The 56,893-nt window shown below is 71.6% G+C and carries 53 protein-coding genes and 2 pseudogenes; 29 read left to right on the top strand and 26 right to left on the bottom strand.

Features of this window, described 5'->3' with window-relative positions; genetic code table 11:
• Window positions 1-84 precede the first annotated feature (84 nt).
• Entirely contained in the window at window positions 85-591 is a 507-nt protein-coding gene (locus tag G567_RS0117600) for a DUF309 domain-containing protein (protein ID WP_028931018.1), read from the bottom strand.
• 166 nt (window positions 592-757) lie between these two features.
• Between G567_RS0117600 and G567_RS29585 the strand changes: the two genes are divergently transcribed.
• The 3 genes from G567_RS29585 (at window position 758) to G567_RS0117585 (ending at window position 3,369) form a co-directional block, all read left to right on the top strand.
• Window positions 758-1,171, top strand: coding sequence for a hemerythrin domain-containing protein (locus tag G567_RS29585; protein ID WP_037057577.1), 414 nt, complete (start codon window positions 758-760; stop codon window positions 1,169-1,171).
• 118 nt (window positions 1,172-1,289) lie between these two features.
• Window positions 1,290-1,631: a DUF3817 domain-containing protein gene (locus tag G567_RS0117590; protein WP_051233233.1), complete on the top strand. Its 342-nt coding sequence runs from the start codon at window positions 1,290-1,292 to the stop codon at window positions 1,629-1,631.
• 112 nt (window positions 1,632-1,743) lie between these two features.
• On the top strand, window positions 1,744-3,369 hold the full coding sequence (locus tag G567_RS0117585) for a hypothetical protein (protein WP_051233232.1): 1,626 nt from the start codon (window positions 1,744-1,746) through the stop codon (window positions 3,367-3,369).
• 7 nt (window positions 3,370-3,376) lie between these two features.
• On the opposite strand, the gene G567_RS0117580 is transcribed toward G567_RS0117585, so the two are convergent.
• The 3 genes from G567_RS0117580 to G567_RS0117570 all read right to left on the bottom strand — a co-directional run bounded on the left by G567_RS0117580 (window position 3,377) and on the right by G567_RS0117570 (window position 8,170).
• The gene (locus G567_RS0117580; protein ID WP_028931016.1) at window positions 3,377-4,198 is read right to left on the bottom strand and encodes an SWIM zinc finger family protein; all 822 of its coding nucleotides are present in this window, start codon (window positions 4,196-4,198) and stop codon (window positions 3,377-3,379) included.
• Complete coding sequence (locus tag G567_RS0117575; protein ID WP_028931015.1) at window positions 4,191-7,298, bottom strand: DEAD/DEAH box helicase; 3,108 nt, start codon at window positions 7,296-7,298, stop codon at window positions 4,191-4,193. Before G567_RS0117575 ends, G567_RS0117580 begins: the two co-directional genes overlap by 8 nt.
• A 143-nt stretch (window positions 7,299-7,441) precedes the next feature.
• Complete coding sequence (locus tag G567_RS0117570; protein WP_028931014.1) at window positions 7,442-8,170, bottom strand: MBL fold metallo-hydrolase; 729 nt, start codon at window positions 8,168-8,170, stop codon at window positions 7,442-7,444.
• 87 nt (window positions 8,171-8,257) lie between these two features.
• Here G567_RS0117570 and G567_RS0117565 point away from each other — a divergent pair, with 87 nt between their 5' ends.
• Entirely contained in the window at window positions 8,258-8,680 is a 423-nt protein-coding gene (locus G567_RS0117565) for a TIGR03668 family PPOX class F420-dependent oxidoreductase (RefSeq protein WP_051233231.1), read from the top strand.
• A gap of 59 nt (window positions 8,681-8,739) precedes the next feature.
• Complete coding sequence (locus G567_RS0117560; RefSeq protein ID WP_028931012.1) at window positions 8,740-9,267, top strand: Lrp/AsnC family transcriptional regulator; 528 nt, start codon at window positions 8,740-8,742, stop codon at window positions 9,265-9,267.
• Window positions 9,268-9,286: 19 nt separating this feature from the next.
• Here the strand turns inward: G567_RS0117560 and G567_RS0117555 are convergent, their stop codons facing one another.
• The 6 genes from G567_RS0117555 to G567_RS0117530 form a co-directional block, all read right to left on the bottom strand.
• Window positions 9,287-10,054, bottom strand: coding sequence for an alpha/beta fold hydrolase (locus tag G567_RS0117555; protein ID WP_037057576.1), 768 nt, complete (start codon window positions 10,052-10,054; stop codon window positions 9,287-9,289).
• Between the two features lie 19 nt (window positions 10,055-10,073).
• Entirely contained in the window at window positions 10,074-10,427 is a 354-nt protein-coding gene (locus G567_RS0117550) for an MmcQ/YjbR family DNA-binding protein (RefSeq protein ID WP_028931010.1), read from the bottom strand.
• Window positions 10,424-10,624: a hypothetical protein gene (locus G567_RS34365; RefSeq protein ID WP_147201041.1), complete on the bottom strand. Its 201-nt coding sequence runs from the start codon at window positions 10,622-10,624 to the stop codon at window positions 10,424-10,426. The genes G567_RS0117550 and G567_RS34365 overlap by 4 nt, the downstream gene beginning before the upstream one ends.
• 26 nt (window positions 10,625-10,650) lie before the next feature.
• The gene (locus G567_RS0117540; RefSeq protein ID WP_028931009.1) at window positions 10,651-11,028 is read right to left on the bottom strand and encodes a VOC family protein; all 378 of its coding nucleotides are present in this window, start codon (window positions 11,026-11,028) and stop codon (window positions 10,651-10,653) included.
• A 54-nt stretch (window positions 11,029-11,082) separates the two neighbouring features.
• Entirely contained in the window at window positions 11,083-11,880 is a 798-nt protein-coding gene (locus G567_RS0117535; RefSeq protein WP_028931008.1) for a helix-turn-helix transcriptional regulator, read from the bottom strand.
• A gap of 150 nt (window positions 11,881-12,030) precedes the next feature.
• Window positions 12,031-13,239, bottom strand: coding sequence for a DUF3500 domain-containing protein (locus G567_RS0117530; RefSeq protein WP_245585689.1), 1,209 nt, complete (start codon window positions 13,237-13,239; stop codon window positions 12,031-12,033).
• 78 nt (window positions 13,240-13,317) lie between these two features.
• Between G567_RS0117530 and G567_RS0117525 the strand changes: the two genes are divergently transcribed.
• From G567_RS0117525 to G567_RS0117490, 8 genes and pseudogenes are all read left to right on the top strand, one after another.
• On the top strand, window positions 13,318-14,031 hold the full coding sequence (locus tag G567_RS0117525) for a nucleoside/nucleotide kinase family protein (protein WP_084796213.1): 714 nt from the start codon (window positions 13,318-13,320) through the stop codon (window positions 14,029-14,031).
• Window positions 14,021-15,127 (top strand): tellurite resistance/C4-dicarboxylate transporter family protein, encoded by a 1,107-nt coding sequence (locus G567_RS29580; RefSeq protein WP_211223959.1) that lies wholly within the window; start codon window positions 14,021-14,023, stop codon window positions 15,125-15,127. The genes G567_RS0117525 and G567_RS29580 overlap by 11 nt, the downstream gene beginning before the upstream one ends.
• An 84-nt stretch (window positions 15,128-15,211) precedes the next feature.
• Window positions 15,212-17,077, top strand: coding sequence for a helix-turn-helix domain-containing protein (locus tag G567_RS0117515; protein WP_161631719.1), 1,866 nt, complete (start codon window positions 15,212-15,214; stop codon window positions 17,075-17,077).
• Window positions 17,078-17,256: 179 nt separating this feature from the next.
• Window positions 17,257-18,126 carry an FAD binding domain-containing protein gene (locus G567_RS0117510; protein ID WP_028931004.1) on the top strand — a complete coding sequence of 290 codons (870 nt, stop codon included), beginning with the start codon at window positions 17,257-17,259 and terminating at the stop codon, window positions 18,124-18,126.
• Window positions 18,127-18,131: 5 nt separating this feature from the next.
• Window positions 18,132-18,602: pseudogene (locus tag G567_RS0117505) on the top strand ((2Fe-2S)-binding protein); the annotation flags it as partial.
• Between the two features lie 38 nt (window positions 18,603-18,640).
• On the top strand, window positions 18,641-21,079 hold the full coding sequence (locus G567_RS29575; RefSeq protein WP_037057575.1) for a xanthine dehydrogenase family protein molybdopterin-binding subunit: 2,439 nt from the start codon (window positions 18,641-18,643) through the stop codon (window positions 21,077-21,079).
• A gap of 67 nt (window positions 21,080-21,146) precedes the next feature.
• On the top strand, window positions 21,147-21,929 hold the full coding sequence (locus G567_RS0117495) for an SDR family NAD(P)-dependent oxidoreductase (protein ID WP_028931002.1): 783 nt from the start codon (window positions 21,147-21,149) through the stop codon (window positions 21,927-21,929).
• A 51-nt stretch (window positions 21,930-21,980) separates the two neighbouring features.
• The gene (locus G567_RS0117490; protein ID WP_028931001.1) at window positions 21,981-22,667 is read left to right on the top strand and encodes a cyclase family protein; all 687 of its coding nucleotides are present in this window, start codon (window positions 21,981-21,983) and stop codon (window positions 22,665-22,667) included.
• Between the two features lie 5 nt (window positions 22,668-22,672).
• Here the strand turns inward: G567_RS0117490 and G567_RS0117485 are convergent, their stop codons facing one another.
• Window positions 22,673-22,930, bottom strand: coding sequence for a hypothetical protein (locus tag G567_RS0117485; RefSeq protein WP_147201042.1), 258 nt, complete (start codon window positions 22,928-22,930; stop codon window positions 22,673-22,675).
• 49 nt (window positions 22,931-22,979) lie between these two features.
• Window positions 22,980-25,430: a transglycosylase domain-containing protein gene (locus G567_RS29570; protein WP_245585688.1), complete on the bottom strand. Its 2,451-nt coding sequence runs from the start codon at window positions 25,428-25,430 to the stop codon at window positions 22,980-22,982.
• 314 nt (window positions 25,431-25,744) lie between these two features.
• On the opposite strand from G567_RS29570, the gene G567_RS29565 reads away from it, so the two are divergent.
• The gene (locus G567_RS29565) at window positions 25,745-26,140 is read left to right on the top strand and encodes a N,N-dimethylformamidase alpha subunit family protein (RefSeq protein WP_051233229.1); all 396 of its coding nucleotides are present in this window, start codon (window positions 25,745-25,747) and stop codon (window positions 26,138-26,140) included.
• Window positions 26,137-28,431 carry a N,N-dimethylformamidase beta subunit family domain-containing protein gene (locus tag G567_RS0117470; RefSeq protein ID WP_028930999.1) on the top strand — a complete coding sequence of 765 codons (2,295 nt, stop codon included), beginning with the start codon at window positions 26,137-26,139 and terminating at the stop codon, window positions 28,429-28,431. Before G567_RS29565 ends, G567_RS0117470 begins: the two co-directional genes overlap by 4 nt.
• Before the next feature lie 11 nt (window positions 28,432-28,442).
• Here the strand turns inward: G567_RS0117470 and G567_RS0117465 are convergent, their stop codons facing one another.
• Window positions 28,443-29,651, bottom strand: coding sequence for a PucR family transcriptional regulator (locus G567_RS0117465; protein ID WP_147201043.1), 1,209 nt, complete (start codon window positions 29,649-29,651; stop codon window positions 28,443-28,445).
• Window positions 29,652-29,932: 281 nt separating this feature from the next.
• On the opposite strand from G567_RS0117465, the gene G567_RS0117460 reads away from it, so the two are divergent.
• The 4 genes from G567_RS0117460 to G567_RS29555 are packed head-to-tail and all read left to right on the top strand — an operon-like array spanning window position 29,933 to window position 34,566.
• Window positions 29,933-30,382 (top strand): N,N-dimethylformamidase alpha subunit family protein, encoded by a 450-nt coding sequence (locus tag G567_RS0117460; protein WP_028930997.1) that lies wholly within the window; start codon window positions 29,933-29,935, stop codon window positions 30,380-30,382.
• 48 nt (window positions 30,383-30,430) lie between these two features.
• Complete coding sequence (locus G567_RS0117455; protein ID WP_211223958.1) at window positions 30,431-32,860, top strand: N,N-dimethylformamidase beta subunit family domain-containing protein; 2,430 nt, start codon at window positions 30,431-30,433, stop codon at window positions 32,858-32,860.
• Between the two features lie 22 nt (window positions 32,861-32,882).
• Complete coding sequence (locus tag G567_RS29560) at window positions 32,883-33,848, top strand: aromatic ring-hydroxylating oxygenase subunit alpha (RefSeq protein WP_051233228.1); 966 nt, start codon at window positions 32,883-32,885, stop codon at window positions 33,846-33,848.
• A gap of 7 nt (window positions 33,849-33,855) precedes the next feature.
• Complete coding sequence (locus tag G567_RS29555) at window positions 33,856-34,566, top strand: hypothetical protein (protein WP_037057573.1); 711 nt, start codon at window positions 33,856-33,858, stop codon at window positions 34,564-34,566.
• Here the strand turns inward: G567_RS29555 and glnT are convergent.
• The 11 genes and pseudogenes from glnT to G567_RS36280 form a co-directional block, all read right to left on the bottom strand.
• On the bottom strand, window positions 34,559-35,911 hold the full coding sequence (glnT, locus tag G567_RS0117440; protein WP_028930995.1) for a type III glutamate--ammonia ligase: 1,353 nt from the start codon (window positions 35,909-35,911) through the stop codon (window positions 34,559-34,561). The genes G567_RS29555 and glnT overlap by 8 nt on opposite strands.
• Window positions 35,912-35,939: 28 nt before the next feature.
• Window positions 35,940-37,292: an FMN-binding glutamate synthase family protein gene (locus tag G567_RS0117435; RefSeq protein ID WP_028930994.1), complete on the bottom strand. Its 1,353-nt coding sequence runs from the start codon at window positions 37,290-37,292 to the stop codon at window positions 35,940-35,942.
• 2 nt (window positions 37,293-37,294) lie between these two features.
• Complete coding sequence (locus tag G567_RS0117430; RefSeq protein WP_051233227.1) at window positions 37,295-37,978, bottom strand: GltB/FmdC/FwdC-like GXGXG domain-containing protein; 684 nt, start codon at window positions 37,976-37,978, stop codon at window positions 37,295-37,297.
• Window positions 37,966-38,646 (bottom strand): class II glutamine amidotransferase domain-containing protein, encoded by a 681-nt coding sequence (locus G567_RS0117425; RefSeq protein WP_028930992.1) that lies wholly within the window; start codon window positions 38,644-38,646, stop codon window positions 37,966-37,968. The genes G567_RS0117430 and G567_RS0117425 overlap by 13 nt, the downstream gene beginning before the upstream one ends.
• Window positions 38,647-38,911: 265 nt before the next feature.
• Window positions 38,912-39,592: an urease accessory protein UreF gene (locus tag G567_RS0117420; protein ID WP_028930991.1), complete on the bottom strand. Its 681-nt coding sequence runs from the start codon at window positions 39,590-39,592 to the stop codon at window positions 38,912-38,914.
• The gene (gene ureE, locus G567_RS0117415) at window positions 39,582-40,028 is read right to left on the bottom strand and encodes an urease accessory protein UreE (protein WP_211223957.1); all 447 of its coding nucleotides are present in this window, start codon (window positions 40,026-40,028) and stop codon (window positions 39,582-39,584) included. The genes G567_RS0117420 and ureE overlap by 11 nt, the downstream gene beginning before the upstream one ends.
• Window positions 40,029-40,105: 77 nt before the next feature.
• Complete coding sequence (locus G567_RS29550; protein WP_161631718.1) at window positions 40,106-40,804, bottom strand: urease accessory protein UreD; 699 nt, start codon at window positions 40,802-40,804, stop codon at window positions 40,106-40,108.
• A gap of 214 nt (window positions 40,805-41,018) precedes the next feature.
• On the bottom strand, window positions 41,019-41,651 hold the full coding sequence (gene ureG, locus G567_RS29545; protein WP_037057572.1) for an urease accessory protein UreG: 633 nt from the start codon (window positions 41,649-41,651) through the stop codon (window positions 41,019-41,021).
• A gap of 23 nt (window positions 41,652-41,674) precedes the next feature.
• Entirely contained in the window at window positions 41,675-43,387 is a 1,713-nt protein-coding gene (gene ureC, locus G567_RS0117400; RefSeq protein WP_028930989.1) for an urease subunit alpha, read from the bottom strand.
• A gap of 3 nt (window positions 43,388-43,390) precedes the next feature.
• On the bottom strand, window positions 43,391-44,101 hold the full coding sequence (locus G567_RS36285) for an urease subunit beta (RefSeq protein ID WP_425414263.1): 711 nt from the start codon (window positions 44,099-44,101) through the stop codon (window positions 43,391-43,393).
• Window positions 44,102-44,287: 186 nt separating this feature from the next.
• A pseudogene (locus G567_RS36280) lies at window positions 44,288-44,560 on the bottom strand (hypothetical protein); the annotation flags it as partial.
• 295 nt (window positions 44,561-44,855) lie between these two features.
• Between G567_RS36280 and G567_RS29540 the strand changes: the two are divergent.
• The 3 genes from G567_RS29540 (at window position 44,856) to G567_RS0117380 (ending at window position 48,165) form a co-directional block, all read left to right on the top strand.
• Window positions 44,856-45,596 carry a FadR/GntR family transcriptional regulator gene (locus G567_RS29540; RefSeq protein WP_084796210.1) on the top strand — a complete coding sequence of 247 codons (741 nt, stop codon included), beginning with the start codon at window positions 44,856-44,858 and terminating at the stop codon, window positions 45,594-45,596.
• A gap of 118 nt (window positions 45,597-45,714) precedes the next feature.
• Entirely contained in the window at window positions 45,715-46,908 is a 1,194-nt protein-coding gene (locus tag G567_RS29535; RefSeq protein WP_051233224.1) for an alpha/beta hydrolase, read from the top strand.
• A gap of 87 nt (window positions 46,909-46,995) precedes the next feature.
• Window positions 46,996-48,165: a serine hydrolase domain-containing protein gene (locus tag G567_RS0117380; protein ID WP_028930987.1), complete on the top strand. Its 1,170-nt coding sequence runs from the start codon at window positions 46,996-46,998 to the stop codon at window positions 48,163-48,165.
• 271 nt (window positions 48,166-48,436) lie between these two features.
• Here the strand turns inward: G567_RS0117380 and G567_RS0117375 are convergent, their stop codons facing one another.
• Window positions 48,437-48,664, bottom strand: coding sequence for a hypothetical protein (locus G567_RS0117375; protein WP_028930986.1), 228 nt, complete (start codon window positions 48,662-48,664; stop codon window positions 48,437-48,439).
• 167 nt (window positions 48,665-48,831) lie between these two features.
• The gene (locus tag G567_RS0117365; protein WP_245585687.1) at window positions 48,832-49,827 is read right to left on the bottom strand and encodes an LLM class flavin-dependent oxidoreductase; all 996 of its coding nucleotides are present in this window, start codon (window positions 49,825-49,827) and stop codon (window positions 48,832-48,834) included.
• 134 nt (window positions 49,828-49,961) lie between these two features.
• On the opposite strand from G567_RS0117365, the gene thrS reads away from it, so the two are divergent.
• The 7 genes from thrS to pdxS all read left to right on the top strand — a co-directional run.
• Window positions 49,962-52,019 (top strand): threonine--tRNA ligase, encoded by a 2,058-nt coding sequence (thrS, locus tag G567_RS0117360; RefSeq protein ID WP_028930984.1) that lies wholly within the window; start codon window positions 49,962-49,964, stop codon window positions 52,017-52,019.
• 35 nt (window positions 52,020-52,054) lie between these two features.
• The gene (locus G567_RS0117355; protein WP_028930983.1) at window positions 52,055-52,612 is read left to right on the top strand and encodes an HIT family protein; all 558 of its coding nucleotides are present in this window, start codon (window positions 52,055-52,057) and stop codon (window positions 52,610-52,612) included.
• Between the two features lie 69 nt (window positions 52,613-52,681).
• Window positions 52,682-53,299 carry a phosphatidylinositol phosphate synthase gene (gene pgsA / locus G567_RS0117350; RefSeq protein WP_028930982.1) on the top strand — a complete coding sequence of 206 codons (618 nt, stop codon included), beginning with the start codon at window positions 52,682-52,684 and terminating at the stop codon, window positions 53,297-53,299.
• Window positions 53,296-54,216 (top strand): phosphatidylinositol mannoside acyltransferase, encoded by a 921-nt coding sequence (locus G567_RS0117345; RefSeq protein ID WP_245585686.1) that lies wholly within the window; start codon window positions 53,296-53,298, stop codon window positions 54,214-54,216. The genes pgsA and G567_RS0117345 overlap by 4 nt, the downstream gene beginning before the upstream one ends.
• A gap of 5 nt (window positions 54,217-54,221) precedes the next feature.
• Entirely contained in the window at window positions 54,222-55,388 is a 1,167-nt protein-coding gene (locus G567_RS0117340) for a glycosyltransferase family 4 protein (RefSeq protein ID WP_028930980.1), read from the top strand.
• The gene (locus G567_RS0117335; RefSeq protein WP_028930979.1) at window positions 55,388-55,915 is read left to right on the top strand and encodes a LemA family protein; all 528 of its coding nucleotides are present in this window, start codon (window positions 55,388-55,390) and stop codon (window positions 55,913-55,915) included. Before G567_RS0117340 ends, G567_RS0117335 begins: the two co-directional genes overlap by 1 nt.
• Window positions 55,916-56,046: 131 nt before the next feature.
• A partial coding sequence (gene pdxS / locus G567_RS0117330; RefSeq protein WP_084796313.1) for a pyridoxal 5'-phosphate synthase lyase subunit PdxS occupies window positions 56,047-56,893 on the top strand: 847 nt, incomplete at its 3' end.

Raw genomic sequence — 56,893 nt, 5'->3', positions numbered from 1 at the left:
CCGCGATGTGCGCGGCCGCGGCCGCCGAAGCGACGATCATGGTGACGGACGTGGCGGCGCGGTTGACTCGAACCCCGGACCGGTTCAGGAGCGACGCAGCCGGGGCCGCAGGTCCGCCTCGACCACGACGTCCGCGCCGGACGTCTCGATCCGCTCCGCCAGCGCGGTGGCGTGCCGGATCAAACCGTCGAGGTCCAGCCCGGCCGGTGGGTCGCCGATCCACCGGGCCACGCCGTCCGCGCTGCGGTCCAGGAGCGCGACCGCACCGCGCGTATTGCCGCGCTGGGCGTGCGTGAGCCCGACCGCGAGCTGCGCGAGGGCCCGCCAGAGATCCCGGGTGGCCGGATCGGCGGACTTCCACGCCGCCTCCAGCACCTCGTGCGCCTGGAACGGGAGGCCCTCGTCGAGCAGCCGCTGGGCCTGGCTGACCGTCTCGTCCGGGGTCAGCACCAGGTCCTCGGGCAGCCGCGGCACACCCGGCTGGCCGTAGGGCAGCGGCCGGCCGCTGGCGTCGCGCGGGCGGGCGTTGCGGGCCCGTCCCGCGGGGTCCCGATCACGGCGACGCCGGTCTCCGCGGTGGTCGACGGACATGACCCCGACCCTACTAACGGCGCCCGCCGTTCACCGCCATCCGGATCGGGCCGTGTCGGGCCGGCGGTCCCGGACCCGCGGGTCCTGTGGCCGGGGACCGCCCCGGCGGTCCAGGGTACAGAGGAGGTGGTAACCCGGTGCCACCCGGAAGGACATCCGAGGCCAGATGTGCGAATACTGCGGCTGCCGCGCGATCACGATCATCGGGCGGTTCTCAGCGGAACACGACGAGATCGTCAACACCGCGGGCGAGCTGGCCAGGGCCGCGCAGCGCGGCGACCATGCGGCCGCCCGGGAGTGCGCGCACGACCTGGGCCACCTGCTGCATCCGCATACCGAGGGCGAGGAGCGGGGCCTGTTCGCCGAGCTGCGGCGCGATCCCATGTTCACCGAGCACATCAGCACGCTGTGCGACGAGCACGACGACCTCGACGCCCGTCTCGACCGGATCGCGAAGGGCGAGCTCTCCGGCGCCGGCGCGTTCATCGATCTGCTCCGCCGGCATATCGACCGCGAGGAGAACGGCCTCTTCCCGGCCGCCGCGGTCGCCGTCGACTGGTCCGGGTGCCAACCCCGCTGACGACCGGTGGGCACCGGCCCGGCCGCGGAGAGATATTCGACACCCGGTAGAAGGTGGTGCGGGCGCGTGCGGCACAGTGGAGGGGACGAACCGCCCGAGACCCCAGGAGTTGCCGCCGATGGCCGAGCAGTCCGCCGACCCCTCCCGCTCCGGCGCCGCCAGGGCCTTCCGGGCGATCGCGATCGCCGAGGCCTGCTCGTGGGCCGGTCTGCTCGTCGGCATGTTCTTCAAGTACATCGCCGTCGGAAGCGACATCGGGGTGAAGATCTTCGGGCCGATCCACGGAGCGTTGTTCGTGGCCTACCTGGTGATCGCCGTCGTCGCCGCCCGGCGACTGAGCTGGGAGCCGCGCACCCTCCTGCTCGCGCTGGTCGCCAGCATCCCACCGCTGTTCACACTGTGGTTCGAGCGCTGGGCCCTGCGCACCGGCCGGCTCCGGGCGCCCGCCGTGGCGTTCTGACCTCACCGGCCCCGGGCGTGTCCGACTGACCGATGCGCCTCGCCCCTCCTAGTCTGCAGGCCAGGCGCGGGCTGGTCGGGGGGCTGAAATGGGACGAATCGGCGGTAGACGTGTGGCGCTGCTCGTCCCGTTGATCCTCGTGTTGCTCGCCGCCGGATGCTCCCGGCAACCGTCCACCCCACAGGCTCCCCAGCTGCGCGACCTCGGGGAGCGGCCGGTCGTCGTCTCCGGCGCGGACGCGGCGGCGCTGGCGGTGGCGACGAGCGCGGCGCTCTACCGCTCGGCGCCGGTCGTGGTGCTGGCCGCTGACGACGACCTCGCCGGCCAGGCCCGGTCGGCCTCGCTCGCGGTGGCGCTAGGGGTGCCTGCGCTGGTTGCTCCGGCCGCCGGCCAGGACGGGCCGGTCCGCGACGAGCTGGGCAGGCTGGGGGCAGCCGTCGTGCTCGCCGTCGGGACGGCCGCGGCGTGGGCCAGGGCGCAGGACGGCGGACCCGCCGTCGTCGAGGCCCCGGCGGATCCGGCGGCGCTCGAACGGCTCACCGGACGGCGGTTCGGCGCGCCGGAGCCGATCGACTCCGCCCGGCTCGTCGCCGACGTCGCCGCCCTCGGGCGGAACCCGACCGCGCTGCTCGCCGCTGACCCGCCCGTACCCGACCGGACCGACCGGGGGTCCGACCAGGTGCTGCCGACCGTGACCCCGGCCGTGCGTGAGGCGTCGGTGCTGGTGCTCGCCCAGGCCACCCCCGACCAGGCCCTGGCGGTCGCGACCGCCAGGGCCTCCGGCGCGCAGGTGCGGGTACTGGCCGTGCCCGATCCGCGGGCCGCTGCGGGTCTGGCCACCGTTCTGAACGAGCACCCGGCAGGCCGCGTCGTCGCACTGGGCGCAGCCTTCGGGACGCCCGAGGTGCTGCGCGGCAGGCTCGAGGCCGCGGCCACCGGCGCGGAGCTTCCCGGCGGGGGGCAGGTGCTCTTCCCCGGGCGACACATGGTCGCCCTCTACGGGCACCCCGGAGCCCCGGCCCTCGGCGTGCTCGGCGAGCAGCCCGTCGACGCGGCGGTCCGGCGCGCGCAACGACTGGCCCGGTCCTACCAATCGCTGGTGGCGGATCCGGTCGTGCCCGCCTTCGAGATCATCGCCACGGTCGCGGACTCGGCTCCGGGCCCCGACGGGGACTACTCCGCCGAGTCCTCGGTGACCGACCTGCGTCCCTGGGTGGACGCCGCCCGCGCCGCCGGCATGTACGTCGTGCTCGATCTGCAACCCGGCCGGGCCGACTTCCTCAGCCAGGCCCGCCGCTACACCGAGCTGCTCACCGAACCCCACGTGGGGCTCGCGCTCGATCCCGAGTGGCGGCTGGGTCCCGGTCAGCTCCACCGGGTGCAGATCGGCTCGGTGACCGCGGCGGAGATCAACACCGTCGTCGAGTGGCTCGCCGACCTCACCCGGGACCACCACCTGCCGCAGAAGCTGCTCATGCTGCACCAGTTCCAGCTCGGCATGATCAGCGACCGCGGCCAGGTCGACACCGGTCGCGACGAGCTGGCCGTACTGATCCACGCGGACGGCTTCGGGACACCCGAGCTGAAGTTCGGAACCTGGAACGCCCTGCACGCGGACCCACCGCCGAACCTCTGGTGGGGCTGGAAGAACTTCTACGACGAGGACACGCCCACCTTCACCCCCGCCCAGACGGTCGCGGTCGGGCCCATCTCGCCGGTGTTCATCTCCTACCAGTGACCGGTCCTCAGCCGTCGCCGAGCGCCCGGTAAGCGGGTCTCAACAGGTCGACGACGCGGTGCCCGCGGACCTCGATCGGAAACGCCGGGACCTGGTCGAGCAGGGCGTCGGGTGGGGTGGGGGCGGGCGGGAGCTGCGAGGCCTCGGACGGACCCGCGACGAAGAACGTGTCGAGCAGGTCGGCCAGCGGGGTGGCCTGCGGTGCGTCCGGTGCCTGGGCGGTGCCGCCGCGGCGGGCCCGCAGATTCGCCAGCAGGGTCTCCCGGTCGCGTCCGCGCAGCGCGAGGATCTCGAACGGGTCGGCGTCGAAGCGCTCGGCGAGGACATAGAACACCGCGGCCAGATGCTTGCACGGCACGGCGTAGTCCGGGCACGAGCAGTCCATGCTCAGGTCGTGGCCGCTCGCCGGGAACAGCGCCAGGCCCAGCGAGGCGAACAGCTGCTCGATCTCCGGCGGCATCCGCCCGGCCAGCAGGGCGGCGGCATACCAGGCGTCGTCGGCGAGCGCCTGCTCCACCGCGGTCCACTCGGCCTTGCCGTAGGTGCGCAGCCCGATCCGGACCCGGTAGGGCTGCGGGCGGGTCCCCTGCACCCGGGCGACGACCGCGCCCGGCTCGACCCGCAGATCCAGGGTCTGTCCGGCACGGGCGTAGGTGCGGCCCCGGGCCAGCCTGCCCCCGACCCCGAGGGACTCCAGGACCTCGATGAACCGGGCCGACCACCACGTCTGGGCGACCGATCCGCGGGCGGTGTGGATCTGGATGCCACCGCTGACCCGCCGCGGCCGGCTCGGCGGGGCGTCGCGCCACCACGGCGTGCGCTCACTCATCCGTGCCATCCACGGCCTCCGCCCCCAGCGTCAGCACCTCGCGCAGCTCGACGGTGGACAGCTCGGTCAGCCAGCGTTCCCCGTCGCTGATCACCATGCCCGACAACGTCTTCTTGGAGGTGATCATCTCGTCGATCCGTTCCTCGACGGTGCCGGGACAGACGAACTTGCGCACCTGCACGGTGCGGCGCTGGCCGATCCGGAACGCCCGGTCGGTCGCCTGGTCCTCGACGGCCGGGTTCCACCACCGGTCGAGATGCACAACGTGGTTGGCGGCGGTGAGGGTGAGCCCGGTGCCGCCCGCCTTGAGCGACAGCAGGAAGATCGACGGCCCGCCGGGTGACCGGAACCGCTCGATCATCTCGTCGCGCTGTCTCTTGTTCGTGCCGCCGTGCAGGTAGAGCACCTCCTGGTCGAACCGGGCGCACAGATGCGGCACCAGCATCTGTGCGAACTCGGTGAACTGGGTGAAGCACAGCACCTTGTCGCCCTCGGCGAGGATCTCGGTGAGGATCTCCTCCAGCCGCGCGACCTTCCCCGACCGCCGCCCGATCTCCGAGCCGTCGTGCAGCAGCTGGGCCGGGTGGTTGCAGACCTGTTTGAGCTTGGCCATCGCCGCGAGAACGTTGCCGCGCCGCGCGATCCCGTCCGAGCCCTCGATCTTCTCCATCATGTCGTCGACGACCGTCTGGTACAGCGACGCCTGTTCGCGGGTGAGCCGGTAGTGCTGGGTGATCTCGATCTTCTCCGGCAGGTCGTCGATCACGTTCGGATCGGTCTTCATCCGGCGCAGCAGATAGGGCCGGGTGATGCGGCGCAGCAACCCGGCCGCCTCGGTGTCGCCGTAGCGCTCGACCGGGACCGCGAACCGCTGCCGGAACCGCTCGGTGCTGCCGAGCACCCCGGGGTTGAGGAAGTCCATCACCGACCACAGCTCGGCCAGCCGGTTCTCCATCGGGGTGCCGGTGAGCGCGATCCGGTGCTCGGCCCGGAGCCTGCGCACGGCTTTGGACGTAGCGGCGAGGCTGTTCTTGATGGCCTGGGCCTCGTCGAGCACGATGCGGCGCCACGCGACCGCGGCGAGCATGTCGATATCGCGGGTGGCGGTGCCATAGGTGGTGACGACGAGGTCGGCGGCGGCCACCGCGTCGGCGAACCCGTCCCCGCGGATCCGGTCGCCACCGTGGTGGACCAACACCCGCAGCCCGGGCACGAACCGGGCGGCCTCCCGCTGCCACGTCCCGACCAGCGACATCGGGCACAGCAGCAGGGTCGCACCGCGGGACGCGGGGAGCCCGGCCCGTTCGTGTGCCTCCAGGGCCAGCAGCTGCACGGTCTTGCCCAGCCCCATGTCGTCGGCCAGGCAGGCGCCCAGCCCCAGCGAGGACAGGAATGCCAGCCAGGACAGCCCGCGCCGCTGGTAAGGCCGCAGCCACGCGGTGAAACCCGGCGGCGGCTCCAGCGGCTCCAGGCTGCGTTCGGCGGTCCCGTCGAGCAGATCGCCGAGCCAACCCTGCGCGTCGACCCCGGTGACCGGCAGCGGCAGCTCGTCGGCGAGCTCGGCGGGGTGTCGCTGGGCGAGCGCGAGCACGTCGGCGGCCGAGGGTGGGTGCCGGCCGGCGCGGCTGCGCTCGGCCCGGCGCAGGAACTCCAGGCCGGCACGCAGCTGCTCGGGGTCGATCGTGACCCAGTTGCCGCGCAGCCGCACCAGCGGTGCCTTGGCCGCGACCAGCGCGTCGAGCTCGGCCGCGTCGAGCACGTCGTCGCCGACCGCGAGGCCCCAGCGGAAATCGGCGACCTGCTCGCGGCCGAGGCCGCTGCGGGTGACGACACCCGCGGTCGGGGTGGAGCGCACCGACAGCCGCAGACCCAGCCGCCGCCCGCCGTCCCAGCCCGCCGGAAGTTGCACCCCGAACCCGGCGCCGAGCAGCAACGCGGCGTCCTCGGTGAGGAACCGCGCGGCGCCCTCGAGGTCGAGGTCGAGCGACTCGGGCCGGGCCTGGCGCAGCGAGGGCGTGAGCGCCGGGTAGACCAGCGAGGCCCGGCCGAGCTCGGCCAGCAGCAGTTCCTGCGGCTCGCCGATCAGCCTGGCCAGCTTGCCGGCGCCGCCGCCCCAGATCCGGTCCGCGGGCACCAGCAGGCTCGGGTCCGCGGCGGACTGGAGGTGGAACTGCAGCTGCCAGCGGGTGCCGTCGCCGGTCTGGTCGGTGCTCGGCCCGTCGGGGGCAGCCGGGTCGTCGAGGACGCCAACCTCGGTGAGCCGGAACGACGCCCGCGCCGGCCCGGCGGATTCGGTGCCGACACCGTCCCACGGCTCCAACGCGCGGGCGAGCTCGTCCAGCTCGCGCTCATCGGCCTCGACCCGTCCGTCGGAGGTGAGCAGGGCGGCGAGCCATCCCTCGGTGACCGGGATGCGGCGCGGGACGCGACCGCGCCGCGGCGGTACGAGCGGGACGAGGGCGTCGGCGCGAGCCAGCCGGTCGCGGACCGCGGTGTCGGTGAGCACCGCGACCGCGTCGCCGACCAGCTCCCCCGGGTCCGGCCCGGTGGTCGCGCCCGGCGCCTGCCGTTCGGCCCGGCCGACCGGGGGGAGCGCCGACACCAGCGCATCGAACACGACCGCATCGCGGCCCTGGACGATCAGACGCCAGCGGGCCTCCGGGCCCGGCTCGCGGACCAGCGTCGGCAGCACCCGGCCGCGCGCGGCGAGCCCGTCGGCGAACCGCAGCATCTCACGCAGATGCGCGACGGAGGCGCCATAGCGCACCTGTTCGGCCGGGTCGTCGAGCTCGGTAGGGTCGACGATCACGGCCGGCACCGACCATGGCAGCAGGCTCGGTGATGACCGGCCGGCGCGGATCGGCGCGGAACGGACCAGTTCGGGGGAGGCCACCGGGCCCGATCGGCGCGAGGGCAGCAGCAGCGTCACGATGACCGGCTTCCCCGGATGCAGCTCGGCCAGTTCGGCCGACGGCACCGCGAACGGGTGCGGCCGGGCCGAGCGCAGCGAGCGGCTGCTCGTCGTCGCGGGACGCTCGCCGTCCTCGGCCCACAACAGCAGCCCGCGGCCGGGAGACCACAACCCGTGGACGGCGAACACGGACGCAGACTACCCAGCGTCGGCGGGCCGCCACGGAATGACCCACGGCGTCTCCGGCCAACCCTCCACCGCGGCCATCAGCGGGAATGCGGCGGCACCGTCGACGGACTCGCGGGACGATGCCGGCACCGACAGCCCGGGAGCTATTCCGGGGTCCGGGCGGTGACCGTTCTGGCGAGGAACGCCCGCAGCACCTCGCGTCCGCCCTCGGTGATCTCCGGGCCGTGCGTGAACGCCACGGCGTCGTAGTCGAGCTCACCGAGCCGGTGCGCCGTGCGCCGGGTCATCCGGAAGTCCGAGCACAGCGGCCGCGGCGAGATGGCCAGCCGCAGCACGTTGAAGATGGCATCGCCGGTGACGAGCAGCCGGGTCGGCTCGTGCAGCAGCGAAACGTGTCCGGGGGAATGCCCCGGCGTGGCGACGACCCGCAGCCCACCGCCGACGTCGAGGACTTGCTCGTCGGTCAGGTCCTCACCCACCGGGACCGGCGGGAAGCCGCCGCCGGGCAGGCGCGCGAGGAACCGCCCGGCCCGCAGGGACTGGTCCGGGCGCGGGGCGCGGCCCTGCACCGCGTAGGGCACGTCGTCGACGTGGACGGCCACCGGCGCGCCGGACTGCCGGGCCAGCTCCGCGGCGCCGCCGGCGTGATCGGGATGGGCGTGGGTGAGCACGATCCGGGCGACGTCCGATGGGTGTTTTCCCATCGCCGCCAGGCCGGCGACGATCCGCGGCGGCGCTGATCTCAGCCCGCAGTCGACCAGCGTGACCGACCCGTCGCCGTCGACGAAGGCGTAGGAGTTCACCTGGGCGCGGCCGACCGTCGGGATCCGCCAGATCCCGGGAACCAGCTCGGTCGCGGGTGGATGCGCCATAGCGGCCGAGCGTAGGCGAGACGGCGCTCGTGCGGGACCGACATCCGGGCCAGACTGGGCCCGAACCGGCTGCTCGAGGAGGCGTCATTGCCCGCGCTGGGGGAGGCCGAACAGCGCCGCCGGGTCGCCGCGGCGCGCGTGGGCAGGCTCGCGACGCTGCGCCCCGACGGCACCCCGCGGCTGGTGCCGATCACGTTCGTGCTAGTGGAGGGGCTGCTCTTCTCGGCGGTCGACGAGGTGAAACCCAAGCGCCACGGCCGGTTGGCCCGGCTGGCCGATATCGAACGCGACCCGCGGGCGGTGCTGCTCGTCGACCACTACGCCGAGGACTGGACCCGGTTGTGGTGGGTTCGCATCGACGGGCTGGCCGTCGTGCACACGGGCGGCGCGCTGCGGACGCGGGCACTCGACGCGCTGGTGGCGAAGTATCCGCCCTACCGCGACGCGCGGCCGGCCGGGCCGGTACTGGCGCTGACCCCGACCGTCTGGGTGGGGTGGTCGGCGAGCTGAGCAGAATGTCATGCTGAGCAAGGTCAGCCAGCCGGATCGCGCAGAAGGTGACGGTGTCGATGAGCCCGCCGATCAGCAAGATCGACGCCCTGGACGTCGAGCTGATCGCTCTGGCGCGCGCGCACCCCCGTGCCGGCGCGCTGGAGCTGTCGCGGCTGGCGCGGGTCGCGCGCGCCACCGTCACCGCCCGGCTCGAGCGGCTGGAGCAGGCCGGGGTGATCACCGGGTACGGCCCCGAGATCGACCTGGGCGCCGCCGGTTTCCCGGTGCAGGCCTTCGTGTCCCTGGAGATCGCCCAGGGCGCGATCGATGCGGTGCGCGCCGAGCTCGACGCCATTCCCGGCGTGCTGGAGGCGCATGCGACGACCGGAACCGCCGACGTGTTCTGCCGGGTCGCCGCCGCCTCGCACGAGGACCTGCACGCGACCCTGCTGCGCATCGGTCGGTCCGGCTCGGTCATCCGCTCGACCAGCGTGGTGGTGCTCTCCGAGGTCGTCGCGCCGCGGGTGCTGCCGCTGCTGCGGGCGCATCCGCGACCGAGCCCGAGCCGGGCGCCCGCGTTCCGGGCCGGTGCCCCGTCCACATAGGTCTCTCCGTACAGGTCCCTCAGCCCAGGGACCGGAGGAACTCGGTGACCACCTTCTCGGTGGCCTCGGGGCATTCCAGATGCGGGGAGTGCCCACACGAAAGGGCGAGCAGCTCGACGGGGCCGCCCGCGCGGTCGCGCACGGCCTCGACGTGGGCCATCGAGCCGTACCGGTCGGCGTCGCCCTGCACACCCAGAACCGGGCAGCGGATGCCGGCGAGCTCGGCGGTGATGTCCCAGTCTCGGAACCGTGGGTCGAGCCACACGTCGTTCCAGTTCCAGAACGTCACGTCGGGATCCCGGTGGTGCCGTGCCATCCGGGTCCGCAGGTCACCCTCGAGGTAGGCGGTGCGGGCGGCGACGATGCCGTCGAGGCCGTGCGACTCGACGAACACATGCGGCGCCATCACCACCAGCCCGCGGACCGGCAGCGCGGCGGCGACCAGCAGCGCGATCGAGGCGCCGTCGCTGTGCCCGACGAGCACCGGCTCGGGCAGGTCGAGCGCCGCCATGAGCGACGACACGACCTGCGCCGCCTCCTCGTGCATGAACGACGGCGTCCGCTTGCTCGGCGGCAGGTCGGAGAACCCGTGGCCGAGCCGGGAGTAGGCGACGGCGCGCCGACCCGACGCCGCGGCGATGCGCCGGTGGAAGCCGCGCCACAGCCCGACCGAGCCGAGCCCCTCGTGCAGGAAGAGCAGCGGGGCGCTCGCGAACCCGCCCCCAACGTCCTCGTACTCGTAGCGCGAACCGTTCAGCTCGATCAGCGGCAGCCGGGAATCGGACACTCGGACATGTTACGAGCATTCACGACGGCATCCGGGCGACGAGCCGCCTCGGGGCGATCTCCCGATAGGCGTCGGCGACGATCTCGGCGACCTCGTCCCAGTCCACCGGAACGTCGAGCCACACCCCCAGCCAGCCGCGACCCCCCACGTACGGCGGGCGGAAGAAACGGTCCGGATGCGCCGCCACCATGGCCTCCTGAGCCCCCGGCGGGGCGGCGCACCAGAACGCCACCCGGTCGTCGTGGTGACGGTCGGCGTAGGTCACGAACACCTTGCGCACGAACCAGGTCGGCTCGCCGTGGCTGAGCTTCTCGGTGACCTCCGGCAGCGCCAGGCACAGCGCGCGCAGCCGCGGCAGGGGGTCGGTCGTCATGCCGGCACCGCGCGCAGCACGCTGTACCCGGTCGGCGGCAGCCGCTCGGCCACGTCGAGCTGCGCGATCGCGTGGCTCACCTGGGCCGGGAAGAACCCGAACAGCAGCCCGACGACGCGCCCGCGGTCGGCCACCGGGTCCCCGGCCTTGGCCGGACCATGCTGCGGTGAGATGGGCGGTGAGGGTGGTGTCGTCACGCCACCATGCGGGCGGGCGCGGCTCATCACGACGCCGCCGCGGGGTGGTAGGTGCCGAAGCACCAGACGTTGCCCTCCGGGTCCTTCGCGGCGAACTCGCGGGACGCGTAGGGCTGGTCGGTCAGCCCGTAGACGATCTCGGCTCCGGCGGCGACGACTCGCTCGTGCAGTGCGTCGGGGTCGTCGGTGGTCAGGTAGAGGACGGCGCGGCCGGTGTCGAACGGCCCCGGCGGGTCGGACCGGGTGCCCAGCATCACGACGCCGTCGCCCCAGGACAGCTCGGCGTGGGTGACCGCGCCGGAACCGTCGGTGCTCGTGTGCATCTCGGTCAGGCCGAACGTGCCGGTCAGGAACTTGATGGTGGTGTGCGCGTCGGTGTAGCGCAGCGTTGGATGAATGCTCATGGCGGCGACGCTAAGGGCCTGCCGGTGCGCCGGTCTTGAACGAATGGGAACCCGCTACGTGGCCGCCGCGTCCTGTTCGGCGCGGTACTGGCCGGGGGTGCAGCCTGCCAGCGCCCGGAACTCCCGCACGAGATGGCTCTGATCGGCATACCCACAGGTGGCGGCGACGTCGGCGGCGGCGGATCCGGCCACGAGCAGCTGGGCGGCCCGGCTGAACCGCAGTACCCGCGCCGCGGGTTTGGGGGCCAACCCGATCTGGTCGCGGAACCTGGTGAGCAGATGGCGGCGGCTCCAGCCGGCCTCCGCGGCGAGCGCGGCGACCGGCACCGCACCGTCGCTGTCCACCAGCGTGTCCCACGCCCACGCGACCTCCGGGTCCGGGTGCGCGGCGCGGTCGTCCAGCAGCCGGGAGCCCAGGTACCGGTCGAGTCGCGCGAAGCGCCGCGCCCAGTCCCGGTCCTCGGCCAGCCGGGCGGGCAGAGCCGAGAGCGCCGCGTCGTCGAGCTCGTCGAGCCGGGGAGTGCGGTTGGTCAGCTCGGGCATGGGACGGCGCAGCAGGGTGAAGACCCCGAGGGGGGTGAGATCGACCTGCACGCCGCCCTGGGCGCCGGTGAACTCGGTGATCACCGCCGCATCGTGCATCCCGGCGAGGAACGACGCGGGCACCAGCGGCCCGGCCGGACCGTGCAGCCGGATCGGGTCGCCGAAGCTGAGGATCAACGCACACGAGCCCACCGGGGCCTGCCGCCGCCGCAGCGGGATCGGGCTGAACTCGCGGTAGCCGGAGTAGCCCAGCACGTACCGGACCAGCGCCCGGTGCGGGCGGCCTCGCACGTACTCCGACTCGGCCACGGCCCCAGCATGCCGCCTCCGGTCCATGATCGGTGAAGGGGCAGGTTCCGCCGCGGTCGGCGCGGCTGCGGGCTCCGTAACGACGATCATGGGCGGGTGAACGGTCTGCGGTCGGACGATCCGGGCGATCAGCGGGCGACCGGTAACGGCTCATCTGCGGTGGGCCGCGGCCCGGTGCGCGGCGAGCACGTCGTGGCCGAAGTCGGCCTCGGGGTCGCGCCACACCGAATGGGCGTGGTTGGCGCCCCGCTGGGTGTTGTCGTACTCGACGAGCAGCCGCGGGCCCTGCAACCGGTAGTAGTGCGCGGCGCCCGGTTCCGTCGGCCCGGCCCAGGCCAGATGCACGTCCTCGAGCTCGGGAACGTCGGTCAGCCCGCCGGGAACCCGCCCCAGGTAGGTCATCAGCAGCGCGGCCAGCAGCTCCCGCTGCCCCGCGTCGAGCGCCGAACCGGGCAGGCCCTTCGGGGCGTGGGTGAGCGCGAGCCGGGCGTGGTCGGCCGCGTCGTACCCGGTGCCCTCCTCGCCCTGGCGGTCCATCCTCGCGACCAGTTCGGCGAGGCGGGGTTCGCGCAATCGCCCCCGCCAGAGATCGGGCAGCCGGATCATCTGCTCGCCCTCCTCGCCACCGAGGATGCGCGCCCGGTTGCCGCCGATGATGTCCAAGGGGGCGCGGTCGAGCAGCGTCGCGCGCTCCGCGAGCTCGGCGGGCAGCGACCGCATCAGCTCGCGGGCCAGGTCCTCCGTGCCACCCAGCGGCCGCAGCGGAGCGGGCCCCAGCAGCGGCGAGGACGCCGGGTCGGCCCCCAGGAAGCACGGCGTCGTGGAGCGGACCGCGCCGTCGACGACGAGGTTGTTCAGCGACACGTGATGGCCGCCGAGGCGCCACGCCCAGGCCCCCGAGGCACCGGGCTCGCCGAAGACCCGCAGGTAGTACAGCCCGGGGTCGCGCCCGCGCTCGCGGCCCCAGTCGACCGTCCAGCCCTCGGTACGGTCCAGCACGTTCTCCAGGCCCATGATCGTCGCGACGGTGCCGTACCCGGCCGCGGACAACCCGCTGGCCACCAGCTGCATCGCGCGACTCTGCTGGGCGGGGCGCAGCTCGCGCAGCGGCAGGCCGCCGTGGTCGGTCGGGGTGTAGTACCAACGCAGCCGTTCGGCGTCGGATTCGGTGTCGGAGCCCGGGGCGCGCGCGGTCGCGACCGCACGCTGCCGGTCGTCGAGCGACTCCAACCACGCGGCCGCGGCCTCGGCCATCCGGGCCGCGACCGTCCGGCCCGCCTCGAGCCGCCTCTGGTCGGCTCTGTTCTGGTCGGCTCTGTTCTCGTCGGCTCTGTTCTCGTCAGCATTGACGGAGGCCATCCACCGAGGTTATGCCCTCGCGGAACCCCTGGCATCGCCGACCACGGCGTCGCGGGCCGTCTACAGTGCCGAGCCATAGTGACCGCATCCCCACCGACATCCACACCGACGCTCGCCGGCCTGTGCGAGCGCGCCCGCGCCCTCGTCGGCGACGGCCGCCGACGGGTGCTGCTCGGCATCACCGGCAGCCCGGGCGCGGGCAAGTCCACGCTGGTCGAACGGCTCTGCGCGGCCTTGGAGCCGGCCCCGCCCGCCGGGCTGGCGGCGGGGGAGTGGGTCGCCCCCGTGCCGATGGACGGGTTCCATCTCGCCGACGTCGCCCTGGAACGGCTCGGTCTGCGCGACCGCAAGGGTGCCCCGGAGACCTTCGACGCCGGCGGGTACCGCGCGCTGCTGCGCCGGTTGCGGGCCGACGACGAGGCGGTCGTCTACGCGCCCGCGTTCGAGCGGACCCTGGAACAGCCGCTGGCCGGGGCGATCGTGGTGCCGCGGGCGGCGCGGCTCGTCCTCACCGAGGGCAACTACCTGCTCGTCGACGACGAGGTGTGGCGCCCGGTGGCCGCGGTGCTCGACGAGGTGTGGTTCTGCGCTCTGCGCGAGGACGTCCGGCTCGCGCGGCTCGTTGCCCGGCATGTGGCGTTCGGCAAGGAACCCGGTTTTGCCCGGCGCTGGGTGCGTGACGTCGACGGTCCCAACGCGATGCTGGTGGCGGGCACCGCTCGGCGCGCCGATCTCGTGGTGCCCAGCGCGGTGCTGGAGGAGATCGACGGAGGGTGCCGCGGTGAGCGTTGACGATGGCCGTGGCCGGTGGGCCGCGCTGCGGGCCGCGGTGGCGACCCTGGATCCCGGCTACTTCGCGCTGGTCATGGCCACCGGCATCGTGTCGGTCGGGGTCGGGAACCTCGGCCTCGGCACGCTGTCGGCGATCCTGATGTGGCTCGCCGTGGCGTGCTACGCGGTCCTGGTCGTGCTGAGCTGCTGGCGGTGGATCGCGTTCCGGGCGAACGTGCTGGCCGATTTCTCCGACCCCCGCCGGGGATTCGGGTTCTTCACCTTCGTGGCCGGGACCGACGTGCTGGGTGCCCGGCTGCTGGCCGACGGTCATCACGGGGTCGCGCTGGGGCTGCTGGCCTGCGGCGGGCTGGCGTGGCTGGTGCTCGGGTACGTGGTGCCGTGGACCGCCGTGCTCTCCCGCACGAAACGACCGGTGGTGGCCGGCGCGAACGGCACCTGGTTCGTCTGGGTCGTGGCCAGCCAGTCCGTCGCGGTACTGGCCGCGGCGCTGCAGCCGATCGTCGGCTTCGGGACCCGGGAACTCGCGCTGCTGGCCTTCGGGTCCTGGTCGGTCGGCATCTTCCTGTACGGGGCCGCGGGCGTCTTCGTCGCGGCCCGGCTGATGCTGTACCCGGTGGGCCCCAGCGACCTCACCCCGCCCTACTGGGTGGCGATGGGGGCGACCGCGATCACCGTGCTGTCCGGGTCCCAGATCGTGCAGATGCTCGACACCCCTGCGGTCGAGGTGACCCGCGGTCTCGTCGCCGGGTTGTCGGTGGTGTTCTGGTCGGTCGGTACCTGGCTGATCCCGCCGCTCGTCGCGGCCGGCTGGTGGCGCCACATCACCCACCGGGTCCCGCTGCGGTACGACTCGGCGCTGTGGAGCATCGTGTTCCCGCTCGGCATGTACGGCGTCGCCGGATACGACATCGGCCAGGCCGATCTGCTGCCGATCGTGCAGGCGATCGGGCAGCACGAGACGTGGGTGGCGCTCGCCGCCTGGGCCGCGGCTTTCCTGGCCATGATCGTGCACCTGGTGCGCACCGTGGTGGTGCGTCCGGGCTCGCGGGCCGGTGAACAGCCGTCGATCCCGCGCCGCTCCGCCGTGAGCTGACCCGGGCCGGCGCCGGTTCCGTGCCCGGGACAGCGAGCGCCCTTGCCAGCGGGGGGTGCGGCGGCGAGGGTGCACAGTGTGAGCGTGTCGGAGGTTCCGGCCTCGCTGCGGTCGTGGATGTCCGCGGTCAGCGAGATCGCCCGCGCCGTCAACGCCGCCGAGCCGCTCGAGGCGGTGCTCACCCGGGTCGCGCGGCAGGCCTGCCGGTTGATCGGTTTCGAGTCCTGCGCGGTGATGCTCGCCGACCCGGCGCGCGAGCACCTACGGGTGGCCGGATGGTGCGGGCTCAGCCCCGGCTACGTCGCGCTGGTCAGCGACGGTGACGCCCTGCTCATCCACCCGCCCGGTCCGCAGCTGGACACGCCCGCGGCCCGGGCGTTCCGCGAGGGTCGCACCATCGTCGTCCCCGACGTGCGTTCCGCGTGGCGCTACGGCCTGTTGCGGCAGCTCGCTCCCGCGCAGGGCTACCACGCGCTGGTGAGTGTGCCGCTGCGCGCCGTGGACGACCTGGCCGGGGTGATCGTCGCCTATTCGGTGGCCGCCCGAGAGTTCGCCGGCCCCGAGCTGGAGCTGATCGAGCTGCTCGCCGGGCAGGCGGCACTGGCGCTGGAGACCGCGCGGCTGCGGACCGCCCAGCAGGACGTGATCGGCGAGCTGTCGCGGGCCAACGCGGAGCTGCGCCGCGGGCGGGCCGTCCTGGAGTGGGCCGAACAGCAACACCATCGGCTGATGCAGCTGGTGCTCGCCGAGGTCGGTCTCGCCGGGTTGGTCTCGGCACTCGCCGAGACCCTCGGCGCATCGGTCACGGTCGAGGACGCCGAGGGTCGGGTGCTCGTCAGCGCTCCCGATCAGGGATATCGGCCGCCGCCGGACGCCGCGGCCCGGCGGCGCGCCCCGGCCCGCAAGGCGCTGGCGGCCCAGGAGTCCGCCATGGACCGGCGCTACGAGGTCGCCGAAGTCCCCATCGTGCCGGCCGGCGGTCCGGTGCTGCCCGGGGCTCCGGGCGTCGTTGCGGGGGAGATCGCGTGGGCGGCGCCGGTGGTGCTGGGCGGGGAGCTGGTGGGACGGCTGTGGGTCACCGCGCCACCCGCGGCGCCGGAGCCCGTCCAACTGCGGGTCGTGGAGCGGTTCGCACTGGTCGTTGCGTTGGAGCTGCTGCAGCAGCGGCATCTGGTCGACGTGCACGGGCGGCTGTCCGGCGACCTGCTCGCGGACCTGCTGCGCGTCGACGGCCCCCTGCGTCCGCAGGTCGTCCTCGACCGGGCGGCGGCGCTCGGGCACGATCTGAGCCACCCGCACCTCGTCGCGGTGCTGGCGGTGGACGGCCCGGTCCCGCCGGCGGTACGGCTGCCGGAGCTGGCCAGGTCCGCGGCCGAACCGGGTCCCTGCCCGCTGGCCGGACCCTACGACGGGCTGCAGGTGGTGCTGCTGCCCGCCGAGCCGGATCCGGGCGAGGCGCTGCGCCGGATCCTGGTGCATATCGAACGGGCGGTCGGATCGGACGCCACCCCGACCCTGGTGGCCGGGCCGGTCGCCCATGCCGTTTCCGACTACGCCGCCGCGTTCCGGGTGGCGCGCGGGGCGATGGCGCTGCGCCGGGCGAGTCGCCCCGGCGGGCTGGTGGACGTCCGCGAGCTCGGGCTGTCCGCGCTGCTGCTGGAGACCGGAACCCCGGATGCGCTGCGCCGGTTCGCCCGCGGGCTGCTGCGTCCGGTGGTGGTGTACGAGGCGCAGCGCGGCGGCGACCTGCTCGCCACCCTGCGGATCTGGCTCGCCACCGGGTGCTCGACGACGACGGCCGCGAGGGCGCTGGTCGTGCATCCCAACACCGTCGGTTACCGCCTCGGCCGCATCGAGCAGCTCACCGGGCGCAACCTGCGCGATATCGGGGTGCGGCTGGAGCTGCAGCTCGCGTTGACGATCCGCGACATCGTCCGGGCGGACGCTTAGCGCAGCGGGGCTACCCCCGGCCGCCGCGCCGGCTTGTGCCCGGCCCCAGCGGCACGCCGGTTTTCCTGGGCCGGCACACATGGTCCATCCCGACGCGGGCCAGCAACATCGAGAGAGGCGCGTGCCGCAGGCCGCAACCCGGCGCGCGCCGTCCAGCACACCTCGTCGCGGAGGCCGCTGTGAAACCGCCACCCTTCTCCTACGCCGCGCCGCCCACGATCGCCGAGGCCGTCGGGCTGCTCGCCGAGCACGCCGACGCCGAGCCCCGGGTGCTCGCCGGGGGCCAGAGCCTGATCCCGCTGATGAACTTCCGGCTCGCCGAGCCGAGCCACCTCATCGATCTGCGCAACGTCGCGGAGCTGTCGGGCATCCGGCTCGACGGCGACGTCCTGGTGATCGGGGCGATGACCCGGCAGTCGCAGATCGAGCAGGCCCCCGAGGTGGCGATTGCCGCACCGCTGCTGGCCGAGGCGACCGGGCTGGTCGGGCACACCCCGATCCGCAACAGCGGCACCATCGGCGGCAGCCTGGCGCACGCCGACCCCGCCGCCGAGCTGCCCGCCGTCGCACTCGCGCTCGACGCCGACCTCGTCGCCGCCGGACCAGGCGGGACCCGCACGATCCCGGCGGCGGAGTTCCTGCGCGGGCCGTTCAGCACGGCACTGGCCGCCGACGAGATCCTCACCGAGATCCGGCTGCCGCGGCGCGCGGGCGGGTACGCGTTCGTCGAGTTCGCCCGTACCCACGGCAACTTCGCGATCGTCGCGGTCGCCGCGCTGGTCGAGCTCGACGGCGACCGGATCAGCCGAGCGGCACTTGCGCTCACCGGGGTCGCCCCGACGGCCATCCGCGCCACCGCCGCCGAGGACGTCCTCACCGGCGCCGTCCCGGACGACGCCACGATCGCCGCGGCGGCCGATGCCGCGGTCTCCGGCGTCCGGCCCGCCGGGGACCTGCATGCGAGCGCGCAGACCCGGATCGAGCTGGCCCGCAGCCACGTGCGCCGCGCCGTGACGCTCGCCCTGCACCGCGCCCAGGACCAGAGGTGAGTCCCATGGCCGAGAAGCACACGATCACCCTGACGGTGAACGGCCGCAGGCACATCGCCGAGGTGGAGCCGCGGATGCTGCTCGTCGATCTCCTGCGCGACGAGTTGAGTCTCAAGGAGGTCCACATCGGCTGCGAGCACGGCGTCTGTGGCACCTGCACGGTGCTGCGGGACGGTGCGAGCATCCGCTCCTGCATCACGTTCGCGGTGCAGGCCGACGGCGCCGAGATCAGGACCGTCGAGAGCCTCGCCGATGGCCCGACGCTGCACCCGCTGCAGGACGAGTTCTGGGCCAAACAGGGCCTGCAATGCGGCTACTGCACCCCGGGGATGCTCATGCGGGCCTGCGAGATCCTCGCGCACAACCCGGATCCGACATCCGCGCAGGTCCGCGAGGGCATCGCCAGCAACCTGTGCCGCTGCACCGGATACCAGTACATCGTCGAGGCCGTACTGGCCGCGGCGGCCCGGATGCGCACCGGACAGAACGCCACGCACGATGTCGAGGTGAGGTCATGACCACGATCGACCGCCCCGCGCCACCCCCGGCACGCACGCACAAGCGCGATCGGAGGTGGGTAGGCCAGTCCGTCCGCCGCGTCGAGGACCCCAAGTTCCTGCGCGGCCGCGGCGGCTATCTCGCCGATCTGGTCACCCCGGGCATGCTGCACGCCGCCGTGCTGCGCAGCCCGCATCCGCACGCGCGGATCGTCTCGATCGACACCGCGGCGGCGGCCGCGCTCGACGGCGTGCACGCGGTGATCACCGGGGCACAGGCCGCCGAGCTCACCGACCCGCTGCCCGACTTCGGCCCCGACCCGGCCAACCACGTCTGGCGCTGCCTCGCGGTGGACACGGTGCGCTATGTCGGCGAGGGAGTCGCTGTCGTCGTCGCGGACAGCCGCTACCTCGCCGAGGACGCGCTCGAACTGATCCAGGTGGAGTACGAGTCGCTGCCCCCGATCGTCGACCCGCAGGCGGCGCTGGAACCGGGCGCGCCGCTCGTCCACGAGCCGCTGGGGACGAACTGCGCCTACGAGCGCAGCTTCGACTTCGGCGACGTCGAGCGCGACTTCGCCGAGGCCGACCTGGTCGTGCGGGACCGGCTGCGCTGGCACCGTTCGGGCGGGCAGCCGCTGGAGACCGTCGGCGCGATCGCCGACTTCGACCACGGTTCCGGCCAGCTCACCGTGCACACCAACTCGCTGTCGTTCACCAGCTACCTGTTCATGGCGGCGGCCTCGCTGCGGATTCCGGCGAACCGGCTCGACGTCCGGCAGGTGCCCGCGGGCGGCAGCTTCGGCTCCAAGCTGTTCGTCACCAAGCCTCTGGTCCTCGCTGGGATGTGCTCGCGGATGGTGGGGCGTCCGGTCGTCTTCCTCGAGGACCGCGTCGACAACATCGCCAACTGCGATCATCACGGCTCCGACCGGGTCTATGACGTCGAGCTCGCGGTGATGCGCGACGGCACGCTGCGCGGCCTCGCGATCGACGTGATCGACGACTACGGCGCCTACATCCAGTTCGGCGTCGGTCACCACGGCAACGCGCTGGCCCAGGTCGTCGGCCCGTACACGATCGGCAGCGTGCGCTACCGGGTACGGGCGGCGCTGACCAACAAGAACCAGCAGGGGGCGTACCGGGGTTTCGGCTCGGAGGTCAACAACTGGATGCTCGAGCAGATGGTCGACAAGGCCGCCCGGGAGCTGGGCATGGACCCCGTCGAGATCCGGCGGCGCAACTTCATCCGGGACTTCCCGTACTTCATCCCGACCGGCAACGTCTACGACTCCGGCGACTACGACGCCGTGCTCGACCAGACGCTGCGGCTGGGCCGCTACGACCACTGGCGCACCGAGCAGAAGCGGCTGCGCGAGCAGGAGGGCCGCTACATCGGGATCGGCCTGATCACCTGCGCGGAGCGCAGCGTCTTCTCGGCGACCGAGTTCTGGTTCTGGTTCGACGAGCCGGGCGCGCCGGTCACGAGCATGCCGGAGAGCGTGACGCTCACCGTGGACGCCACCGGCGGGATCACCGCGACCCTGTACTCCTGCGCGTTCTGGGGCAACAGCCCCGAGACGATGGTGGCCCAGCTCGTCGCCGAGGAGTTCGACTGCGACCCGCACGACGTCTCGGTCGCCTACCAGGGCAGCCGAAACGGTCTGCCGGCCACCGGCCCCGGTGGCTCGCGGACCACGGTGATGCTCGCCGGTGCCGTCGAGGGTGCCACCGCGAAGATCAAGGCCAAGGCGCGGCGGGCCGCGGCACATCTGCTGGAGGCCGACCCGGACGATCTCGAGTGGGCCGACGGCGGGTACCAGGTGCGGGGCGTGCCGGATCGGCGGAAGTCGCTGGGCGATATCGCGATCGCGCTGCACCTGTTCAAGCACGGTTTTCCCGAGGATATCGAGAGCGGGCTGGAGGAGTCGAAGGTCTTCGACCACCCGTACACGACGATGCCCTCGGCGGACCGCAAGGACCTCGGTGTCTTCTATCCGTTCGTCGGGCATGCCTGCCACATCCCGGTGGTCGAGGTGGACATCGAGAGCGGAGCGGTCCGGTTCCTGGCCTATGCGGCCGTGCACGACTGCGGGACACTGGTGAATCCGCGTTCGCTCGCCGGGCACATCCTCGGCGGGGTCGCGCAGGGTATTGGGACCGCGCTGTACGAGGAGTACGTCTACGACGACGACGGGCAGCTGCTCTCCTCCAGCTACATGGACTACCTCATCCCGTCGGCGATGGAGGTGCCGGAGCTGGCCATCGGACATGTCGAGACGCCCTCGCCCTACACCCCGCACGGGATCAAGGGCGGCGGCGAGGGCGGCCGGATGATGGCACCTGCCGCGGTGAACGCCGCGGTCAACGACGCGCTCGCGCCGCTCGGCGTCCGCCTGACGGAGCTGCCCATGACCCCGGAACGCATCCGCGCCGCCCTGCGCACCCCCCGGTGACCCGCAAGCCCCGCGAGTCGCCGTACTCCCGAGCGCGAGTCGCGGTGTTTCCGCGAGCGAGTCGGGCATGAGCCAGCGGATCGCCGTCGTCACCGGCGCGAACCGGGGCATCGGGCGGGCGATCGCGGTCGCGCTCGCCGCGGACGGGTTCGCCGTGGCCGCCGCGGCTCGGGATCCGGCGGCGCTGGGTGATACCGCGGCCGAGATCGAGAAGGCCGGCGGTACCGCGGTGCCGCTGGTCTGCGACGTTCAGGAGGAGGCCTCGGTGGCCGCGATGGCGGAGCAGCTCACGCGGGCCGACGAGACGCTCGGCCCGGTGCACACCGTCGTCGCCAACGCCGGGACAGCCGGGCCGACCGCACCGCTGCACGAGATCACCCTGGACGAGTGGCGCGCCACCCTTGCCACAGACCTGGACGGGGTGTTCCTCACCTTCCGCGCGTTCGTCCCCGGCCTGATCGCGCGCCGGGCCGGAAGCCTGATCGCGATCTCGTCGATGACCGGAAAGCGTCCGCTGCACGGGCGCACGCCGTATGCCGCGGCGAAGCTGGGCGTGATCGGGCTGGTCCGGACCCTCGCCGTCGAGCTGGGCCCGCACGGGATCCGGGTGAACGCGGTGTGCCCGGGAGCGGTTGCCGGGCCGCGGATCGACGAGGTGATCCGCAGGCAGGCGGCGGCCCGCGGGATCGGCGAGGACGAGGCGCTGGCTGCGTTCACCGGGTCGTCGCCGCTGGGCCGGTTGGTCGAGGCCGACGAGGTGGCCCGCGCATGCGCGTTCCTGGCCTCGGACGCCGCGGCGGCCATCACCGGCGAGGACCTCAACGTCAGCGCCGGTGCCGTCATGTACTGAAACCCACGGGACTCCGTCCCGTGGAACCCGCCGAGGGAGGGCGAGGCTCGGATGCGGATCATCGACCTGTCGCAGGACATCTACGAGGGGATGAAGGTCTACCCGGGGCACCTCAAGACGGTGCAGTTCGAACACACCACGCATGAGGAGACGGCCCCGCGGTTCGAGGGTGGGTTCTCCTTCCAGACCACCGGATTCATGCTCAACGACAACGGTCCCACTCACGTCGACTCGTTCTCCCATCTCGATCCGGACCCGGCGGCGGAGACGATCGAGAAGATGTCGCTCGAGCTGTTCTTCGGCCCGGCGGTCTGCCTCGACGTCACCGAGTTCACGCCGCGGACCGATATCACAGCCACGGACCTCGATCGCGTCGAGGCGGCGTCGCCGGTCGACGTACGGCCCGGCGACATCGTGCTGTTCCACACCGCGACCTGGAACCGCTACGCCGGGGACCGGCGCTACCTCACCGACTTCCCGGGCCTCGGGGAGTCGGCGAGCGAGTGGATCGTGCGCCGACAGATCAAGACGTTCGGGGTCGACAGCCCGACCCCGGACAATCCCGCGAGCACCAGCTATCCCTGCCACATGATGTGCCGCCGGGAGCACATCACCCATTACGAGAACCTGGCACATCTGGACCGGGTGGTGAACGCCAGGTTCACGTTCATCGGCTTCCCGCTCAAGCTGCGCGGCGCGCACGGCGGCCCGACTCGCGCCGTCGCGCTCGTCGAGTGAGGCGATCAGGGAACCCCGGCGGCCCCGGCGACCCCGGGTAACCCCCCGCCGGGGCGCCCCAGCCGGATATCGCAGCTGATCGTTGCGGCGTCGAGACCGGTCAGCACCGCGATCAGATCGCGGACCGCTTCGTCGGCGTCGGCGGCGTCCCGCACGCTGGTGGCCGCCTCGATGGCGGGAACGTAGAGCACCATCCGGCGCTCGGACATCCACGCCACCACGTCGAAGGTCCGCTCGTCGCGCGGCGTGTTCGACCTGGTCATTCCGCCACGGTAGCCGCCGCGGCCGGTCGCGGACACCGCCTGTGGCGGATCACCCGCAGGGCACGACGCTGCAGTCCGGCGCCGGCGTCGGCTGCGCGTTCGTCGTGGGCGCCGGGGCGACCCGCGCCGCCCGCGGGTCGGGGCCGGGCGCGGCCGGGCCTGGTGTGCCGGCCTGCTGGGGTCGCTGTGGCACGGCGGAACGGTCGGCGCCGGCCGGTGCGCCGTGTTCCGGGCCCGGTGTGGGCGGCGGAGCCGGCTCCGACGTCGGCGCGGGGGCCGGGGTCGGAGCCGCCGCGGTCGGGGTCGAGGTCACCCGCGGATCCTCCCCCGGCTCCCGGTTCGACGGCGGGTCACCGATCGGACGGTAGGAAGCGAAGGGCGCCGGCGGCCGTTCGCGCGCGGCGTCGGCCATGAAGCGCTGCCACGTCCTGCCGGGTAGGGTGGATCCGGAGATGGGCTCGCCGCCTGCGGTGCGGATCGGGGAGTTCATATCCGTGCCGATCCAGACCGTGACGGCCAGGTCGGTGGTGAACCCGCTCATCCACGCGTCGTTGTTCTGCCCCTCGAACCGGGACTGCACGGTGCCGGTCTTCGCCGCGACCTGGCGCACCCCCGACGGCGCGAGGCCGTCGTGTTCGGCGACGTCGATCATGGCCTCGGTGACGTTGCGGGCCACCCGCTGCGAGAAACGACGCTCGCCGCCGGAGTCGGGCGCCGTGAAGAGCACCCGGCCGTCGGCGGTGACGACCTCGGCGACCAGATGCGGCTGGTGCCAGACCCCGCCCGCCGCGATCGTCGCATAGGCTGACGCTAGTTCCAGTGGGGTGACCTCCTTGTTGCCCAGGGCGATCCGCTCGTCGGGGTTGTCGAGCGAGGAGGTGATGCCCGCGCTGCGGGCGGCGGCCGCGATCCGCTCCGGGCCGATCTGCTTCGCCAGCGTGTTGAACACGACGTTGTTGGAGATCGTCATGGCCTGTTTGAGGTCGCAGCGCGCGCAGTCGGCGCCCTCGGCGTTGCGCAGGCCCGGCACCGCCGCGCCGTCGAACGTCGTCCCGAGCCCGATCGGCGGGTCCTGCTGCAGCGCCGCAAGCACCACGAACGGTTTGAACGTCGACCCGGCCTGCTTGTGCACCCGCGCGTAGTCCAGCCCGACCCCGTTGTCGCCCCCGTAGTAGGCGAGGATGCCGCCGGTGTCCGGGTCGATCCCGACGACGGCGCTGCGCAGGTTCGGCGGCTGCCCGGCCAGCGTCCGGTGCGCCGCCTCGACCGCCTCGTGCTGCCGCTCGGGGTCGATGGTGGTGGTGATCCGCAGCCCCTCCCTGAACTCCTGGTCCGAGATGCCCAGCTCCTCGAGCTCCTCGCGCACCGCGGTCACGATGTGTCCGCGGCTGTCGGTTGGGGCGCCGTGGGACGCGCTCTTGCGCGGCACGGTCTGCGGGAACTTCGCGGTGGCCCGCTCGGCGGGGGACAGCCAGCCCTGCGACACCATGCCGTCGAGCACGAACTCCCAGCGCGCCACGGCCTTGTCCGGGTTGATCGCCGGGTCCCAGCGCGACGGGGACTGGATCACCCCGGCGAGCAGCGCACCCTCGCTGGCGGAGAGCTCGTCGACGGTCTTGCCGAAATAGGCCTGGCTGGCCGACTGCACCCCGTACGCGCCGCGGCCGAAGTAGATCGCGTTGAGGTAGCCGCCGAGGATCTCGTCCTTGGTCTTCTCCTGGTTGAGCTTGACCGCGACGATCATCTCCTTGTACTTGCGCCAGAGCGTCGGCTCGTTGCCGACCAGGGTCGTCTTCACGTACTGCTGGGTGATCGTGGAGCCCCCGCCGGCCCCGCCGCGCAGCTGGTTCCACGCCGCACGCAGGATGCCGGTCAGGTCGAATCCGGGATTGGAGTAGAAGGTGCGGTCCTCAGCGGCGAGCACGGCGTTGCGCACCGGCACCGGGATCGTCTCCAGCGGCACCTTGATCCGGTTGCCCTGCTCGGGGACGAGCCGCGCGAGCCGGCTGCCGTCGGCGTAGGAGACGAGCGAGACCTGGTTGTTCACCGCCTCGTCGGGGCTGGGCACGGAGAAGAAGGCATAGCCGACGACGAACAGCAGCAGCGGAACCACGACGAGGGTGGCGAGGCCACCGAGGAACGCCCAGCGCAGCAGGCGCCGGCGGCGGGCGCGGCGGTCGTCGGTGGTGAGCGGGGGGCGACCCGGCGAGCCCGGGTCCAACCAGGCCCGGAGCAGGTCGAGCGGACCGACCGGGCGGCGGGCGCGCCGCCTGCCGCGCGCGCCGGTTTCGGGGTCCGACCGGTCACGCTGATCCGGGACGGCGAGGCGGACGCGTCCCGCCTCGCCGGTTCCCGGGCGCCGCCGGGCCGGTGCGGGGGGTTGCCACCAGCCCACGCCGGCCCGGCGCGGGCTGCCGCCACGCCGGGCCGGATGGCCGGGGGCGGGCCGTCGGGTGGGACGGCCGATCCGGGAGGGCGGTGGCGGGTGCGCTGTGGACACTCGCGTGGCCCTCCTTCCGACACTCGACTCGTCGCGAGGGCCAACGATCGTTTCCGCGCTGACGGTGCGCTCCGGCGTGGCTCATCACCCGAACGTCCGCGTGGATCGGGTGTACGTCGCACGCCGGCCCGGGCGTTGCGCCACCCTGTGTAGTCAAGGCCCCCCGACCGGACGCGGACTGGTGTGCGCGCCCCTTGGGCAGCGCCCGGGGTGGGGCTAGCGTCGACGCCCTGGCAGTGACGCACATCATTTTCGCGGGGTGCCCGCGACGGCCGTGGCCCGTGCCCCGCGAGAAGACGACCAGAGGAGACCTCGTGGCACGCCTTCCCTCGCTCGAGGAGCAGAACGCCAGGGCACACGCCGCCTACCGCCAGGTCGAGAAGCACATCTTCGAGACCGAGATCGCTCCGCGGGTCACCGCGGAGATCATCGAGGAGCACCGCGCCACTCCCATCGGCAAGCACAGCGACGACCTGGAGCGGGTGCTCACCTATCTGCGCAAGAACCAGCTGGTGATGAAGGGGAAGTACATCCTGGTCTGCACCAGGCCGCATGAGGAATGGCGCATCGCCGAGATCACCGGCGAGCCGGACCAGCCTCCGACGCTCCTCGACGACACTTTCACCGACCGGTTCGAGGCCGAGCACGCGATCTTCCGCAAGCGGCTTCGGGACAACGGGCTGACCGGCGGCGAGGAGGCCTCGGCATGAAGGTCATCGGCTACAGCAGGCAGCTGTCGGTCTTTCCCGGCCAGGACGTCGACTTTCTGGTCAGCTGCGACACCGAGCGCTACCACGCCGACATCGTCCGGCTCATCCACGGCGACACCAACCCCGACGGGCCGGGGGAGAAGATCGAGCCGGTGCAGACCGGTATCGACGCCGACTTCCCCGGCCGGGTCCAGCGCGTCGTCAGCGGATCCCATGTCGAGGTGCCCGATCACCCCAAGCTGCGTCCCGGCGCGCAGTGGACGCTGCAGGTCACGGTGGCGCCCACGACGCCGCGCGGCGGCGTCCAGGGCCTGCTGACCAAATGGGACGCCTCGCGCGAGGCGGGGCACGGCCTGTTCATCGGCGAGGACGGGGCGCTGCAGGTCTGGGTGGGCGACGGCGCCGGGAACACCCAGCGCACCAGCGCCGGCGTGCCGCTGCTGGCCGGTGTCTGGTATCTGGCCGTGGCCTCCCAGGACGCCGACGGCGCCCTGACCGTCAGCCAGACCCCGGTCGTCACGGTCACGAACAGCAGGTTCGCCTTCGCCACCTCGTGGGAGAGCACGACCGCGACCGTCACCGAGGCGTGCCCGGTCCGCGCGCCGGACGGGCTCGCGGTCCCGTTCGTGATGGCCGGATATGTCGAGACGCCGGCCGGCGAGGACTCCCGTCAGGTCATCGGCGGCCACTTCAACGGCAAGCTCGACCGTCCGCGCGTCCACGCCGTCGCCCTCGGTCCGGAACGGGCCGAGGGGGCCGTGCAGACCCCGCGCGGAACCGATCTCGTGGCCGCATGGGACTTCCAGGAGGAGATCACCGACCACGGTGTCGCCCACACCCGCCAGGTCACCGACGTCTCCCGCAACCGGTTGCACGGCCGGGCGTGGAACGGTCCGGCCCGGGGGATGACCGGCTACAACTGGCGGGCCACGGAGCAGAACTTCATCCACGTCCCCGAGCAGTACGGCGCGATCCATTTCCACGACGACGACCTGACCGACGCCTGCTGGGACGTCGACTTCACCCTGACCGTCCCCGACGATCTGCCGTCGGGGCTGTACGCGGCGCGGCTGCGGGCCGACGACGACGTCGACCACGTGCCGTTCTATGTGCGGGCGCCGCGCGGCGCGGAGAAGAAGATCGTGTTCCTCGCGCCGACGGCGAGCTACATGGCCTACGCCAACGACCACGTGACCCTCTGGGCGCCGCTGGCCCAGCTGTTCGTCGCGCGCAACCCGGTCCTCGACCAGCGCAACATCGTGCTCAGCGAGCACCGCGAGTTCGGGTTGTCGACCTACGACATCCACGCCGACGGCTCGGGGGTGGCCTACTCGACCCGGCTGCGGCCGATCCTGAACATGCGGCCCGGTTTCCGGCACTGGCTGTCGCCGTCGTTGTGGCAGTTCAACGCCGATCTGCACCTCATCGACTGGCTGACCCAGCTCGGCTACGAGTTCGACGTCGTGACCGACGAGGACCTGCACCACGAGGGCGTCGACGTGCTCGCGCCCTACCAGGTCGTCCTGACCGGCTCGCATCCGGAGTACTACTCCGAGCAGATGCTCGACGCCGTGCACCAGTACGTGAGCTCCGGCGGTCGCCTGATGTATCTCGGCGCGAACGGCTTCTACTGGGTGATCAACTACGACCCCGAGGACCGCAACGTCATCGAGGTGCGCAAGGGGCACGGCTCCAATGCCTGGCGGTGCGCGCCCGGCGAGTACCACCTGTCGTTCACCGGGGAGTACGGCACGCTGTGGCGGCATCGCGGACGCGCGCCGCAGCGGCTCGTCGGGGTCGGCTTCGGGGCCGAGGGGTTCGACGTCTCGTCCTACTACCGCCTTGCCGGGGACGCCCGGGACGGGGGTCCGGCCGCGTGGATGTTCGACGGCATCGACCCGGACGAGAAGATCGGCGACTTCGGGCTCGTCGGCGGCGGGGCCGCCGGGCTTGAGCTCGACATCGTCGACACGGCGCTGGGCACGCCCCCGGAGACCGTCATCGGTGCGGTCTCCGAGAACCACACCGACATCTACCTGGAGGTGCTCGAGGAGCTGTTCTTCAACGTACCGGGGGTGGGCGGCAGCCAGAGCGGCCAGGTCCGGGCGGACATCACGTACTTCCCGACGCCGGGTGGTGGCGCAGTCTGGTCGGCCAGCTCGATCGCCTACTGCGGGTCGTTGTCGCACAACAACTACGACGACAACGTCTCGCGGCTGACCAGGAACGTCCTCGACCGGTTCCTGCGCGACGAGCCCGTCCCCGCCGGAGCGACGGCCTCGGACAGCTGACGCTGCCGGCCTCAGGGTGGACCTCTTCCCCGGCTTCCCCGGCGGTCCGTGGCGTCGGCCCCGTCCAGTGGTGTGTCGAGGAGCCTGCGCAGCTTGAGCGCCACATGGACGGTGAGCCGGTCCTCGGGATCCTCCAGATCCGTGTCGACGAGCTCGAGCGCCTGGGCCAGATGGCGGCGGAACGTGTTGCGGTGCATATAGCCCGCGTGGGCCGCGTCGTCGCGCCGCGGGAAGTCCAGTGCCAGCTCCAGCACCCGCGCCAGGTCGGTTCCATGGTCACGGTCGTGGCGCAGGAGCCTGCGCAGGCACAGACGCACGAAGTCCTCCGCGCGCCTTCGCTCGAGCCCGTCGGTCAACAGGCACGCGAGCGCGAAGGATCGCGCGGGGCGGACGGGTGCGTCGCCGGCGGTATGCGGCAGGTAGCGCCGCATCCGCCGGAGCCGGCCGACGCGGGCCGGGAGCTCGCTCAGCCCGGCGCTCCGCTCGTCGGCGATCGCGTGGACGTCACGATGTCCGAGGTGACGTGCGTGGTACACCAGCCGGCCCAGCTCGCGGTGCACACTCGCGCGGCAGGGCTCGTCGGGACCGTGCACGGGGATGAGCAGCGCAACCGACCTGTGGGTGAGCGTCACCGCGATGGTCCCGGGTAGGCGCTGCGCCTCGCGGTCCAGCTCGGCGAGCGTCCGCGGCCCGGGATGGCCCGCCGTCCACGCGAGCAGGGCGGGCCAGTAGCAGTCGGCGAGGCGCAGGTCGGCGGACCGCGCCTGGGTCCGGATGTCCGCCGCCGTGATCGAGTCGTCGGTGACGAGCCGGCGAAGGAGCGCGGTCCGGCGCTCGCCGCGCACGGCGCTCGCCAATGCGGTGCGCGCGAACTGCTCGCCGAGCAGGGAACCGACGAGCTCGAGCATGCCGCGCGGCACCTCCCGCGTTCCGCCGTCGCGCACGGCGAGCACGGCGAGTGGCTCGCCGGCGTGCTCCACCGAGAGAACGTGCCAGCCGGCGGGTGCCCCGTCGCTTCCGGTGGTGAGCACGCCCGCGTCCGGGCGGGCGGACGGGGACGATGCGACCAGGAGCGCGCCGCTGGTGTCGAGGAGCGCCAATGGGCGGCCGAGGGCGTGGGACGCGGCCGCCACCAGGCCCTCGGGCGAGTCGGAGGCCGACGCGAGACGGACGAGGTCGCCGCACTGCGCGATGATGTCGTCAGCGATGTTGCCGGTCATCGACCCGGCCCGTCGCGTTTCGGGGACCTGCGACCGCGAGACCACCGTAGACCCGGCGCGGGACAGCGTCCATCCGTCCACCGCGGCCGTCCCCCGGCACGCCGGCACCGGAGTGCGGGCCGATACATCCTTCCGCCGTCTGCGTCGCTCTGGACGGCCACAATCGGTGCGCCCTGCACCAGGCGCCTTGGCGGCCGACGCCGCGCTCGCGACGCTGTCCGCGACACCACCCCCCGAACCCGAGCCGGCGAAGACAAGGTCGCTACCGGAGGGAGGGCTCGATGTTCCCCATCCCGACACGGGACAGCGAGGCGCGCGCCCGGATGATCGCCGAGCACCGGGCGTGTATCGACGACATGAAGGGCGTGGCCGGATGCTCGATCCTGCGCACCGAGCGGCAGGGCAGCGCGATCGAGCCGCACGGCGGCATCCACGAGCAGATGGACCTCGCCAAGGTGCTCGTGCGCATGCGCGCGATGCAGCCGGGCGCCCACGGCGGCAAGTACGTCGTCATCTGCACCGAGGTGGAGCGGCAGTGGCGGATCGGCAGGCTCACCGGGGTGCGCGGCAGGCCGCCGGAGTTCGTCAACGACACGGTCTACACCGACGAGAACGAGATCCAGCACGACATCTTCCTGCTGCGGCTGGACCAGTACCCCGAGACCGACGGGATGCCGGAGGACTTCCACGAGGGCTGGAAGCGCCACGACGACAACTGGGCGGTCACCTGACGCGCCCACCGCGTCCCCGATGCCCTCGACGACTCCCGAGGAGCAGCCATGAGCAGCGGCAACGGCACGGCCTGGATGCGGATCACCGCCTACGGCGACAAGTGGTCCGTGCAGCAGGGGGACCCGATCCGCTTCTTCGTCAACTGCGACGGGCCCGCCGCCTACGACGCCCAGCTGGTGCGGCTGATCCACGGGGACACCAATCCCGCGGGCCCGGGGTTCAAGGAGGTTCCGCTCGACGCGCCGTTCAACGGCCGCCACGACGGCCGCAGGCAGGTCATCCACAGCGGCTCGCACGTGGTCGTCGCGGACCGCCGTCCGCTGCGGGTGGCCGGCTTCACGCTGCAGTGCTGGATCTGGCCGACGATGCCGACGAAGGTCGAGGGCTACTGGAAGCCGGGGCCGCAGGCGCTGATCGCGAAATGGTCGGACGACCGCGGCTACGGCCTGTTCCTCGACGAGAACGGCGCGCTCGAGCTGCGGATCAACGGCGAACGGCTCACCACCGGCGTGCCCGTGCGCGACCACGCGTGGCACTTCGTGGCCGCGACGTTCGACGCCGAATCGGGCCGGGCCGTGCTCTACCACGAGCCACAGATCCGCTACGCGCTCGATCCCGTGATCGAGCCCGTGGAGGCGACGCTGGACACGAGGATCGAGCATTCCGACGTGCCGCTGGTCATGGCCGGCTACGCGGAGCGTCGCGACGAGGGCCCGGCCGGGAGCACGTCCCCGGTGCCCGGCGTGATCCTGGGCGGCGACTACAACGGCAAGATCGACAGCCCCCGGCTGTGCAACCGGGCGCTGAGTCGCATGGAGATCGAGACGATGAAGCTGGGGGCGCGCCCCGAGCTCGACGAGCGCCGCGGGCCGGGCCCGACCGGCGAGCTGTCGACCTGCCTCGTGGCCTCCTGGGACTTCTCCGAGGGCATCCCCACCCGCACCGCCGTCGACAAGGGGCCCTACCGACTGCACGGCGAGGTGGTGAACCTGCCGACCCGGGCCATGACAGGCCACAACTGGCGCGGCGTCGAGACCAACTGGCAGCACGCCCCCCAGGAGTACGGCGCGATCCACTTCCACGACGACGACCTCGACGACGCCCGCTGGGACGTCGACTTCGAGTTCCCGGTCCCCGAGGACCTGCGCAGCGCGGTGTACGCCGTCAAGCTCACCTCGGAGGACGGCGACGAGGACTACGTTCCGTTCTTCGTCCGCCCGCCGCTCGGGGTCTGCACCGCCAAGATCGGCGTCATCATGTCGACGATCGACTACATGGCGTACGCCAACGAGCATCTGGCGGCCAACGCGGCCGGCGCCGAGCTGCTCGTCTACCGGATCCCGATCCTGCAGGCGCAGAACATGTTCCTGGCCGAGCACCGGGAGTACGGCGGGTCGATCTATGACACCCACACCGACGTGAGCGGGCTGTGCCTGTCCTCGCGGCTGCGGCCGGTGCTGTCGTTCCGGCCGAAGTACGACCACTTCCTCATGCAGGCGCCGTGGCAGTTCCCCGCCGACCTGCATCTCATCGACTGGCTGACCGAGCTGGGGTACGAGTTCGACGTCATCGCCGACGAGGACATCAGCTACGACGGGCTGGAACGGATCGAGGGCTACAACGTCCTCATCACCGGCAGCCACCCCGAGCACAAGGACGCCAACTACCTCGACGCGATCCACGCCTACAAGCAGCGCGGCGGGCGCTTCATGTACATGGGCGCCGACGGCTTCTACTGGATCCACACCTTCCACCCGGCCTACGGCCGCGGCGAGGTCACCGAGATGCGCCGCTGCGAGTCCGGCATCCGCACCTGGCGCGCCGACCCCGGCGAGTACCACCACCAGTCCAACGGCCAGCTCGGCGGGATGTGGCGCTACGTCGGCCGTTATCTGCACTCCGTCGCCGGGACCGGCATGTCGAGCGAAGGGTTCGACATCGGCTCGTACTACACGCGCACGCCGGAGTCGAACGACCCGCGGGTGTCCTGGGCGTTCGAGGGCATCGGCTACGACGAGCGCCTCGGCGACTTCGGGCTGGTCGGCGGCGGCGCCGCGGGAACCGAACTGGACATCGTCGACACCTCGCTCGGCTCGCCGCCGCACACCCTGCTCGTCGCCACCTCCGCGGGCCGCCACACCGACGGCTACTTGCTCGTGATGGAGGACTTCGGGTTCAACCAGGCCGGCCTCACCGGCACCGAACATCCGCGGGTGCGGGCCGATATCGCCTACCACGAGACCCCGGGCGGCGGCGCCTGCTTCGCGTTCAGCTCGATCGCCTACTGCGGCTCGCTGTCGCACAACAACTACGACAACAACATCTCCCGGCTGACGAAGAACGTGCTCGACCGGTTCATGCAGGACGGGCCGCTGCCCGACCCGCCCTCCGACGCCGTGCTGCACCGCGGCCGGCTGGCCTACGACCCGGAGCTGAACCGCAGGCGCATCGACGCGCTGGCGCCGAAGGGTTCCTAGGTCCGGGTCGGAGGTCATCGCGATGTCAGCCGCCCTGCGCGAGCTCGCGCTGGAGGACGAACGCATCTGGACCCGGGCGTGGGTGTGCGTCGGGGTGGAACAGCAGATCCCCGGCCTCGGTGATCTCCTGCCCGCCACCGTCGGGCATCACGGTCTGCACGTGCAGCGCGGACCCGACGGCGGGTTGCGGGCGGGGTTCAACGTGCTCCAGTACGGCTCCTGCTGGACCATCCCCGCCCAGTGCGGGCACGGCCACAAGACGAACTGCCCGTACGTCTCGTGCGCCCACTCGCTCGACACCGATGCCGTTGCCGCCGACGACGGCGTGCCCACCCGGCAGATGCGCCAGTTCATCGGCTTCAACCCGCAGAAGCTCGCGGACGTGCCGGTGCGGACGGTGGGCCCGCTGATCTTCGTGACGCTCGCCGATCCGCCGCCGCTGGAGGAGCAACTCGGCGCGCTGGGCGCGGCCGCCGCGGCCCTCGGCGGGCTCCGGCACGTCGCACGGTTCTGGGCCGAGCTCGACTGCAACTGGAAGCTGGCCGGCGACGCGCTGTTCGAGGCGCTGGGCGCGCCGCCGCGCAGTGGGCGGCTCGTGGAGCGCCTGGCCGCGGGCACCGACGTACCGGGCACGATGCGCGGCCGGCCGCGGGCCGCGGACGCGGGCGCGCCGCTCGCGCCGGACGACGGCGGGGTCCGGTTGTGGCGGGCCTTCCCGAACGTGGTCCTCGTGTGCGCGCCCGACCACGCGGCCACCGTCGTGGTGAAGCCGACGCGGATCGACGGGGTGGCGCTCGTGATCTCGCTGTTCGCGCGCCGCGGGGACGCGGCCGGGGGCGTCGTCGAGGAGGGCGCCGACGAGGAGGCGGCCGCCCTCGCGGCGGGGTGGCGGGCGGTCGCCCGGGAGGCGCGCGCCCGCTCGCGCAGCGCGCGGATGGGCGACGGCTCGCCGATCCTCACCCACGCGCGCAGCCTGCTGGGCGGGTGAGCCGCGGATGCGGCCCGCGGCCGGTGAGCTCCCCTGCTTCATCCCCGACTTCGTCTGTGCGTACCTGCGCGCGCGCTCGGGCCCGCCGCGAACGGTCGTCGACCTGTGGGCCGCGGCCGGGTGGATGCTCCCACGGCTGGTGGCGGAGTTGCGGCCGGCGCGGGCGATCGGTGTGGTGCCCGACGCGCGCCGCGCCGCGCTCGGCGGGCGGCTCGCCCCGCCCGACCGGATCGTGTGGCGCGTCGACGACGCACGCGCGGTCGCGGCCACCCTGGAACCCGGCGTCGACGTCGTGCTCGGCTGCCCGCCATGGCGGTGGCAGCCCCGGCGGATCCCGGTCGAGACGGCCGACGGCCCTGTGGTCCTGACCGAGGACCCGGCCAACGTCGCGTTGCTGCAGGCCTGCTCACGGCTGGTTCCGGACGGGATCGGGCTGTTCATCGTCGGCCCCGGGTTCGTCATGCGTCCCGGCCCCGGCACCGCGTTCGCGAACCTCGACCGGTTCGGGCTCGCGCCGCACCTGCTGCTGGAGCTGCCGCGGGGGATCTTCGTGCCCGACAGCGGCTCGGGCCGGCTGCTGATCGGCCTCGGCCCCGCGCCGGCCGGCGCACCGCTCGTCGGCTCCCTGACCCCCGACCGGCGGCGCACCGATGCGCTGCTCGCCGCGCTGCGGCCCGTCGCCGGCTGCTCCACGTCCCACCCCCGCGGGTTCACATGAGCGTGAGATAGCGCTCGATCTCCCAGTCGGACACCGCGGCGTGGTAGGCGTCGAACTCAGCCTGTTTCACGGCGGTGAAGTAGTCGAGGTAGTCGCCGCCGGGTACCCGCCCCAGCGCCGCGCGCAGCACACCGTCTCTGACCAGCTCCTCCAGCGCCCGGTCGAGGGTCTTCGGGAGCGCCACGATGCCCCGGTGGGCCACCTCCTCGGCGGGTAGCGCGAACAGGTCGTCGGTCACCTGCTCACCGGGATGGAGTCCGCGGGCGATGCCGTCCAGGCCCGCGGCGAGCAGGACCGCCGAGGCCAGGTACGGGTTCGCCGACCCGTCGACCCCGCGGTGTTCCACCCGGCCGCCCTCGGGCACCCGCAGCATGAGGCTGCGGTTGTTGCCGCCGTAGGCCACATACGCCGGCGCCCACGTCGACCCGGAGGTCGGCGCGCCCACCCCGATCCGCTTGTAGGAGTTCACCGTCGGGCAGATCACCCCCGCGAGCGCCCGCCCGTGGTCCAGCAGCCCGCCGATATAGGAGTAGGCCGTCTTGGACAGCCCGAGCGGGTCGCTGTCGTCGCGGAACAGCGGCGTGCCATCGAGGGTCCACAGGCTCTGGTGGATGTGCATGCCGTTGCCGGTCACCGATCCGAACGGCTTGGGCATGAAGGTCGCGGTCATGCCGGAGTCGTGGGCCAGCATGTGCACCATGTACCGGAAGAAGATCGTCCGGTCCGCGGTGGTGACGGCGTCGGAGTAGACGAAGTTGCTCTCGAACTGGCCGTTGCCGTCCTCGTGGTCGTTGGCGTAGTTGCCCCAGCCGAGCGTGTTCATGTGCCGCGACAGGGTGGAAAGGAAGTCCCACATCCGGGTCAGGCCCTTGACCTCGTAGCAGGGCTTCGCGGCCGAGTCCAGGGTGTCGGCGAGCTCGAGCCTCCCGTCCGGGGCGCGCCGCAGCAGCGAGTACTCGGCCTCGACGCCGGTCATGAACGTCCAGCCGCGGTCGGCGGCCAGCGCGGCGAGCCGGCGTTTGAGGATCACCCGCGGGGCGTACGGCCACGGCTCGCCGCCCACATAGGGGTCGCAGTGCAGCACGGCGACCCCCTCCTTCCACGGCACCCGGGTGTAGGACGCCGGGTCGGGCATCGCCGTCAGGTCCGGATCCGCGGGGCTCTGGCCGATGGCGCCCGCGGCGAACCCGGCGAACCCGGCGCCGCCGTCCATGAGCAGGTCGAAGCTGGCCATCGGCACGGCCTTCGCGCACGGCTTGCCGTGCATGTCGACGAACAGGGCGAGGAAGAACTCGATCCCGTCCTCCCGCGCGCGTGCCCTCAGATCGTCGCGCCCATCGTCCATGGCAACTCCTCTGCCGACGGATCGCCGCTCAGCTCCGGCCCGGAATCCAGGTCGTCCCGGCCAGCGGAACCTGCGCCATCGCGGCCGCCTCGACGGTCAGCGCCACCAGATCCTCGGGCTCGAGATTGTGCACATCGGACTTTCCGCACGCCCGGGCCATGGTGGTGAGCTCCATCGTCACCGATCGCAGATAGTTCGCGACGCGGCGGGCGCCCGCCTCGGGATCCAGCCGCGCCTCCAGGTCGCGATCCTGGGTGGCGATGCCGACCGGGCAGCGGCCGGTGTGCATGTGATGGCAGTACCCGGGTTCGGTGCCCAGCGCCCGGTAGTCCGCGGTCGCGTCGTGGGCGACACCGTCACGGACCCAGGTGCGGCCGTTGCAGCCCAGCGCGATCAGTGGCGCAACCCCCAGCGAGACGGCGGTCGCGCCCAGCGCGAGCGCCTTGGCCACGTCCGCTCCGGTGCGGATGCCGCCGGAGACGACGAGCTGCACCTCGTCCTCCACGCCCAGCTCGCGCAGCGCCTCGGCCGCCAGCCGCACCGCGGCGAGCGTGGGGATGCCGGCATGTTCGAGGAACACGTCCTGGGAGGCGCCGGTGCCGCCCTGCATCCCGTCGACGACGACCACATCGGCGCCCGCGGCCACGGCCAGCTTGACGTCGTTGCCGACCCGGGTGGCGCCGAGCTTGACGTAGACCGGCTTCTCCCAGCCGGTGGCCTCGCGCAGCTCTTCGATCTTGATCCGGAGGTCGTCGGGGCCGACCCAGTCCGGATGCCGCGACGCCGAGCGCTGGTCGATCCCCGCGGGCAGCGTGCGCATCGCAGCGACCCGGTCGCTGACCTTCTGCCCGAGCAGCATCCCGCCGCCGCCCGGCTTGGCGCCCTGCCCGATCACGATCTCGATCGCGTCGGCGCGCTTGAGGTCCGCCGGGTTGAACCCGTACCGCGACGGCAGGCACTGGTAGACGAGCAGATGTGACGCCGCCCGCTCCTCCTCCGACATTCCGCCGTCACCGGTGGTCGTCGAGGTGCCGACCGCGGTGGCCGCCCGGCCCAGCGCGATCTTCGCCGGCGCGGACAGCGCGCCGAAGCTCATTCCCGCGATCGTGATCGGGATGTCGAGCTCGAGCGGTCTGCTCGCCCGGCGAGCGCCGAGCACGGTGCGGGTCTCGCAGCGCTCCCGGTAGCCCTCCAACGGGTACCGGGAGACCGATGCGGTGAGGAAGACCAGGTCGTCGAACGTCGGCAGGACGCGCTTGGCGCCCCAGCCCCGGATCTCGTAGTGCCCCTCCTCGGCCATCCGTTGGATCGCCGCGATGGTCTGCGGCCCGAAGGTGTGGCTGGGTCGTCGCGCGTCCATCGGCAGGGGGGCCGCGGCCATTGTCAGTACCTCTGGCCGGCGAGCGCGTCGAAGTGGTAGAGCTCGCGGGCCGAGGCCACGCGGGTGACGTTCCCCGGGTCGATGTGCTCGAAGCCCGCGCGGTCGGCCAGCCGTTTCACGGTGAGCACGTCGTCGTCGGTGAGGTCCTCGACCCGGGCGTCCGAGCCCAGCGAGGCGATCGAGCCGCCGACGTAGATCACCGTCTCGTAGAGCGAGTCGCCCAGCGCCTGGCCCGCGTCCCCGCCGACGAGCAGGATCCCGGCCTGGGCCATGAACCCGCTCATATGCCCGACGTCCCCGGCGACCAGCACCGTGCCGCCCTTGAGCGAGATGCCGGCCCGGGACGACGCGTCGCCCTCCACGATGAGGGTGCCGCCGTGCGCCGAGGCGCCCGCGCATTCGGAGGCGTTGCCGCGCACCCGCACCGTCCCGCGCATCAGGTTCTCCGCCACCGACCATCCGACGAACCCGTCGACCACCACGTCCGGTCCGGCGCAGAGCCCGCCGATGAAATAGCCGGCATTGCCCTCGATCCGCACCGTGATGCGGTTGTCCAGCCCGACGGCCAGGTTGTGCCTGCCCCACGGCGCCATGACCCGGGCCGCCGCGCCGTCCGGTAGTCCACCGAGCGCCGCGTTGATCTCCCGGGTGGACAGCTGCGTGCAGTCGAGGATCACCGGGTCCACGCGTAGACCTCTTCCGGCACGGGCTCGAACACCCGGGCGTCGCCGATGCCGGGCAGCCCGGCGAGGGCGTGGTACTCCGAGGCGACCGCGACGTAGTCGTCCGTCTCGGCGATCACGGCCGGTTTACAGGCGAACGAGTCCCGCAGCACCGCGAACTGTGTGCCGGTGGTCACCAGCAGGGTGAAGAAGCCGTCGAGCTCCTTGAGGACCATGCGCAGTGCGTCGGCCAGGTCGGCGCCACCGGCGACCTGGTGGCCGATGAACCGGGAGGCCACCTCGGTGTCGTTGTCGGTCGTGCACCCGATCCCGTGCCGCGCCAACCGCCGCCGCACGGTGGCGTGGTTGGAGAACGAGCCGTTGTGCACCACCGCCATGTCCGGGGTGGGCGCGAACGGGTGCGAGTGCTGTGTGGTCACCGCCGATTCGGTGGCCATCCGGGTGTGGCCGATTCCCTGGAATCCGCCCCGTTCGGCGATCCCGTTGCGCACGCAGATCTCCACGGGCGGGCCGACGTCCTTGACGACGTGCATCGCGTGGCCGTCGTGCAGCGCCACGCCCGCGCTGTCCGGCCCCCGGCTCGCCATGCAGTCGAGCATCGGCACCAGCAGCTCCCCGAGGCGCGGATACAGCTCGGCGTTCTTCAGGTGCAGCCCGACGATCCCGCACATCCGCCACACCACCTCCCGTCCCGGTCGATGCCGCGGTGGCCACCGTCTGAGAGTCGTGGCACCGTCCGCAAGGCTTCTGTCAGCCGGCTCGAGCACGATCGTCTCAAGGTCCTGACTTAGGACCTTTCGTCTATACGACTCCTGGCCGGCGCGCTTGTCAAGGCAATCCAGCAACCCGTCCGGATCCGAGGTCGGCCCCGACCACCGGTTCGGGGTAGCCCGGATCAGCGTGCCGGAAACGATCAAGACCTTGCTGCAGGATCAATTAGTTCGCGAACATGCGAACCTGGCTTGTCTCGTGACGCATCATTGCGATCTCCGCCGCCGGCATGTAGGCGCTGGCCATATCGAAAGGTAAGATTGGCTCGGCCAACAGTTGGCAGATCACGGGACGCATCCCGGTGAGGATTCTTTGGGCCGCTATGTGGCTTATCAGGCCCAGCCGGATCGCGACCCCGACGAAGCCTGTGCAGACCACGTGCGCGGAAATGGCACACGCCGCTTCTTCACCCACCTTCACACCCGCCCACACAAGTCCCTGTACGGCGGCAAGCTGTCCCGGGGCCTGACCGGCGCGAACCCGATCACGGTAGGCGCCGGCCTGTGGGGTGTTCACGCTGCTATGCACATCCAGCAGAGCACCACCGGCCCTACGCCCCCCCTCCCGCATCTCTCGCGATAACGCGAGGATGTCGAGCTTGATGTCGACGTTTGCGACCTCGTCCAACGCGTCCTCGGCACGATATGTGGCGACCAGCGCTGGCCGATCGCAGGTGGCCCAGCGGGAGGTAAGCTGCCCTTCCACGAAACTGTGCACGTCGGCGGCCGACTTGACCGCGCCCTCCGCGATCAGCGTTTCCAAGCCCCAGGAGAACGAAATGGTACCGCTGGGGAAGAAGCTGTCGCCGTGCTGGAGGGCGGCGAGAAGAGCGGCTTCACCGGCCATCGTCAATCCTGGTCACACGGCGATCGGAAAAGAAGGCGGCTAGCCGGTCGAGATAGTTTCGCTCGGGCCCCTCGACCGCAATCCTCATGACCGGACCGTCGAAGCGCACTGTCCAATGGTTGTTCCCAGCCTGGTAGCCGAGCTCGAGAGCGGCGGCTATGTCACGTGGCACAAGCGACAGCCAGTTCCGCTCACTGAGGCGGGTGACGATGGCGCGGTCGTCGTCCAGCAGCAGGACGGCACCATCGACGATCCGCGCGGACCGCCTGAGAACCACAGCGCACTCGGTGCCATGGTCGGTTACGACGCGCACGCGGTGTCGCAGCGCATCCTCTTTGCTGAACGTGATGTACTCGATCTTCCCCAAGTGGTCCAACTCGTGCAGGCGCCTGGAGATATCTGGATCGCCCGCCTGGCCAATGATCTCGTTCAGCACCAACAAGTCTGCCGCTCCCTTCGTCAGCGTATAGGCGTGCCTCCTGGTGGCGCGCATTGGGCGCTTACCGCGACGCTTCACTTTCGGCGAGGTGTCGGGCTGAGGCCGGTCAGCAGCTTGCGGGCCGCGACCCATGCAGTGGTCATCGCGCCCCGAAGCGCAAGACCGTTTGGGGCGAGGAGACGCGTCCACACCCCGCACCGGTCGCGGAGAGCTGACACGCCCGCGTAAACGTCCGTCGAGGATCCCAGCTCATCGCGAAACGCGCCGATCATGGCTTCTGTGAATTTTTCCCCGGCTAGCACGACGAAGGATCCTTGAGCGACGAACTCTCCGTTGACTCCAGGCCGCCTTTCCCGGAACAGGTTTCCGGTGATTCGAAACCTGTCCCGTGCTAGCGCCGTGCCGCCCGGCCGCTGAATCTTCAGCTCGCTCTCGAACCAGTCGAACACGCCATCCGCGCCGCTGTAATCGTGCAGGAGAAAAGACTCGCCGGCGATGACCGACGAACTTTCGTGTGCCGATACGTAAAGGGACGATCGGAGGCGAGACCGCGGAAAGAGAATGAGGGGTTCTGGAAGAAACTCAGTGAGCGACTCGGGATAGGCCTCGATCCAAGTCTCCTGCTTCGCTTGGTCCTCCTCCATGCTGTGTACAATCGTCGGAGTCGCGGTTGTGTAGTGGACCTGAGCGTCAGACCCCACGACGAGTGATGTTCGTAAGTCATCGTGCTGTTGCAACCCCGCTGCACACGATTGAACGTAGAGCGTGGCCATACCGGGCGGGTCATGCTCGATGTAGAGCGGCCGGCAGATGTGGAACGGGTAAGGCATGTACTGCCGACTTACGTAGGTGCGTCCCACAGGGTCGCGCGAGAAAACCAGCTCCGCTCGGACGGGCTGATCAAAATACGATCGCGCTGACTGGCCGCCCGGCGTTGGTGTCCCATTCATACCCGCAGACGCGCCTCCGATATCGCCCATCTACTGGTCATTTCGGCGATCTTGCTACGAGTGCATCGTGCAGCACTTGTTCGAGAACCGCGTCGACGCCCTCACCAGTGCGACAGTTGGTCAGGTAGAGAGGCTTCTCGCCGCGCACCGCTTTCGCCTCCCGCACCATGAGGTCGACGTCGGCGCCGACGTACGGTGCAAGATCGGTCTTGTTGATGACGAGAAGATCAGAGAGCACAACCCCGGGGCCGCGTTTACGCGGGATGTCATCACCGCCAGCCACATCGATCACGAACAGCCAGTAGTCCACCAGGGCGAGCGAGAACGTTGAAGCGAGATTGTCCCCACCGCTCTCGATCAGAATGAGGTCGAGATTCTCGAAGGTATCCTCGAGGACGTTGGCCTCGTGGATGTTGAGCGAGGGGTCCTCCCGGATGGCGGTATGGGGACAGGCTCCGGTCTCCACCGCGATCACGCGCTCGGGATCGATGAGCCCACTGCGCTTGAGCCGTTGTGCGTCCTCCTGTGTGACGAGGTCGTTTGTGATCACGCCGACCTCGATTCCACGCTTGATCACCCGTGGCACGATCTGCTCGATCAGCGCGGTCTTGCCCGAGCCGACGGGCCCTCCGATCCCGACTCGCGCGGCCCCGGGGTATGTGTCTGTCACACTTCCTCCATCGCGTCTCGCGGCTAGCGGAGCATGTACCTCTGGCCGAGCGTGACCTCGGCAAGGGGCTCCACCCACGCCGACTGGCCGTCCACGCTGACCTCGAACGTCTGCGGGTTGACCGCGATCTTGGGCAAAGCGCCGTTGTGGAGCATGTGGCCCTTGTTGAGCTTGCGGGTACCTCGCACCGGCAGGCAGGGCTTGGTGAGACCAAGCCTCGCGGGGCCATCCTCGGCCATGAACTGCTGACTCACGAAGCTGGCGCTCAATGCCTTCTTGGCTTCGCCGAACGCGCCCCACTGCGGCCGCATCAGTATCGGCTCGCAGGTCATGAGCGATGCGGCGCTATCGCCCATAGCCGCCCAGGTAATGAATCCGCCCTTCACGACGAGCTCTGGCTTAACGCCGAAGAAGCCTGGGCGCCACAGTACGATGTCGGCCAATTTCCCACGCTCCAACGAGCCGACGTACTGGTCGATGCCGAAGCAGATCGCCGGATTGATCGTGTACTTGGCGATGTAGCGCTTGATGCGGTTGTTGTCACCTCTCTTGGTGTTCTCCTCCGGCAGCCGACCCCGTTGATCCTTCATCTTGCTGGCCATCTGCCACACTCGGGTGATGCTTTCGTTGATGCGGCCCATGCCCTGACTGTCCGAGCCGAGCATGGAGATGGCGCCCATGTCGTGCAGGACGTCCTCCGCGGCCATGGTTTGCCTGCGAATACGGCTCTCGGCGAAAGCCACATCCTCGGGAACCTTCGGGTCGAGATGGTGGCACACCATGATCATATCGAGAGTTTCATCAAACGTGTCGGCCGTGAACGGATTCGTCGGATTGGTCGACGACGGCAAACAGTTCGGCTCACCCGCGCAGCGGATAATGTCGGGGGCATGACCGCCACCGGCACCCTCGGCGTGGTACATGTGAATCGTTCGGCCGGCAATGGCTTCCATCGTCGACTCAAAGAACCCCGCCTCATTGATGGAATCGGTGTGCAGTTGCACCTGAAAGTCCATCTCGTCGGCGACCCGAAGCGCCGTGTCGATAGCAGCCGGCATGGAGCCCCAGTCCTCGTGTAGCTTCACAGCGAACGCCCCGCCGATAATCTGATCAACGATGGATTCTGGTTTCGACGAGTTGCCGCGTCCCAGAAAGCCGAAGTTGATCGGCCAGGCCTCCACCGACTGAAGCATTTTGCCAACGTTCCAGGGGCCACCGCAGTCGATACCGACGGTGATAGGTCCGAGGGATCCACAGATCATTGTGGTGAGGCCAGCGCTGATCGCGTGCTCGCACAGGCCCGCACTGTCGCTATGGACGTGCACATCGATTCCGCCCGCTGTGGCGATGAGGCCTTCGGCGTCGCGGACCGTGGTAGCTGCGGCCGTGACCATATGCGGATCGACACCGTCCATGAGGCCAGGGTTGCCGCCCTTGCCGATGCCCGCGATCTTGCCGTCCTTGATACCGATATCGGCCTTGACGATTCCCAGAACCGGGTCGATGACCAGGACATTGCTGATAAGCATATCGAGCGAGCCTTGGGCGCTTGTGTAGCCCGGCGCCAGGCCAATCCCGTCGCGCAGTGTCTTGCCGCCTCCGTGCAGGCACTCTTCGCCATGGACAATGAAGTCGTTCTCGACCTCGGCCCACAGGTTGGTGTCGCCGAGGCGAACAGCATCTCCGACCGTCGGGCCGTAGAGTGCGGCGTACTCTTTGCGTGTTAACGTAGCCATCGCTCACGCCCCCTTAAAACCATGTTGGCGGGCCCGCTCGATCGCAAGTTTCTTCGTTGCCTCGCTCCGGACGGAACCGTTTGTCAGATTGTTCAGTCCCCACACCTCGCCGGTGCCACCAAACTCGACCAGCGTCACCTCGACGTGCTCACCGGGCGCGAAACGCTTGGCTGTCCCCGCCGGAACATCGAGGTGCATACCAAAGCTCTTTTCGCGATCGAATTCCAGTTCGCGGTTCGCTTCGAAGAAGTGGAAGTGGCTGCCGACTTGGACCGGGCGGTCTCCGGTGTTGACTACCGTAACCTTTGTGGTGCGCCGTCCAGCGTTGATCTCGATCTCACCTTCCTCCGTCGCGATCTCCCCGGGTTCGACGCGCTCAACCTTCTCTTTTCCTGCGCGAATGGGCTCGTGGATCGTGACGAGTTTCGTGCCCGTCTTCAGTACCGGTTCGACCTGTAGGAAGGGCATGAGTTCGGCGACGCCTGGCATGACGTCGTCGGTGGTGAGAATGGTTGAGCCGTAGGAAATGAGCTCGGCGACCGACTTGCCCTCGCGTGCCCTTTCCATCACCTCGTCAACGATGATTGCGACCGCTTCAGGGTGGTTGAGCTTTAACCCCCTCTCCCTCCGCTTGCGTGCAAGCTCGGCAGCTGTGAAGATCGTCAGTCGCTCAAGCTCAGTCGGAGTGAGTAGCACGACGCGCCTCCTTTTTATTGATCTTTGTCTCTCGGACGCTCCGGGCCCGCTCGGCTCACATGAGCGTGAGATAATGGTCGATCTCCCACTCGGACTCGGTGGTGTGGTAGGCGTCGAACTCGGCGTGCTTGACGGGTCGGCGTAGTTCGCCGACCGGTCGATCTCGCGGTGTTCGACCCGGCCAGCATCGGGCGCCCGGAGCATGAGGCTGCGGTTGTTGCCGCCGTAGGCCACGTATGCCGGAGCCCACGTCGACCCGGACAGCGGTGCCCCCACCCCGATCCGTTTGTAGGAGTTCGCCGTCGGGCAGGCCACCGCGCTCATCGCCGGCGCGTGCGCCATCAGCCCACCGACGTAGGAGTAGGGCGTCTTGGGCAGCCGGAGCCGGTAGGCGTCGTCGCCGTCGTGCAGCCACCCCTGCGCTGTGCGGTCCCCGGCTCGACATGCCGTCGAGCATCGGCACCAGCGGCTTCCCAAGTCGCGGATGCCGCTCGGCGTTCTTCAGATGCAGTCCCGACGATCCCACACATCCGTCCCACCTCAAGTGCAGGTCGGCTCAAGATCTGGACATAGGACTTTTCATCCGACTCCTGGCCGGCGTGTATGTCAAGGCTGCCGAGGCGCGAGACTCAGCCGGTCCCGACTAGCCCGACTGGTCGCCGGCGAAAGATTCGATGGCTACTCCATTCGGCCCTGCCTGCGTGGCCTGTGAGGCCTCTTCTGACCGGCGGCGAGACCGCTGGCCATCCGGCGCGGGGTATAGCCTCGGACGATGGTCCGCGTGGTCACCGCACAGACGTTGACCCAGGCCGTGGCCGAGCATCTCCGCACTCTGATCCATCACGGCGAGGTCGGCCCCGGCGATCGGCTGCCCGCCGAGCGCGAGCTTGCCGAACAGCTCGGGGTCGCCCGGATCAGCGTGCGGGAAGCGATCAAGATCCTGCAGCAGCACGGCTACGTGACGGTCCGCCGAGGAGCGCTCGGCGGCACCTACGTCACCGAGCTGACCGAGCCACTCGAGAAGTGGCGGATGCGGATGCGGACTCAGGCCGGCGAGTTCGACGACATGATTGACTTCCGCATCGCGCTGGAGACCGACGCTGCCCGCCTGGCCGCGATCCGCCGGGACCGCGCGGATCTCGCGACGCTGCGGGCCGCCATCGCGAAGCTCGGCGAGGTCGGCAGCGGCCACGCCGCGTTCCGGCTCGCCGACTCCCAGTTCCACCGCGGGCTGGCCCGGGCGGCGCGCAACGTCCGACTCGAAGCCGCGGTCGAGTCCGTTCGAGGCGAGCTGTTCAGCCCCCACGACCTGCTCCCTTACGTGGATCCTGTCGAAGAGTCCCGACGGGACCACCAACAGATCTACAACGCCGTACGGGATGGCGACCCGGACGCCGCGGCCGACGCGATGCGCGAGCACATCGAGCGCACCCGCCACCAGCTGCGCGAGATCGTGTTCGGCGCCGGGAACGGATTGTCGGCTGCACCTCCCAGCGACGTTATGGCTCCTTAACGTTGTGGCGGGCCGGGTTCCCAGCACGTTATGGCTCCATAACGCGCTGGACGGATGGCGTCGGAGCGCGTTATGGAGCCATAACGCGGGTGGAAGAGCGAGAGCGAAGGGAGCGTCCGTGAGCCGTCGAGCCGCCATCGCGCTGGGCCTGGCCGGTGTCCTCACCGCCGCCGGGGCCCGCACCCCGGTCATCCGGCGCTGGCCCGCGTCGATCGTCCAGGCGGCGCCGTGCCTGATCGCCTCCGAGTCGCCGGGCGCGCAGAGCCTGGTGCACGCGGCCGCCGGGCTGGCCGCGCTGACCCGGGGCGGCTGGCGGCGTCCCGCCGGGCTCGGCGCCGCGCTCGTGAACGCGGCCGCCGTCGCCGGGCTGGCCGACCTGCGCCGCGACGCCGACCGCACCGCCGAGGTGCTGGCCGCCGCCCTCGGCTCCTGGGCCGATGTGCCCGCCGCGACACCGGGACGGGTCCCGGGCCGGCGCCGGGCTCGGGCGCGCTACCGCCGCGCGCTCGATGTGGCCTACGGCCCGGACCCGGCCCACCGCCTCGACATCTGGGCCCGGCCCGGGGTGACCGCAGGCGCACCGGTGTTGATGCAGGTCCACGGTGGCGCGTGGAGCGGCGGGGACAAGGGCAACGAGGCCGAACCGCTGATGGCCTACCTGGCCGAACAGGGCTGGGTGTGCGTGACCGTCAACTACCGGCTGGGTCCCACCCAGCGGTGGCCGTCGATGATCATCGACGTGAAGCGGGCGATCGCCTGGGTCCGCGCGCATATCGCCGGCTACGGCGGCGACCCGGGTTTCCTCACGATCACCGGCGGCTCGGCGGGCGGGCATCTCGCCGCGCTCGCCGCGCTGACCCCGGGCGACCCCGACTTCCAGCCCGGGTTCGCCGACGCCGACACCTCGCTCGCCGCGGCCGTTCCGCTGTATGGCGTGCACGATCTCACCGTCGACGAGCACGGGTTGTTCGCGCTGCTGGAGGGGAAGGTTTTCAGCACCACGCTCGTCGACGACGAACGCGGCTGGCGTCGGGCCTCGCCGGTGCACCGCGCCGGGCCGCACGCGCCACCGTTCTTCGTGATCCACGGCAGCACCGACACGATCGCCTCGGTCGGCCAGTCGCGCCGGCTGGTGCGGCGGCTGCGCGAGGTCAGCCGCTCGCCGGTCTGCTACGCCGAACTGCCCCGCGCCCAGCACGCGTTCGACGCGCTGCCCACCGCGCGCACGGCGCACACCGTGCGGGCCGTGCACCGGTTCCTCGACGGGGTGCACGCCCGATACCGGCGCGGCCGAGAATGCGGCGCGGCCTGATGCACGATCCCGATGGCCGGGGCGCCCGGTGCGATGAGTTCGGGCCGCCCCGGCGGTCGTACCTCCGAGGACCGTGAGGAGGACACGATGACGCAGCGCGGCGGGCCGGTGGCGGCCACGAGCCTCGAGCGCGTCTGGCGGGTGCCGGACGCGCAGGTGGCCGCAGGCCGGATCCCCGGGTACGTGGCCGCGGTCCGTCTCGGCGGGCGGGTGCAGGTCCGGGCCGGCGGCCGGACGGCCATCGAGACGCGGAGCGCGCCGATGCGCGAGGAAACGCTGTTTCGCATCGCCTCGCTCACCAAGCCGATGGGGGGCGCGCTGACGCTCGGCCTCGTGCGCGACGGCGCGCTGGCCCTCGACGACCCGATCGCGCGCTGGCTGCCGGAGGCGGCGAACCCGCGCGTCCTGGTGGCCCCCGGCGCCCCGCTCGACCGCACCACCGAGGCGACGCGGCCGATCACCGTCCGGCATCTGCTGACCATGACCTGCGGCTGGGGCGCGGTGCTGGAGGAGACCCCGCTGCAGGCGGCCATGATGCGGCGGGGCGTCTACCCCGGCCCGCTGCCGCCGCGGATGTCCGGGGACGAGTTCGTGGCGCGGGTCGCCGACCTGCCGATGGCCTTCCAGCCCGGCGAGGGGTGGCTGTACGACACCGGCATCGACCTGCTCGGCGTGCTGCTGTCCCGGGCCACCGGCCAACCGCTGTCCGACCTGCTCGCCGAGCGCGTCACCGGGCCGCTGGGCATGACGTCCACGAGCTTCGGGACACCGCACACCGACCGGCTGGCCACGGCCTACCAGCCGGGGTCCGACGGGCTGGAGCTGCTGGACCCGCCGGACGGCGCCTTCGCCGGCCCATCCGCCTTCGAGCAGCTGGGCTCCGGGCTGGTGTCCACCGCGCCCGACGTCCTGCGCTTCTTCTGCGCCATGGCCGACGGCGGCGGGCCGGTGCTGGGCGCCGACTCGGTCGCGCTGATGACGGCCGACGCGCTCACCGGCGACCAGCGCCGCCAGGCGCTGCCCATCGTCGGTCCCGGTGGTTCGTGGGGCCTGGCCACGGCGGTGGACGTCGAGGCCGCCGATCCGTGGATGGCGCCGGGTCGCTGGGGCTGGGACGGCGGGACCGGGACGACCGCGCGCGTCGACCCGGAGCGCGGCACCGTCGGCGTCCTGTTGACCCAGCGGGCGATGACCGGCGCGCAGGACGGGTTCGACGAGTTCTGGGCGGCGGTGGCTGCGGCGGCCACAGCGGCGTGACCTGCGCGGGCGGTGCCCGACCTGCACATCAGCCGTCGGTTCGGACGGTGATGCCCGCTCGGCGGCCGCCCGGGCGAGCCGCTCGTCAAATGTCGCCGGTTCCGCGGGGCCGTTGATCTAGACGATGACGAGCACGCAGCAGTCCGGCATCCGCAGGCCGGTGCAGGCCCGAAGTTCGGCCAGTCGCCCGGCGGCATCGCGCGGCAGTTCGCAGGTGCCGATGCGCAGCTGATCGAGAACGTCCTCGGCTGCACGCAGGCGTCCAAGGTGATCACGCGGGCCACTCGCGGCGCAATGCGTCCAGGTCATCGGGTTGGTAGACGCCGGTCAGCGTCGCGCTGGTCCGTTCCACCGCGGCCCGCTCGGCAGCCACGGAGGCGCGCAGGGCCGCGTGTCCCTCGGCGACGAGCCGGCGCAGCAGTTCGGTCGCCGGCAGGTCTGGCCAGCGGGCAGCCGCATCGGCGAGGGCGTCGCTGACCTCGTCGGTCTCGGTGATCATGTAGCGACGTCGGGTGGTCGGCGTGCAGGAGGTCGATACCCTCCAGCTCGCGGTCGCCGACCCGGGCCCGGAAGCGCAGCACGGAGCCACCGGCGCCGCGCTCGATGGCCTGCCGGAACGAGCCCGCGGGGGTGCCGGTCGGGATGAAGTCATAACCGCATCAGACCTCACGCGGCGGCCGGGGTGATGTCCAGGACGTCCGCGACGAGCTCGTAGGAGCGGATCCGGTCGGCGCCGGCATGGGTCTGGGTGGTGATCATCAGTTCGTCGACGCCGGTGCGTTCAACCAGCTCGGCGACCTGTTCGCGCACCGTCTGCGGGGAGCCGATGATCTGGTCGGCCTGCCGCTTGTCGATGAAGCGGCGCTCCTCGTCGGTGTAGGGGTAGGAGGCGGCCTCCTCGGGGCTGGGCACGGGGCCCGGCCGACCCAGCCGCAGCTGCAGGAACGACAGCGCACCCGGCAGCGCGAGCCGCTGTGCCTGCGCGTCGGTGTCGGCGCACACGACGTTCACCCCGATCAGCGCCTGCGGGGCGTCGAGGATCGGCGAGGGCCGGAACCGCTCGCGGTAGAGCGCCAGCGCCGGCAGCGTGTTCTCGGCGCTGAAGTGATGGGCGAAGGCGAACGGCAGGCCGAGCAGCCCGGCGACCTGCGCGCTGTACCCGCTCGAACCCAGCAGCCAGATCACAGGCGCGTGACCGGCGGCCGGGACGGCGGTCACCGGGCCCTCGCCGCGGAAGTAGGCGGCCAGCTCGGACAGCTGCTCGGGGAAGTCGTCGACGTTGCCCGGGTCGGCGCCGCGGCGCAGCGCGCGGGCCGTGCGCGGGTCGGTGCCCGGGGCCCGGCCGATACCCAGGTCGATGCGGCCGGGATGCAGCGCCTCGAGGGTGCCGAACTGCTCGGCGACGACGAGCGGCTGGTGGTTGGGCAGCATCACCCCGCCCGACCCCACCCGGATCGACTCCGAGGCGGCTGCGAGGTGGGCGATCAGGACGGCGGGGGCAGAGCTCGCGATGCCGGGCATGCCGTGGTGCTCGGCCACCCAGTACCGGCGATAGCCGAGCTCCTCGGCGCGCCGGACCAGCCTCGTGCTGGTCGCCAGCGCGGCGGTGGCCGTCGAGCCGGAACCGACGGGAACGAGGTCGAGGACGGAGAGGGTCGCCACGTCGCCTGCAACATCCAGGGTGCGGCGGATCTTCCCGCGGCTCCTCCCTGGGCCCGCCCGGGACGCCGGTCACCGGCCTGGCCTCGACCGCTAGCCTCGACGGCACATATCCGCACGTTCACCGGAGGCCCGTCGTGTCCGCACCGCCCGCCCAGCCCGCGTCCGCCCCCGTCCGGGTGCCGGCCGGGACCACCGCAGGCGCGGCCGTCCGCGCGGCGGGGTGGCCGACCGGCGGGCCGGATGCGATCGTCGTGGTCCGCGACGCCGAGGGCGCCCTGCGGGACCTGGCCTGGGCCCCGGACGCCGACGTCGAGGTCGAGCCCGTCGCCGCCGGCACCGAGGACGGCCGCAGCGTCATCCGGCACTCCGCGGCGCATGTGCTCGCCCAGGCCGTCCAGCAGCTGCACCCGGAGGCCAAGCTCGGCATCGGCCCGCCCATCACCGACGGCTTCTACTACGACTTCGACGTCGAGCGGCCCTTCACCCCGGAGGACCTCACCAAGCTCGAATCGGCCATGCGCAAGATCATCAAGTCCGGGCAGCGCTTCTCCCGGCGCCGGTTCGCCTCCCTCGACGAGGCCCGCGCCGAGCTCGCCGACGAGCCCTACAAGCTGGAGCTGATCGAGCTGAAGGGCGGCGTCTCCGAGGACTCCGAGGTGATGGAGGTCGACGCCTCCGGCGAGCTGACCAGCTACGACAATGTGCACGCGCATACCGGTGAGACGGTCTGGTCGGATCTGTGCCGCGGTCCGCACGTCCCCACCACGAAGTTCATCCCGGCGCTCAAGCTGATGCGCACAGCCGCGGCGTACTGGCGGGGCAGCGAGCGCAACCCGCAGCTGCAGCGCATCTACGGCACCGCGTGGGAGAGCCAGGAGGCCCTCGACGCGCATCTGCACCGGCTGGCCGAGGCCGAACGCCGCGACCACCGCCGCCTCGGCGCCGAGCTCGACCTGTTCTCCTTCCCCGACGAGATCGGCTCCGGGCTTCCGGTGTTCCACCCCAAGGGCGGGGTGATCCGCAAGGAGCTGGAGGACTACTCGCGGCGCCGCCACGAGGAGGCGGGCTACGAGTTCGTCAACACCCCGCACATCACCAAGGGTCAGCTGTTCGAGATCTCCGGACACCTGGGCTGGTACTCCGAGGGGATGTACCCGGGGATGCATCTGGACGCCGAGCTGAACCCGGACGGCAGCGTGCGCAAGCCCGGCCAGGACTACTACCTGAAGCCGATGAACTGCCCGATGCACAACCTGATCTTCCGCTCGCGCGGGCGCAGCTACCGGGAGCTGCCGCTGCGGCTGTTCGAGTTCGGCACGGTGTACCGGTACGAGAAATCCGGTGTGGTGCACGGGCTGACCCGGGCCCGCGGCTTCACCCAGGACGACGCGCACATCTACTGCACGCCCGAGCAGATGCAGGACGAGATCCGCTCGCTGCTGACCTTCGTGCTCGACCTGCTACGCGACTACGGCCTCGACGAGTTCTACCTGGAACTGTCGACCCGCGACCCGGAGAAGTCGATCGGCAACGACGCCGACTGGGAGCGCGCCACGGACGAGCTGCGCGCGGCCGCCGAGGCCAGCGGGCTGGACCTGGTGCTCGATCCGGGCGGCGCCGCGTTCTACGCGCCCAAGATCAGCGTCCAGACGAAGGACGCGATCGGGCGCTCGTGGCAGATGTCGACCATCCAGGTCGACCTGATGCTGCCCGACCGCTTCGATCTGACCTACACCGCCGCCGACGGCACCCGGCAGCGGCCGGTGATGATCCACCGCGCGCTGTTCGGCTCGATCGAACGCTTCTTCGGCGTCCTCACCGAGCACTACGCGGGCGCGTTCCCGGCCTGGCTCTCGCCGGTCCAGGTGGTCGCCATCCCGGTGACTGACGACCAGGTCGAGCACGTGGCGGGCATCGCGAAGGCGCTGCGCTCCCGCGGGGTCCGCGTCGAGGTCGACGCCGGGGACGACCGGATGCAGAAGAAGATCCGCACCCACACGCTGGCCAAGGTGCCGTTCCTGTTGCTGGCCGGCGCCCGCGACGTCGAGGCGGGCGCGGTCAGCTTCCGGTTCCGGGACGGCACCCAGCGCAACGGAATTCCGGTGGACGCCGCCGTCGAGGCGATCGTCGGCTGGATCCAGCGGCGCGACAACGCCTCGCCGACCGCGGAAGCGTTTCCGATCAGCGAATGAGCGCCGCATAGGATCGAACCGTGAACGAGCCGGCGATGGTGCCCCAGGACGGAGTCGGGACACCGGACGGGTTCCGCCGGTTATGGACTCCGCACCGGCTGGCCTACATCAAGGAGGCGGGGGAGGGCAGCTGCCCGTTCTGCCGCATCCCCGGCCTGCCCGACCATGAGGGCCTCATCGTGGCCCGCGGCGAGACGGTGTACGCGCTGCTCAACCTGCACCCGTACAACCCGGGGCATCTCATGGTGCTGCCCTACCGGCACGTCGCCGACCTGGAGGACCTCACCGACCGCGAGGCCGCCGAGCTGATGCGGTTCACCCAGCGGGCGGTACGGGCGATGAAGCGGGTCGAGACGCCGCACGCGTTCAACGTGGGGCTCAACCTGGGCACCGCAGCGGGCGGGTCGCTCGCCGAGCATCTGCATCAGCACGTCGTGCCGCGGTGGGGCGGAGATGCGAACTTCATCACCATCGTCGGGCAGACGAAGGTCATTCCGCAGCTGCTGTCGGAGACCCGTGACCTGCTCGCCGAGGCCTGGGAACCCGCGACGAACAGCGAGCCCCCGGTCCGCCACACGTCCACTCGTGACTAGGCTTGATCTGGTTCGTCGTCCCTGATCAACACCTGTTCGCCACTGCCCGGCAGGAGTCGGCACCCGTCGATGCTCAATCTCCACGCTCGTGCCCGAGTCAACCGTCTGCTCGATCCGGTTGGCCGCTGGCTGGTCGGCCGGGGGATGACGCCGGACGCGGTGACGGTCGCCGGCACCGTCGGTTCGGTGGCCGCCGCGCTGTGGTTCCTGCCCCGCGGCCAGCTCGTCGCCGGGGCGTGGGTGGTCACCGCCTTCGTCCTGTTCGACCTCGTCGACGGCGCGATGGCGCGCGCCCGCGGCCGGTGCACGGCGTTCGGCGCGGTCCTCGACTCCACCTGCGACCGAATCGCCGACGGTGCGCTGTTCGCGGGGCTCGCGTGGTGGTGCCTCGGCGTGGGGGAGCAGCGGCTGGTCGGGGTCGCGGCGCTGATCTGTCTGGTCACCGGCCAGCTCATCTCCTATATCAAGGCCCGGGCGGAGGCCGAGGGGCTGCGCGCCGACGGAGGGCTGGTCGAGCGGGCCGAACGGCTGATCGTCGCGCTGCTCGGGACGTTCCTCGAGGGCGTCGGGGTGCCGTATGCGCTGGCCGTGGCGCTGTGGCTGCTCGCGGCGGCGTCGTTGTGGACGGCCGGGCAGCGGATGGTCGCGACCTACCGCAGCGCGCGGGCCGAGCCGAGGTCGTCGTGACGGGTGGGCGGCTGGGTGGCTGGGCAGCGGATCGGGGCTACGCCGCGGGATGGCGGTTCGTCCGGGCGTTGCCGCCACGGATGGCGCACGGCGCGTTCCGGCTCGGGGCCGATATCGCCGCCCGCCGCGACGGCAGGGGGGCCCAGCAACTGCGGGCGAACCTGGCGAGGGTCGTTCCCGACGCCACCGCGGCCGAGCTGGACGACCTCATGCGCGCCGGCCTGCGCAGCTACGCGCGCTACTGGTGCGAGGCGTTCCGGCTGCCGTCGATGGACCCGCGGGAGATCCACCGCCGGATGGACCCGCACGTCACCGGCATGGAACCCGCGTGGGAGGCCCTTGACCAGGGCCGAGGGGTGGTCTTCGCGCTGCCGCACGGCGGAAACTGGGACATGGCCGGCGTCTGGTTCGTCGAATCGCTGCGCCTGCAGGGCCGCGAACCGGTGTTCACCACGGTGGTCGAGCGGCTGCGGCCGGAGTCGCTGTACCGCCGGTTCGTCGACTACCGGGAGTCGCTGGGCTTCGAGGTCGTCGCCGCCGAGGCCGGCGCCGCCGCCTATCGCACGCTGATGACGAGGCTCAGGGCGGGCGGAACCGTCTGCCTGGTCGCCGACCGCGACCTGCGCGGCTCCGGCGCCACCGTGTCGTTCTTCGGCGAGCCCGCCACCTTCCCGCGTGGCCCGGCGCGGCTCGCGGCGCTGACCGGTGCCCTCCTGCTCCCTGCCTATCCGCATTTCACGGCGGACGGGTGGGCGCTTCCGCTGGCGGCACCGATCACGGTGCCCGACCGCGCCGGCGTCGACAAGGCCACCCAGGCGGTCGCCGATGCGTTCACCGGTCTGATCACCCGGGCCCCGGCCGACTGGCACATGCTGCAGCCCGTGTTCACGGCGGATCGGGTATCGGTGGTCTCATGACCCCGCTGCGGATCGGCCTCGTGTGTCCGTACTCACTCGACGTTCCCGGCGGGGTGCAGGGACATGTGGTCGACCTGGCCCGCGCACTGCAGGCCCGCGGGCACACGGTGGAGGTGCTGGCCCCGGCCGAGGACGACGGGGACCTGCCCGCCTTCGTCACCCCGGCCGGACGGTCGCTCGGGGTGCCCTACAACGGATCGGTCGCGCGGGTCCGGTTCGGGCCGGTGGCCTATGCCCGGGTCAGACGCTGGCTCGCCGAGCACACCTTCGATGTTCTGCACCTGCACGAACCCACCACCTTCTCGATCTCGGTGCTGGCGCTGCTGGCCGCCGAGGGCCCGATCGTCGCCACGTTCCACACCTCGACCGAGCGCTCCCGCGCGCTCATCGCGTTCGGTGGGGTGCTGCGGCCGCTGATGGAGAAGGTGACCGCGCGGATCGCGGTGTCGCCGCTGGCGCGCCGGGTGCAGGTCGAACACCTCGGCGGGGACGCCGTCGAGATCCCCAACGGGGTCGACGTGCGCCGGTTCGCCCACGGCCCGCTGCTGCCCGGCTTTCCGCGGGCGGACGGCGCCACCGTCGGCTTCCTCGGCCGCTTCGACGAGCCACGCAAGGGCATGCCGGTGCTGCTCGGCGCGCTGCGGCTGCTCGAGGGGAGCCGGGCGGGGCTGCGGCTGCTCGTCATCGGCCGGGGCGATGCGGACGCGCTGCGCCGGCACGCGGGCCCCGCGCTGGCCGACCGGCTCGACATCCTCGGGGCCGTCGACGAGGCCACCAAGGCCGCCGCGCTGCGCTCGATTGACGTCTACTGCGCACCCAATCTGGGTGGGGAGAGCTTCGGGATGGTCCTCACCGAGGCGATGGCCGCCGGGGCGCCGGTGCTGGCCAGCGATCTGGATGCGTTCCGCCGGGTGCTCGGCGGGTCCGACGGCCCGCGGACCGGGGCCCCCGCCGGGGTGTTCGTCCCGCCCGGCGATGCGCGGGCGCTCGCCGCCGCGCTGGCCGACCTGCTCGATGACCCGGCCCGGCGCGCGGCGTTGACGGCAGCCGGGCGGCGGCGCGTGGCCGAGTACGACTGGCCGGTGGTCGCGGACTCCGTGCTGCAGGTCTACCGGGCGGCGATGGCGGCCGACCCACGCCGGCTCGTGCCGGTGCGGGAGGGGGTGTCGTGATGGTTCTCGCGTGGATCGCGCTGATCGCGCTGCTGCTCGTCGTGACGTGGGTGAGCGTGCTCAGCGTCAGCCGCGCCCGGCGACTGGACCGGCTCCACGTCCGCACGGACGCGGCGCGCGCCGGCCTGGAGGCGGCGCTGGACCGGCGGTCGAGGGTGGCCGGTCGGATCGCGGCGGCGCTGCACGCCGGCGGGCGGGACGCCACGGCACTGCACAGCGCGCTGACGGGGGCGCGCACCGCTGCCGCGAACGACCGCGAGTCCGCGGAGAACGCCCTGACCAGAGCGTTGAGCGAGATCGATCGCAGCGCGGTGGCCGACGGCGTGGTGCGCGAACTCGTCGACGCCGAGCAGCTGGTCATCCTCGCCCGCCGGGTGTACAACGACGCCGTCCGCGACACCCTCGGGCTGCGTTCGCGACGGCTGGTGGCCTGGCTGCGGCTGGCCGGAACGGCACCGCTGCCGCGGTATTTCGATATCGCCGACCCCGATCCGATGCCGACGACAGGGCGCCGGAGCGTGGCGTAGCGGCCGCCTTGTGCTGACGTACCATTAACAGCGATTTCGTTCTCCTCCAGAGAGGTATCGCCGTGTCGCGCGACCAGGCCCATTCCGAGAACACCGGCCCTCAGCAGGGGACCGCGCGCGTCAAGCGCGGTATGGCCGAGATGCTCAAGGGTGGGGTGATCATGGATGTGGTCACTCCGGAGCAGGCGAAGATCGCCGAGGATGCCGGGGCGGTCGCGGTGATGGCCTTGGAGCGGGTGCCGGCGGATATCCGGGCGCAGGGTGGGGTGGCCCGGATGAGTGATCCGGACATGATCGCCGGGATCGTGGAGGCGGTGTCGATCCCGGTGATGGCCAAGGCGCGGATCGGGCATTTCGTCGAGGCGCAGGTGCTGCAGGCGCTCGGGGTGGATTACGTGGATGAGTCGGAGGTGTTGACCCCGGCGGACGAGGCGCATCACATCGACAAGTGGGCGTTCACGGTGCCGTTCGTGTGTGGGGCGACGAATCTGGGGGAGGCGTTGCGGCGGATCGCCGAGGGGGCGGCGATGGTCCGGTCGAAGGGGGAGGCCGGGACCGGGAACATCGTGGAGGCGACCCGGCACATGCGGGCGATCCGGGGGGAGATTCGCCGGTTGGGCGGGTTGGACGGGGCGGAGTTGTTCGGGGCGGCCAAGGCGTGGGCCGCGCCGGTGGAGTTGGTGGCCGAGGTGGCCCGGGCGGGGCGGTTGCCGGTGGTGTTGTTCACCGCGGGGGGGATCGCGACGCCGGCGGATGCGGCGATGATGATGCAGTTGGGTGCGGAGGGGGTGTTCGTGGGGTCGGGCATCTTCAAGTCGGGGGATCCGGCGCAGCGGGCGGCGGCGATCGTGAAGGCCACCACGTTCTACGACGATCCGGATGTGTTGGCGAAGGTGTCGCGGGGGTTGGGGGAGGCGATGGTGGGGATCAACATCCCGGATCTGCCGACCGAGCAGCGCTACGCCGATCGCGGCTGGT

It is taken from the genome of Pseudonocardia asaccharolytica DSM 44247 = NBRC 16224, from assembly GCF_000423625.1.
GTDB classification, from domain to species: Bacteria; Actinomycetota; Actinomycetes; order Mycobacteriales; family Pseudonocardiaceae; genus Pseudonocardia; species Pseudonocardia asaccharolytica.
This window is presented reverse-complemented; position numbering and strand designations above follow the sequence as displayed.

What these genes read in the sequence shown, in the direction of transcription:
- G567_RS29575 (WP_037057575.1), top strand. Translation starts at nt 18,641, where the DNA reads ATGACCACGATCGACCGCCCCGCGCCACCCCCGGCACGCACGCACAAG.
- pgsA (WP_028930982.1), top strand. Translation starts at nt 52,682, where the DNA reads ATGCTCAATCTCCACGCTCGTGCCCGAGTCAACCGTCTGCTCGATCCG.
- G567_RS0117435 (WP_028930994.1), bottom strand. Translation starts at nt 37,292, where the DNA reads ATGGCCGCGGCCCCCCTGCCGATGGACGCGCGACGACCCAGCCACACC.
- G567_RS0117570 (WP_028931014.1), bottom strand. Translation starts at nt 8,170, where the DNA reads ATGGCGCATCCACCCGCGACCGAGCTGGTTCCCGGGATCTGGCGGATC.
- G567_RS29585 (WP_037057577.1), top strand. Translation starts at nt 758, where the DNA reads ATGTGCGAATACTGCGGCTGCCGCGCGATCACGATCATCGGGCGGTTC.
- G567_RS0117455 (WP_211223958.1), top strand. Translation starts at nt 30,431, where the DNA reads ATGAGCAGCGGCAACGGCACGGCCTGGATGCGGATCACCGCCTACGGC.
- glnT (WP_028930995.1), bottom strand. Translation starts at nt 35,911, where the DNA reads ATGGACGATGGGCGCGACGATCTGAGGGCACGCGCGCGGGAGGACGGG.
- G567_RS0117530 (WP_245585689.1), bottom strand. Translation starts at nt 13,239, where the DNA reads ATGGCCTCCGTCAATGCTGACGAGAACAGAGCCGACGAGAACAGAGCC.
- G567_RS0117590 (WP_051233233.1), top strand. Translation starts at nt 1,290, where the DNA reads ATGGCCGAGCAGTCCGCCGACCCCTCCCGCTCCGGCGCCGCCAGGGCC.
- G567_RS0117380 (WP_028930987.1), top strand. Translation starts at nt 46,996, where the DNA reads ATGACGCAGCGCGGCGGGCCGGTGGCGGCCACGAGCCTCGAGCGCGTC.
- G567_RS0117335 (WP_028930979.1), top strand. Translation starts at nt 55,388, where the DNA reads ATGGTTCTCGCGTGGATCGCGCTGATCGCGCTGCTGCTCGTCGTGACG.
- G567_RS0117420 (WP_028930991.1), bottom strand. Translation starts at nt 39,592, where the DNA reads ATGGCCGGTGAAGCCGCTCTTCTCGCCGCCCTCCAGCACGGCGACAGC.
- G567_RS0117470 (WP_028930999.1), top strand. Translation starts at nt 26,137, where the DNA reads ATGAAGGTCATCGGCTACAGCAGGCAGCTGTCGGTCTTTCCCGGCCAG.
- G567_RS0117485 (WP_147201042.1), bottom strand. Translation starts at nt 22,930, where the DNA reads ATGACCAGGTCGAACACGCCGCGCGACGAGCGGACCTTCGACGTGGTG.
- G567_RS0117550 (WP_028931010.1), bottom strand. Translation starts at nt 10,427, where the DNA reads ATGACGACCGACCCCCTGCCGCGGCTGCGCGCGCTGTGCCTGGCGCTG.
- G567_RS29550 (WP_161631718.1), bottom strand. Translation starts at nt 40,804, where the DNA reads ATGGCCACGCTCTACGTTCAATCGTGTGCAGCGGGGTTGCAACAGCAC.
- ureC (WP_028930989.1), bottom strand. Translation starts at nt 43,387, where the DNA reads ATGGCTACGTTAACACGCAAAGAGTACGCCGCACTCTACGGCCCGACG.
- G567_RS0117375 (WP_028930986.1), bottom strand. Translation starts at nt 48,664, where the DNA reads ATGATCACCGAGACCGACGAGGTCAGCGACGCCCTCGCCGATGCGGCT.
- G567_RS0117425 (WP_028930992.1), bottom strand. Translation starts at nt 38,646, where the DNA reads ATGTGCGGGATCGTCGGGCTGCACCTGAAGAACGCCGAGCTGTATCCG.
- G567_RS0117580 (WP_028931016.1), bottom strand. Translation starts at nt 4,198, where the DNA reads ATGAGTGAGCGCACGCCGTGGTGGCGCGACGCCCCGCCGAGCCGGCCG.
- G567_RS0117355 (WP_028930983.1), top strand. Translation starts at nt 52,055, where the DNA reads ATGGTGCCCCAGGACGGAGTCGGGACACCGGACGGGTTCCGCCGGTTA.
- G567_RS29560 (WP_051233228.1), top strand. Translation starts at nt 32,883, where the DNA reads ATGTCAGCCGCCCTGCGCGAGCTCGCGCTGGAGGACGAACGCATCTGG.
- G567_RS29555 (WP_037057573.1), top strand. Translation starts at nt 33,856, where the DNA reads ATGCGGCCCGCGGCCGGTGAGCTCCCCTGCTTCATCCCCGACTTCGTC.
- G567_RS0117460 (WP_028930997.1), top strand. Translation starts at nt 29,933, where the DNA reads ATGTTCCCCATCCCGACACGGGACAGCGAGGCGCGCGCCCGGATGATC.
- G567_RS29540 (WP_084796210.1), top strand. Translation starts at nt 44,856, where the DNA reads ATGGTCCGCGTGGTCACCGCACAGACGTTGACCCAGGCCGTGGCCGAG.
- G567_RS0117495 (WP_028931002.1), top strand. Translation starts at nt 21,147, where the DNA reads ATGAGCCAGCGGATCGCCGTCGTCACCGGCGCGAACCGGGGCATCGGG.
- G567_RS0117540 (WP_028931009.1), bottom strand. Translation starts at nt 11,028, where the DNA reads ATGAGCATTCATCCAACGCTGCGCTACACCGACGCGCACACCACCATC.
- G567_RS0117490 (WP_028931001.1), top strand. Translation starts at nt 21,981, where the DNA reads ATGCGGATCATCGACCTGTCGCAGGACATCTACGAGGGGATGAAGGTC.
- G567_RS0117600 (WP_028931018.1), bottom strand. Translation starts at nt 591, where the DNA reads ATGTCCGTCGACCACCGCGGAGACCGGCGTCGCCGTGATCGGGACCCC.
- G567_RS0117560 (WP_028931012.1), top strand. Translation starts at nt 8,740, where the DNA reads ATGAGCCCGCCGATCAGCAAGATCGACGCCCTGGACGTCGAGCTGATC.
- G567_RS0117465 (WP_147201043.1), bottom strand. Translation starts at nt 29,651, where the DNA reads ATGACCGGCAACATCGCTGACGACATCATCGCGCAGTGCGGCGACCTC.